This is a genomic window from Thermococcus sp. GR5 (assembly GCF_012027535.1).
Lineage (GTDB): Archaea > Methanobacteriota_B > Thermococci > Thermococcales > Thermococcaceae > Thermococcus > Thermococcus onnurineus.
The window spans coordinates 110,175-165,531 of record NZ_SNUN01000002.1; the positions used below are offsets into that span (position 1 = coordinate 110,175).

The window sequence follows — 55,357 nt, forward strand, 5'->3', positions numbered from 1 at the left end:
GACTCCCCAGCCTCTTCCGCCTTTGCCCCATCCGCGTCCAAAGCCGCGGCCTCTGCTCCATCCGCCGCCGCGGCCCCAGCCGTAACCGTAAGCCGGGTAGGCTGGATACGCCGGAGCATATGGGCCGTAAGCTGGCGATGGAGCTGCTGGCGCAACTGGGGTTGCTGGGGCCGGAGTGCTAAGCTGCTGAACGCTTCCGGTAGTGACGGCTTTAATTGCCTCTTCAACCGGAGTTCCCGGGGCGATCTGGTAAAGCCTTATGCCTGCAGCCTGAAGCGCTCCAAGGGCGTTGGGACCAACCTGTGGTGCAATGACGGCCTCGACGCCCTCATTGATGAGGGTCTGGATAGCAAATGGTCCTGCTCCTCCACCTGCCATGGCGGCGCCGTTCTGAATAACCTTGCTATTGGTAACGTTACCCTTTTCATCTACCTCGACTATGACGAAAGCTGGAGCTCTTGCAAAGACTGGGGCGACAGTATCCTCGAGGCCTCCTCCATTGGTGGGTATTGCGATCCTCATCTTCACCACCTCTCACTCCTTCTGTTATTTTGTGCATATGCACATGATTATAAACTTTTCGGTTATCCTAATTGGGATCCATATTCTGGTTCGTGCTCTTAGCTTGGGGGATTGGTGAGTCAATAGGTTCAACGCTGCTCTTTGCTCTCCACTGGAAGAGAATTACCAAACAGGGCAATTATAGATGGGAGGGTCGTTGGAACACTGGCCACTAATCTTGAGGCCTTTTCAACAGCCTGACATTGGACTCTAGGACATTAATCTGTCCATTTCAGCATATGGCCAAGCTCTATGCGCTCTTGGGAAAACTTTGCTCTCATTAGAGTCCAAGAAACTTACAGAACAGCTTAAAGAACCTCGTCTTCCTCCCAGTGGACGTGATAAAACGGTGGAGAATAAGTTCTTCCTTTAGTCCTGCACAGTTCTTAGCCTTTGCCTTTTTACATGCGTCTTCAAAGTCTCTGCTCCTGATGAGGACCCCAATGAACTTCCATCCATCTGGAAAGATGGCGTTGAAGTAGCATTTCAACCATTTCTCATCAATCGAGCGGACAAAGAGCTCTCCCTCCCTCGAAAGGCGGTAGTAGGTATGATGCTTGTGAACCTCGAAGGCCTTCTTAAAGCGAGCTTTGCTCCTCTTTACTGCGCTTCCAGAGTCGCGTTCAACGAGGCCCGCTTCCATTAGATCCATTATGGCGCTATTGATCATCTCAAGTGGAAGTTCTGTCATCCTTGCTATCATCTTGGCATACTCAACATTGGCCTTCTTGAGGTGAACTAGGACGTACAGATGGATGGGAAGAAGCTCAAGGCTTCGATACGGGGCGGGCCGTTCTTTTCGTGTATTCGCATCTCCCATCGCCGAACCTCCATGTGGGGGTATTCTTTCATAACATTATGAACCTTGTCATGACTACCAGTAGACAAGTGGATTGCTAGTGTGAACGGTTCACATGGGATCAGTGAAAGGCCTGGAACTATTAGAGTGTCTCGATAGGATATACTGGATGTCTGGCCATTGGATAGTACCTTGAAGTCAAGAGATGGTCGCTCTCATGCTTTCGGCACTTGGAGGTGGGAGACTAACCAGAGAGGATGCCAGACAGAAAGGGGGGCAAGCCATGGGAATAGTACCTGAACGTTAGGAGGTTGAGGCTGTAATCGATGAAAATAGTGGGGGGCGCAAGGGATTATGAACTTCACCCGCGCGAGAGACTCCCAAAAGCTCATACTCTTGCCTTGGCCCTCTTTTTCTGCACTTGCTCCCATAGGTCATCGAAGTTCTCGGCAACCCTCTGGAGGGCGAGCTTTAGGTCCCTCGTTCTCGTGAAGAAGGCCACCTTGTCGCTCTGGTCTCTTATCCTTAGAAAGTTCGGCCCCATTCTAAAGGCAGCCAGAACGTCGACGTCTATAAGCTGACTCACTATCGCCCTGAACTTCCTCGGATCGCCGTGTCCTTCGTCGTGCTCCTCCACATTCCTGGCTTTGTTGTCCCTTTCCTCAAGGAGCTTAACGCTCCCGTCTTCACAAACCTCGTATATTGCAAAGAACTCAGAATCGCCGTAGTGAGCATCTATGAGTGTCTCATCGTTCTCCATCCCAAAGGCAACTTTCAGGCACCTCATGACCATCACCGTGTGAGCATATGCACAAAGCTTAAAAACTTTTAGGTTAGCCTAATTCTGGGGGTGAGGCAATGCAGATCGCAGTGAGCGGAGGAAAAGGTGGAACCGGAAAATCCACCATTGCGATAAATCTCGCGATAGCCCTTAAAGAGCACTTTGATCTTGTTCTGGCCGATTTGGATGTTGAGGCACCAAACGACCATCTGCTTCTTGGAGTTGAGCTCCAGAACGAGGAGCCCGTTGAGCTCTTCATGCCGCGCTTTGACTACTCCAAGTGTACTCACTGCAGAAAGTGCGCAGAAGTTTGTGAGGAGCACGCGATAATAACCATGCGTGACGGAACTCCCTTCCTGATGCCCAACCTCTGTTCTGGTTGCGCAGCCTGTGAGATAGTCTGCCCGGTTCCCGGAGCGATACTGCCCGGCAAGAAGCTTATGGGCCACACATATCTAACGGAGACGCCCTACGGCTTCCCGCTCGTTACGGGCAGGCTTTTGGAGGGCGAGGAGAGGGCCATGCCCATCGTTTCAAGAGCGAAGAAGAGGGCCCAGAGCTTAAATAAGGAGCTTCTGCTCGTTGACACTGCTGCCGGAACGAGCAATACCGTTTCGAAGGCACTTGAAGATTCTAAGCTCATCATAGCCGTCACCGAGCCGACACCGCTCGGGCTTCATGACAGCGAACTTATCCTCCGGTTGGCTCGGCTCATGGACATTCCGGCTATGATAATCGTTAACCGCTCTGATCTGGGTGACGTTGGAAAGGTCAGGGAAATTGCCGAGCGCTATAGCGCCGAGATAATAGCCGAGATCCCCTACAGCGAGAACGTCATACGAAGCTACGTGGAAGGAAGGCCGATAGTTCTGAGCGACTATCCTGAGGCCCAAATCTTCAGGAAGATTGCCGAGAGGGTTGTCGAATTCATCGGGGGTGGTGAGTGATGCAACTCGTCATAGCGAGCGGTAAGGGCGGCGTAGGAAAGAGCACCGTAACTGCTTCGCTCCTCTACCTTCTAAAGGATGAGTACAACTTTGTGGCGGTGGATGCGGACGCAGATGCGCCGAACCTCGACCTCCTTCTTGGCGTCGAGCGCTGGGAAGAGGAGATGGAGCTGGTTGGCGCCAAGGTCGCTCACATAAACACGGAGAGCTGCATACGCTGTGGCATCTGTCAGGAGCGCTGCCCCTACGATTGTATCAAGGTCATCGACGGCGACTACGTTGTGAGTGAACTCACCTGTGAAGGCTGCAACGTCTGCAGTCTGGTCTGCCCGGTTCCAGGAACCATAACCCTCGAGGAAGTCCGCTCTGGGATAATAAGGAAGACCACCACGAAGTACGGCTTCCCGCTAATCTCAGCCCAGCTCGACGTCGGCAGGCCCAACAGCGGCAAGCTCGTAACTGAGGAGAAGGAGTGGGCGAAGAACCTGATGAAGGAGCTTGGCCTTAAGCACATGATAGTGGACAGCGCAGCTGGAATAGGCTGTCAGGTTATAGCGAGCATCGGCGGTGCAGATTTGACAATACTCATTGCCGAGCCGACGCCAGCCTCCCTCAGCGATGTTCAGAGGGCTTATAGGGTCATCCAGCACTTCAGGCAGCCGGCTTACCTTATAATCAACAAGGCCGACTTCAACCCTGGATTTAGAGCCCTCCACGAGTGGGCAGAGAGCGAGGGAATCCCGATACTTGGCGAGGTTCCCTACGACAAGGCGGTACCAAAGAGCATGGCAATGCTTAAGCCTGTTGTGGAGGCCTTTCCAGACTCAAAGGCATCCCAGGCGATAAAAGAGATTGCTGAGAGAATTAAGGCTGAGATACTGAAATGAAGCCACAGTTCGTGGAATTTCCACTCTTCCCATCTTATCCTTAGTTAGAGCTCGTGCGTGGCTGGTTCTATAACCTTTCGTGGTTTGTGGCGAGGCAACCCAAACCTTAAAAGCCTCCCATCCAAATCCAATCGGTGGTGCAAAATGGCGGAGAGAAACGAGCAGCTTGAAAGGCTCGCTTACGAGTATCAGCTCCTGCAGGCTCAGGCTCAGCTTTTAGCCCAGAACCTTGAGCTCCTAACCCTCGGAAGGAACGAGTTCCAGGCCGTTAAGCAGACCCTCGAGGAGCTCAAAAAGGTCGAGGATGAGAAGCCAGAAATTCTGGTGCCCATCGGTGCAGGCTCCTTCCTGAAAGGTATGATAGTAGACAAGAACAGCGCGATAGTCAGCGTCGGTTCTGGCTATGCTACCGAGAAGAGCCTCGACGACGCTATAGGCTACCTTGATGCTAGAATAAAAGAGTACGACGAGGCAATAAGGAAAACGCAGGAGGCTCTGGCAAAGCTTGAGGGTCAGCTCCAGGAGCTCGCTCAGAAAGCACAGAAGCTCCAGCAGGAGGCTGCGATGCGTTTTAGTGTAAAGAAGTAATGTTTTTGAGCTTCTTCTCCCCCATTTTATGAGTTTGAAAAGCAAAATTGGGAGATAATATTTTAAACTTTCTCCGCTACAATGCATTTTAAGATGGGAAAGTTGAGATTGACATCAGCCATGCTTGCACTCGTGCTTCTTCTGGCGACGCTTGGGTTAGCTGTCCCCAGCATTAACGTTTCCGTACAGGAGATTGGAGTGGGGAGCTGTGATGTGGTGAGTCCTGCGAACTGGGCGGATGTTCAGATTACTTGGAACATCACTGATTACAGTTGGGGTATATGGGACCTGTATGAATATACCCTGAATGAGGTGATCATAAATTTCTCAGATTCTCTGCCAGCGGGAACTACAATGTACATCAATGTCACGATTTACGGATACAATTCCAATACTGGGCAGTACCAGAGTGACAGTTTTACGAACTTCACGGTGTTCACTAGTGGATGGAGTGCTGGACTGCCATATATTATAACAAACAAGGATACACAGTACTCGTATTATGTTAGTTCCTTTTTTGGAATTTCGCCTCCGGAAATCGTCGACATAAAAATAGTTCTTGTGGGGGGTAGCAATAACTGCACAATACTTCCTATCTATATAGAGGTTCAGAAGATTGGTGTAGCTACACTGTCGTTTGCTCCCTCTGGAAGTGGAAACGTTCCCATCGACGTTACGGAACGGAGTGGACAGGATCTGAGGGACTATGTTATCAACTTTACTTTGGGTGGAGACTGGAGTTCTTTATACCCTTATGTTACCGATGAAAATGGCAACCGTCTGTACTACTGGTACTTTTACGACGCTGCCTCTCAGAAGACGTGGTTCTGGGTCAAAATGAATCTAAGTGCTAATCAGGTTAACACGATATACCTATTTTACGGAAACCAGTCTGCTTACGATGCGACATACTTTAATCCAGACAAAGTGTTTTGGTTTTTTGATGATTTCAACGGCGTCACATTAAACCTTTCAAAATGGAACATCCCTGCCCTTCAGAATCCCTCCAACTACACTGTTTCTAATGGCCTGCTTGAGCTTAAAGGTGGTCAGTGGCTCTGGACTAAGCAGAATTTCAGCGGCTCATTCATCATCGATTTGTACGCGAATTCCCTGGACTCCACGGCATTTCCAATTTTTTATGTGGACAGCACGAACTATGGCTGGGCCATACTACTAAATACTTCCCTCGCAACATGGGGAGCTACAACTTATCAACTCAACAATGTAACAATAAGAGGATTTAACTTGGCAGATGGCTCGTGGGGAGCATTTTATTATCCAGATGGTGGTAGTAGGAGTCCGATATTTGGAAAAGACATCTTAATAACCACGCTCATTAATGTCACTAGCACTCAGGCAGAGTTCTACCTCTATGAAAACGGCTCACTCATAGCAACCTTCACTCAAGGTTACTCCCCCGAACAGAGTGAACCCTTGGGCCTTGGTCAGTGGTATGAGTACAACTACACTATAACTGGTCCACGGAGGAACCCCCAGCTTACCCTCTCCTCGATAATAAACACGACCTCAATCTATGACTGGATACTTGTACGGCCCTACATTTACCCTGAACCCGAAGTGCGGGTAGTAGGCCAGACCTCTGGTAGCTACACCTTTAGGATTTACTTTAAACCCTGAGCCTGATACAACTCCACAGTCTTCTTCAGCCCATCCTCCAGTGTCCATTCCGGCTCAAAACCGAGTTTCCTAATCTCGCTTATGTCTGCCTGACTGTGTCTTATGTCTCCTGGCCTTGGCTTGTCGAAGAGTATCGAGCTGGTGGCGTTGGTTATTTCAATTATCTTCATCGCTAGCTCAAGAATAGTTGTCTGCCTCCCAGTTGCGACGTTGAAGACCCTTCCATTGGCTTTTCTGCTCTCTGCAACCAGGATGTTGGCTCTGACAACGTCCTTGACATAGATGAAGTCCCTCGTCTGCTTTCCGTCGCCAAAAATTACGAGCGGCTCGTTCTTCAGCGCACGGTTGATGAAAATGCTTATAACTCCTGCGTACTGGTTGGCACTCTGCCTCGGACCGAAGACGTTGAAGTAGCGCAGGGAAACTGCTGGTATCCCGTAGAGCTCGTTGAAAACTCTAAGGTACTGCTCTGCCGTTAGCTTCGTGACGCCATAAGGAGAGAGGGGTCTCGGCGTTTCCGTCTCTTTGAGCGGCAGATTTGGATTGTTGCCATAAACCGCCGCAGAGGATGCAAAAATCAGCTTTCCATGACCTTCCATCAGGGCTCTCAAAATGTTGAGCGTGCCTATAACGTTGACTTCCTCCGTGAAAATCGGGTCCCTAACGCTCTCGACGACGCTGACCTGAGCAGCCTCGTGAAAAACGTAATCGGCGTGGCTTATCAGCTCGGCTATCGATTCGTAGTCCCTGATGTCGGCCCGAACGAACTTCGCCGCCGGCGGAACGTTTTCCCTCTTTCCAGTGTGGAGGTTGTCAATGACGATTACCTCGTTATCTTTGCTCAGTTCCCAGGCAATATGAGAGCCGATGAAGCCTGCCCCTCCAGTAACCACGACCAACTTGTTTCTCATTTCTCTACCCCCGTAAGTAGTGTTTGCCGTGGGTTTTAACCTTTTGCTGTCTCTTTCCGTGGGATTTTGACAAACTTTTGTCTGATTAGAAACTGTTATAAGGCCCCTATTGACTTAAACTTGGGTAAGGAGCCATGCCGAGCTACATAGTTGTTGGTGGTCAATGGGGAGACGAGGGTAAGGGGTCTCTTATAGCCTACCTTGCCTTGAAGGATGAGCCTCAAATCATAGCACGCGGCGGCGTTGGGACAAACGCGGGCCACAGCGTCTTCATCAACGGTAGGAAATACGCAGTCAGACAGCTCCCAACGGGCTTTATGCAGACTAAAGCTAGGCTTCTTGTTGGGGCTGGAGTTCTTGTTGATCCAGGGGTCTTTTTCCATGAGCTTGAACACCTGAAGGAGTTCAATGTTGCCGAAAGGGTTGGCATTGATTACCGTTGCGCCATTATAGAGCCAAGACACAAGGAGCGCGATAGAACGAGCAGCTATCTGCACGGCAAAATCGGAACCACGGGTTCCGGCTGTGGGCCGGCAAACGCTGATAGGGTCATGCGTATGGCAAAACAGGCGAAGGACATCAAGGAGCTGGAGCCATATCTCACGGACGTTGCTCAAGAAATTAACGACGCGCTCGATGAAGGCAAGCTGGTTCTCATCGAGGGCACACAGGGCTTTGGACTGAGCCTCTACTACGGTACTTACCCCTACGTGACCTCGAAGGATACAACCGCTTCAGCCATAGCCAGCGACGTCGGAATCGGGCCCACGAGGGTCGACGATGTTATAGTCGTCTTCAAAAGCTTTCCGACGCGCGTTGGGGAGGGTCCGTTCCCGACGGAGATGAGTGCTGAGGAAGCTGAGAGGCTCGGTCTCGTCGAGTACGGCACTGTCACAGGAAGGCGCAGGCGCGTCGGCTGGTTCGACTTCGAGTTCGCGCGCTATTCGGCGAGGCTCAACGGGGCGACGATGCTGGCTATAACAATGCTCGACAAGTACGACAAAGGGGCCTTCGGCGTTACCGACTACGACAAGCTGCCAAGGAAGGCCAAGGAGTTTATAGAAGAAATAGAGGAAAGGGTTGGTATTCCAGTCGGCATAATCAAGACTGGTCCTGAGCTTGAGCACGTGATTGATAGGAGGGATACTCTCTAATTCTCTTTTCTTCCCCCGCGTGGGCCACTAACCACTCAACTATCGTTCTGTGAAACTCATTCCCCCACTCAGGATCCTCGAATATCTCGTGGTAGGCCCCTTCAAACTCCTTCAAGGCCTTGTCTTTGACCTTAAGCTTCCTGAAAAGCCTTCTCGCTCCTTCTGGCGGGGTTATGATGTCTCCCGTACCAACAATGAGCAGAATCGGCACCGTTATTTTTTCAGCCTCTTTGTGTGCCAGCTCCATGTTCTCGAATATGCTCCTCCCGAGCTTTGCCGAAATCCTGTCATGGACGAGTTCATCTTTGATGTATCTCTCGACTGCATCGGGGTTTCTGGAGAGGAGCTTTGGATCGAGGCCGTTGCTTAGCGTTACCCCCGGCGCGATTTTTCCGAGGAACTTCGCGAGGACAACCATGAAGTCCGGCGTCTTTGGGCTCTTAGCGAGTGCTGGCGAGGAAGCGACGATCCCCCTTATCTTATCCGGCCTCGTCTCGGCATAGCGGATCACGGTTAGACCACCCATGCTATGGCCGAAGAGGAACGGCTTTTCTCCAATCTCCTCAATGATGCTGTCAATAATCTCCATAGCTTCCTCAACGCTCGTATGTCCTCTTTTGCCACCACTTCTTCCGTGTCCCGGCCAGTCGAAGGTGTAGACGGCAAAGCCTGCCTCATTAAGCATCTTTACCAGCCACTTGTATCTTCCACTGTGTTCCCCCAATCCATGAACCAGAACAACCCATCCAATCCTTGGCTCACCGAACTTGGCTTTGTAAACCCTCACCATAGCCACCGCCAGTTAGAAAATTGGGAAAAGGAGAATTTAACATTTTCCAGTGCCGAGATTCTGAAAACAAATGGTTAAGAAGAAAACGGACCTTCTTTCAGTTTTTCCTTGGCGAATTCTACGATCTTTTTGATGTCGTCCTCTATCGTATCCGGTTCGGGCTTCATCAGCACATAGAACACGTTGGTCTTCGGCGTGAGCGAGATGTGCTTGACGTTTGTTGGCTTGGAGAGGTTCTCGACGAGGTATTTGAGCAGTTCAACGTCACGTCTCTTTTCGTAAAGTGCCTCGTACTTCGTGCCAGCTATCTCCACTATTTCCTTCTGAAGGAGTTCCTCGTCTTCAATCTTGGGCTTTATGCGGTAGTAGCCCTTCTGTATGAGGTGGGCCTCACGCTTTATCTTGGATTCTGGCTTTATTACAATGTAGAGCTTGTCGTGCCTGCTTGTGAGGAGTGCTATGGGGAAGTAGAGGATGCTCTGTCTCGGCAAAAGCGTCAGCGTGTACTCAAACTTCCTGATGTTGTCGCGGTTCACCTTGTAGTAAGCCCTGAAACCGATGTAGCCGCCGAGCCAGACGTAGTCCTTGTCCTCGGGCTTAACAACGTCCTCAATGCTTCTCAGGTAGTGCTGCATTATCTGGAGGTTCAGCTTTCTGCCTTTGAAAAATTGTATAGATGAAACGGCCGCAAGGGCCATAATCGCCAGTATAAATCCGGACGTTATCTCCATAATTAGACCTCCTCGATCGGGTAATAGCGCTGCAAAGTCATATCATCAACTATCTCAAAGTATCCCAACTTATCCTCTAAAACCTTTACCATGTCCTTAACAATTCTCGCCTGAAGCGGCCAGGTGATGGCCATGGCAAAAGGTTTGGGGGGAGTGTTCCTTGCAAAGGCCACGTAGATAGTGGTTTTGTCTTCTTCCGCAACTATTTTAGTGACAAGGCCTTCACTGACTATGTTCTGCCCTGTAAAGGGATTTTTAACTGCCCCCAGGAGTTCCAGTATCTCCTCAGGTCTCAAGTATCATACCTCCAAGCCTTTCGAGCCACTCCATTCCCCGGGGCTCTTCCGCAAACATAGGTATCCTCACGACGTCAATTCCTTTGAATTTCCTCTCGATCTCCTTTAAAACCCTCCCCTGGGCTTCAAGTTTGACCTTCAGCTCTGGTATGTCCTTCCCCAGCGTTATGACTTTGTTTACGACTATCAGGTTAAAGGGCACCCTGAACTTCTTCAGGCTTTCGTAGGCTCTCTCCGTTTCATAGAGTGGAAGCGTTTCAGGATTCATGACTGCGACAACGCTCGTTTTGTTGGGGTCAGTTATGACTTTTTCGACAAAGGCAACTTCCTCGCGATATGCCTTTAGCTCTTGCATGACAGCGTCTTCTTTCTCCTCTTTGGGTAGGGTGAACTCCTCACCTTCAATTGTGAACTTCTGCTCTCCCTGTATTTTGGCTATCGCGCGCCTTCTTTCGAGTATCTTTTTCCTTATCCCTATCAGTTTGTCCGCCCAGATGAGGGATATCTTCGGTAAAGCGAGAACTCTCAAGGTTAAGCCAGTGGGAGGTGTATCAAACACTATTACATCCCACTTATCTCCCTCGATTAGTATCTCCCTTATGGCCTCCAGCGTTGCATATTCCTCTATGCCGGGAGAGTAACTTAGAACCTCAAAATACTTTTCTAGATTTATGACAGTCAAATAGCGGTACATGTGCTTAAGGTTTTTCTCTAGGTGCTTGAGGTAAGCTTTAATTAACTTATCCATATCAAGTTCGCTAGCGTAAAGGTTTTCCATCAGCTTTTTGGGCTTGTCGTTCAGTCTTACCATAAACACGTCGCCAAGGTTGTGGGCGGGATCGAGTGATATAATGAGTGTTTTATATCCTTTCTTCGCCAGGGCAACAGCTAAAGAGGCGCTCGTCGTTGTCTTGCCGACGCCACCTTTTCCAATGACGAATATTGTCCTGAAATCCTCTTTTGGAAGCAGGTACTCTCTCATGTTCCCACCTCAGTCTATATCGAACATTCCAGCAATTTCCGCAAAGATGTCATCTAAATTGACGGCCCTCTGCTGCATGACGTGAATCTCCCGTACCATATGGGGCATCAGTCTTATAACGAGCGTCGTTGGTGGAGATGGTATGCCAACGAAGGCCCCCATTAGCACCAGCGCAAATACGTTCTCAAGCTCTCTCAGCTCGAATTCGATGTATTCAGTTGACTGCTGTTTGAAAGACTCCACGAATCCTTTAAGAAACTGCCTTAGTGGTTCCAATGGTTTCACCTCCAAAAACGAAATAAAAATGAAAGAACTCAAGCGGTCGCGTACTCCTCGGCCGGCTTCTTCCAGGCGGCGTACCAGTCGACGACGAGGAGCAGGTTGAGGAGCAGGCCGACGATGGTGATGAGGGACACCCAGAATCCAGGCTTGATGACGACAAGGAACCAGACAAGTGCTGCCGTCACTGTAATCCACAGGAAGAGCGCGGGGATGACTACTGCCCACTTCCATGCTCCCTCTGGCCTCTGAACCTTTGCAACCCACAGGGAGGCTGTCATCATCGCAATGCTTGCCAGCATCTGGTTCATACCGCTGAAAGCCGGCCAGATGATAAGCCAGCTTCCGCCCCAGGCCATGTAGATACCGAAAATGGCAAGGATTATTGATGCGATCCACTTGTTCTTGAGGATTTCGGGTCCGTGGACCATCTCCATGATCTCTTGCCAGGCGAACCTGCCAAGCCTGGTAGCAGTGTCGAGGGTCGTGAGAGCGAAAGCCGAGACCCAGAGGCTGGCGAAGACTGCGCCGGTCTTGAACGGGATTCCAAATGCATCTTCAAGACCGTAGGCGTAGCTCTTGGAGAATATTCCGACCTTTATTCCGTTCTTGACGACCTGGATGGCGTACTGCTGTCCCCAGTTGTTGACGTCAACAGGGATGTTCATGGTCTGGAAAACCTGGAGTCCGTATATGGCGATGGAAGCTATGACGATGGTTGAGAGGAAGCCCTCGGTGAACATACCGCCGTAGCCGACCATAAGGCCGTGAAGCTCATTGTCAAGCTGCTTGGATGTGGTACCAGAACCGACAATGGAGTGGAATCCACTAAGCGCACCGCACGCGATGACGAGCGGTATTGTTGGCCAGAACGGCGATGGCTTGCCACCGACGACGTTGGCAGACCAGGTGGTGAAGGCTGGGGCTGTAAAGGTTCCAACACCCTTAAGGCCGACAACTATGAACGCCAGACCACCAAGGATAAGGCCAAACCACAGGATATAGGCGTTCAGGTAGTCTCTCGGCTGGAGCAGAATCCAGACCGGCAGTGAGGAGGCCACGATGATGTAGAGTCCAAGAACGATGTACCAGGTCTGCTTGCTAGCGACTATCGGGAACTGGAAGCCAATCCATATCGCTATGATGAGAAGTACTATTCCAATGATTGTACCGACTTTAAAGTCTATCTGCACTTTGTAGAGGAGGTATCCGAGGATCACAGCAACTACCAGGAAGAGCAGCGAGGCTGTCGCAGCTTCTGGAGTTCCAACGAAAATTCCGGATATAACTGCTGCGAATGCTGCTATTACAAGTACCAGAGCGAACCAAACGTAAAGCTCAAAGGCCATGCTGGTTCTCTTGCTCATGAGCTTTCCGGCAATCCACTGGATGGACTTACCATCGTAGCGTACCGATGACATTAATGCCAGATAGTCATGGACAGCACCGATGAAGACGTTTCCGAACCAGACCCACAGGAGTCCTGGCAACCATCCCCAGGCCATTGCCACGGCTGGACCGACGATAGGTCCTGCACCTGCTATTGAAGCGAAGTGGTGGCCGTAGAGAACCATTGGGTGTGCTGGGACATAATCAACCCCATCGTAGAGCTTGTGTGCCGGGGTGGGTCTGTTGGGATCGGCCTTGACGACCTTACTCTGTAGCTTTCTTCCGTAGGCCATGTACATCCCAACGTATATGGCAGCCGCTATCAATATTATTACAGCGGAGTTCATGGTTGCACCTCCGAGGAAGTTTTCGCAGTAGTGTAAAATTGTGTTCATATAAATGCTTTTCGGCAATGGACTGAAAATTTTTCGCTTTTCAACTAAAAGTTAGAAACACTACCCCTGTTTCTGAGAAAAAACCTTTAGGCGGAATGACTATGAAAAATGGGGAAAGGAGAAGTCTTTTTCACTCACTGAAGTTCGATTAGTGGTTGTCCGGTGTCGACGGTTTGGCCTTCTTTGATGAGGATTTTCTTTATTATTCCGTCTTTTGGTGCTGGGATTTCGTTTTCCATTTTCATTGCCTCGAGGATGAGTAGTCCTTGGCCGGTTTTGACTTGATCGCCTTCTTTAACGAGTATTCTAAGGATTTTACCCGGCATTGGCGCAGTCACAACCCCCTCACCTGCTGGCGCTGGAGTTGGTGCTGCTGATGCTGGGACAAGAGCGGGAGCCGGAGTCGGGACGCTAGCAGGGATGCTTGGAGCACTCGGAACTGCTGGGGCGGGAGTACCAGCACTTGCTATCTGAGGCAGATACTTGAGGGCGCTCAGGTCAACCCCTTCAATGCCAACCTCGAATTCAACACCGTCGATGTACAGCTTAAACTTCTGGGCCGTCTTCGGAATTTCCGGTTTTTTGACTCCCTCCTTTCTTGCTTTGAAGAACTCCAGTGCAACCTGCGGGAAGAGGCAGTATGTGAGGACGTCCTCTTCCTTCTCCAGATAACCGAGTTTTTCAAGCTCCTTTCTGCATTTCTCTAATGCAGGCTCCAGAAGCTCCCCCGGTCTCGCTGATACTGGTTCTTCATCTCCAAGAACCTTCGTCCTCAGCTCGGGGTTTATCTCTGCCGGAGGCCTTCCGTACAGGCCTTTGATGTAGTTCTTGACCTCGTTGGTTATCCTCTCGTATCTTCCGAAGAGTACGTTGAGAACAGCTTGAGTGCCGACTATCTGGCTTGTTGGTGTCACCAGTGGCGGCCATCCCAGATCTTCTCTCACGTGCGGAATCTCCTCGAGAACTTCGTCGAGCTTGTCTAGAGCTTTCATTTCCTTGAGCTGGGCTATGAGGTTGGAGAACATTCCCCCCGGAACTTGGTACTTTAAGACGTATGGGTTCACCATGAGGGCCTCCTTGTGGAGCAGGCCGTAGTACCTCTCTTCAAGCAGCTTTTTGAGGTAGCGCGAGACCTGATGAATGAGTTCCCTGTCGAGGTGGAAGCCAACTGCTTTGGGCAGCGCGTGCCATATCGTCTGTATCCCAGGCTGGGCCGTTCCAAAGGCGAGGGGGCTTATAGCTGTGTCAATGAAGTCTGCCCCGGCCTCGACAGCCTTCAGGTAAGTCGCGACGGCCATTCCAGTGGTCGAGTGGGTGTGAACATTAACTGGGATGCCGTAGGTTTCCTTTATCTCACTCACCAGTTCGTAGGCCTTCTCGGGTGTCAGTAGGGCTGCCATGTCCTTGATGGTAATTACATCGACGTCCAGCTTTAGGAGCTCCTCCACCTTCTTCATGTAATATTCAAGGGTAAAGATTGGTCCGGTTGTGTAAGCTATGGCACCCTGAACCTCAGCACCCACTTCTTTGGCCTTCCTTATCGCAACTTCCATGTTCCTAACATCGTTCAGAGCGTCAAAGACCCTGAAAATGTCGATGCCATTCTTGTGGGCCAGCTCAACGAACTTCTCGACGACATCGTCCGGGTAATGGCGGTAGCCAACGACATTCTGCCCCCTGAGCAGCATCTGGAGCTTCGTCTTCCTTATGTGCTCCCTCAAAAGTTTAAGTCTCTCCCAGGGGTCTTCCTTGAGGTAGCGAATGCAGACGTCGAAAGTTGCTCCTCCCCAGACTTCCATGGAGTAGAAGCCTATCTTGTCCATCTTCTCGGCTACGGCAAGCATGTCCTCTGTCCTGAGGCGCGTTGCTATGAGCGATTGGTGTGCGTCCCTAAATGTGGTATCTACTATTTCCACCATTGTGATCACCTGCCTTCTTGTTGGTCACTTAGTATATGCCCACCTAAACGTTAGTTACCTTAAAAAAGTTCCGACGTTAGAGGAGATATATTACGACAGACGTCGAAAAGAATGAGTAGAAGGGGTTCAGAGAAGCCCCTCAGCCTTGGCAGCCTCTTCCGGCTCTTCATTGCGGTGAATGACCCTGATAAGGGCCTTGATGAGAGGCTCTGGGTTCTCGCGCTGGAAGATGTTTCTGCCAACTACGGCACCGGCCCCTCCAGCTTCGATGACGTCGTAAACCACCCTGAGGAAGTCAACTGGATTCTCCGTCTTAGCGCCGCCGCTCAGAAGGACTGGGACTCCCGCTGCGGCATCGACTACCTTGGCAAAGGTCTCCTTCGAGCCAGTCCAGTAGGTCTTTATCATATCCGCACCGCTCTCAACGGCCGCCCTCGCGCCGTACATAACAACACGGTAGTCCTCCTTTTTGCCGTACTTCTTGTTGATGTACGGGCCGCGCGGATAGGCGAACTGCACAACCGGGAAGCCCATGTCGTGGGCGTAGCTCGCTATCTCGGCGAACTGGCGCATCATAACGTCCTCCTGAGGGCTGCCCCAGTAAACAGTCGCCGCTATGGCGTCGGCGCCGAGTTTGACGGCATCCTCAACGTAGCCGAGCTGGCTCTGGAGGAGCTGCTCATCTTTTGGTCTGAGGTTGGTCTTGCTGGTGAGCTTTATCATCAATCCTCTGTCAGGCTTCACTTCGTCGCCGGCGAACCTGGCGAGGCCGGGGAGCATCATGACGCCGTCAACACCGGCGCGCATAACCTTTCTAATGATTATCTTCGGGTTCACGTGCTCCCAGTGCTCCTCAAAATCTGTCGGTCCGTGCTCGAAGCCGTGGTCCATCGCAAATATGAGCGTCCTTCCGTTTCTGCGGAAGAACCTCTTTATTCTTCTTCTAATTCCAATACTCTGGTATGCATCCATACTAATCACCTTGGGTGATATATGGTTTGGGGGATTTAAGGTTTTCTTTGATGGAAAGTTGTTTAAGTCCAGAATGAGAAGTTCGGCCGGTGGTTTAATGTCGGGACTGGGGAGTGAAATTATCGGCCGTAAAATAATCCACCTCCGCGAAGTGGATTCAACCAACGAGTACGCCAAGCTTATCGCTCTGGACGAGCGTGAGGGGACGGTGGTGGTGGCGGACAGACAGACCGCCGGAAAGGGGCGAAAAGGTCGCACCTGGGCCTCCCCGGAGGGAGGCCTCTGGATGAGTGTCATCCTGAAGCCTAAGGCTGAGTCCAAGCACCTTTCCAAGCTCGTCTTCATCGGGGCCTTGGCCGTTGTCGATACTCTCTGGAAATTTGGAATTGAAGCGGGTATAAAATGGCCCAACGACGTCTGGGTAAACGGGAGAAAAATCTGCGGAGTTCTTACTGAGGGGAGGATCGGGGAGTTCGTTATTCTCGGGATAGGCCTCAACGTGAACAACGACGCCCCTGAGGAGCTCAGGAAAATGGCGACCTCGATGAGAGAGTTCCTCGGCCGTGAGGTTTCTCTGTCAGAAGTCTTCCGCGCTCTTATTAGGAATCTCGACCACTGGTACAGACTCTTTCTCAATGGACGATATGCTGAGATAATATCCGCGCTGAAGGAGAGGAGCATTGTCCTCGGGAAGGAAGTCAAGATAATCGACGATGAAACAGAACTCGTCGGCAGGGCTGTGGACATAGATGTGGACGGCGCGCTGATCCTCGAAACACCAAAGGGCAGAGTGCGGGTGCTCCATGGCGACGTTTCTCTCAGATTTCTCTAAATTTTCCACGATTTTCTGTCATATTGTCAACTTTTTTTGGTAAAAGTTAATATAATGTCGCTATTAATGCTATTTCGACGTCATTCTTAAAGAGGTGAAGCCAATGGGAAGGGGGATATTGAGAATATATCTTGAAATTCCTGTGCTTTACAAGATCCTCGCTGGGCTCGTGCTGGGTGTTATCTTCGGTATGCTGCTTCCAGAGTATTCAGCAGCCCTAAAGCCGCTCGGAGACCTATTTGTGAGACTCCTGAAGATGCTAGTGATGCCCATAATACTGTTCTCACTGATAGTTGGCGCCGCCAGTATCAATCCATCGCGGCTCGGAAGGGTTGGCGTCAAGATAATCCTCTATTACCTGGCCACATCGGCATTCGCAGTGTTCTTTGGCCTGCTGATGGGCAACCTCTTCAAGCCAGGAACTGGAATCGAGCTCGGAACAGGCTCTGGAAAGGCTATAGAGGCAGAGGCTCCGTCACTCGTCCAGACGCTCCTCAACATCGTTCCGACCAACCCCTTCGCAGCCCTTTCAAGTGGCCAGGTTCTGCCCACGATATTCTTCGCCATAGTCTTTGGAATAGCCATCAGCTACCTCATGAACAGTGAAGATGAAAGGATCAGAAGCTCAGCTGAGACGCTCTTCAGAGTCATGGATGCCGCCGCCGAGGCGATGTACAAGATAGTCGCCGGTGTCATGCAGTACGCTCCAATAGGTGTCTTTGCCCTGATTTACTACGTCATCGGCCAGTTCGGCCCGAACGTCGCCGGACCACTCGTCAAGGTTGTCGTAGCGGTTTATCTTGGCCTCATCCTCCAGATACTCTTGGTCTACGGTGTCCTGCTCAAGGTCTTCGGCATCGACCCGTTTAAGTTCCTTAAGAAGGCCAAGGACGCTATGATTACTGCCTTTGTTACTAGGAGCTCCAGCGGAACTTTGCCCGTCACAATGCGCGTTGCCGAGGAGGAGATGGGTGTTGACAAGGGCATATTCTCCTTCACCCTGCCCCTTGGCGCGACGATAAACATGGACGGAACTGCGCTCTACCAGGGTGTCACGGTGCTCTTCGTTGCGAACGCAATAGGCCAGCCGCTGACACTTGAGCAGCAGCTCGTGGTCATCCTCACGGCTGTGCTTGCCTCGATTGGAACCGCTGGCGTTCCGGGTGCGGGGGCTATAATGCTGGCCATGGTGCTCCAGAGCGTTGGCCTCGAACTCGTGGAGGGAAGTCCTGTAGCTTTGGCTTATGCCATGATACTCGGAATCGACGCAATACTTGACATGGGCAGAACTATGGTAAACGTCACCGGCGATCTGGCTGGAACCACCATAGTCGCCAAGACCGAAGGCGAAATGGACTCTTCCAAGTGGACGAGCTGAACTCTTTGCTCCTTTCACTTTTTCTAGTTTTAGATGGCCTTTTATTCTGGCTTTTCTGAGATAAAGTTAAATACCCAGGGGTCTAATGCTATCTACACATGTGCGGGAGGTAGATGGATAATGAGAAGGAACGTTTTAGGGGGTCTCCTTATCTTTATGCTCCTAGCTCCTATGTTTGGAAGTGTAGGGGCAACCACGACTGTTGAAATATATGAGGAGAGCTTTACCTTCAAAATCAGACTGTTCGAGAATGGGGACGCAAACATCACGCTGATAAGTGTATGGCTCCGCCCCAAAGATAAAATTCAAGAGCAGATTGAATATTACCTCAACCAAACAAACGGTAGCGTTGAAGATGCCATAAAACTAGCTGAAGAGCAACAGCTTGCTTACTATGTCCAAATCATAGAACAGATCGGGATTGATGTAAATAACGCGACAGTAAAGGTGTATGGGATTCCCAACGGAGACAACATCACGGTGGTTTTCAATGCAATAGCCGTCGGAATGGCCAAGTACTACTCTTATGGGGACTTCTGGGAGATCATCATAGACCCAACCAGAGGGCTTATAGGGGCGTCTTATCCGGATACCGGATATCCCTACTGGGTTATTATGCACAATGAGTTTGTAATCCATCTTCCGCCTGACGCTACACTGCTTTCCTATCCGTTGCCTTACAAGAAGACATTTAATCAGAGCCTCTTCGAGGTCGTTCCAACGATAACGGACGACACAGTAACAGTTGCCTCCACGATAAAGCTGGAGCCGTATCTGTCCCTCGAAGGATTCGGAAGCCTTTTTGATGAGTATAATGACTTTTCAATAACTTATCAAACACCTTACAAAGGTGAAGAGACTTTCCAGAAGAGAGCTACACATGAGTATGTCACGCTTACAGTCTTTCCTGATGGTAAGACAGAACTAAAAATGAGAGAAGTCTATCTAAATCCACAAGACGAGATAGACGACATGAAAAGCCTAGTTGCTTCGTATGGGGTTGATAACTTCAAGAGCTTGATGATCTCGGAGTACGCACAGAGATTTGTAGGAATGGGGGCTGTGATATACAACGCGAGTGCTTACGTTGAGGGACTCAATGAAACCGGCCCTCTTGTTATAGGTCTCAGTTATCTTCTCGAAAACTACACTAAACTTGAAAACGGAACCTACGTTTACATATTCAATCCTACTATGGGATTATCATCCCTCGAGACTATCAGGGCATTAGCCGAGTACAACTATACGTTTACCACGGAGGTTGTTCTTCCAGATAATGGAGAGTTTGTTTCCGTTCCTGAGCCGGTCTCAAGAGAGCTGCACGGCAACTACTTCACCCTGAACGTCACCCAGTCAGGAAATAAGATAACCATAACAGCCAATACGTTCATCCGCTATGGTGCATCCCGGCAGGATATTATGAACCTTCTGGAGGGATATGACCAGCTTGAGGTTCGTTATACACTCGATGTTCAGAAAGGCACTGAGTCAAATCTGAGTACAACTCAGATAGCGGGCATCGTCGGTGCGTTTGTGCTTATAGGTCTGGCCATCTTCATCTGGAAGAAGCACTGAGCATTTCTTTCTTTTCGATATTCATTTAAACCTGCTTTCCAACTTTTCTAAGGTGGTCTTAATGACGAGGAAGCTCTACTATGAGGACGCCTACCTTAAGGAGGCAAAAGCGAAGGTTCTTGAGATTAGGGAGAGTGCACTCCTCCTTGACCAGACGATTTTCTACCCTACCGGCGGCGGTCAGCCCCACGACAGAGGAACGATAAACGGCGTCGAAGTTCTGGACGTCTATAAGGACGATGCTGGAAACGTCTGGCACGCCGTTGCTGAGCCGGAGAAGTTCAAGCCAGGTGACGAGGTCGAGCTCAAAATAGACTGGGACTACAGGTACAAGCTCATGCGCATCCACTCGGCCATGCACCTCCTCGAGCACGTCCTCAATGATGTTCTCGGAGAGGGTAAATGGGAGCTCTACGGCAGCGGGATGAGCGCTGAGAAAGGTAGGTACGACATCCTCTATCCGGAAAACGTTAACCAGTACAAGGAGAAGATCATAGAGCTGTTCAACAAATACGTCGACGAAGGCGGCGAGATGAAGATATGGTGGGAAGGGGAGACACGATACACTCAGATAAGGGACTTCGAGGTAATTCCCTGCGGCGGAACGCACGTGAGGGACATAAAGGAAATCGGACACCTGAAAAAGTTCAAGCGCTCCAGCCTCGGAAAGGGCAAGCAGAGGCTTGAGATCTGGCTTGAGGACTGAGGTCTCTTTGAGTTTTAGATTATGCTCTAGGGCCGTTCTTTTCCATTCCCTGTTACAGGGACTTTTCTCGGGGAGTATCTTTATGGCGCTGCTTGTAAGGCTGACCGGCTTAAAGCAACGGAAACGGGCGTTCTACTGTGGCGATGAGGCAAGCCTGCCGAGCTGGCTGTTTCCATACAATTATGTTCTACGGAAATATCAAGGCCACTACTGGTATCGCGCCGACAAGATTCAGTTGTTTTCACACAACTCTGTTCTACGGAAACAGTAATGAAAAGACTCACAGGAGGGGCCGAAAAATGCGTTTCCACACAATTCTGTCCTACTGAAACCACGGCATTGCCATAACCCAGCGCCCGACCGACATCGATAAGTTTCCACACAATTCTGTTCCACTGAAACGAGGACCTGAAGAGATGGATCGCCAAGGAGCTCTATGGATTTCCACACGACTACGTCCTACTGAAACCTACGGTCTCACCGGTGACAACCTGTTCTGGCACTTCGGCTTTCCACACAATTCTGTCCTACTGAAATGGCAAGCGCGGCGACTTCTCCAACCCCGAAAGGCTGCAGTTTCCACACAATTCTGTCCCTACTGAAACTGACCTGCTGGGTTCAGCTCGTCGTTCCCTCTAACTTGTTTCCACACAGTTCTGTCCTACGGAAACTCGTCAGGGACATTTTATCTGTTTACTGACACCCAGTGAGCCCATAGTTGGTAACACACCTTAGCTCTCCTTCAGCGCCCTGCTTACGATGTCCTCCACCTTTTTGAGTCCCACCGGTGTGTACCTCAGGTGGGTGTGCCTTCCTGCCTCTTCCTCGGGCCGTTTGGGCTCCCAGGCCTCCATCGATACTTCGACAACGTTCGCTTCGAGGCCGGCGTGGGCGAGCACGTTTCTTGGACTCACCTCCCGATTGGCGGCGTCAAATCCAAGGAAATCTCTCAGGGGAATGTCCCGCGGAAATGCCCTTTTCCTTGCGTATTTTATTGCTTTATCCTCAATCTTACCGAGCTCCACCCTTATCCTCTGCAGGGTGCTTCCCCTGAAGAGCCTATCCGAGACGCTGTAAAGCTTCTCGATGGAGTAGGGTTCCTCGACGAGCAGGCCCTCGGTTACCTTCGTCTGGAAGAGGAGCTTGACGAGCGTTCCAAAGCCACTGCCAAAGGCCAGTCTTCGTATTACTGCCTTTTCTTCGGCGTTAACGGCTATCGCTCCCTCCCACGTTTCGTCGAGCTCCTCGATATATGATTCCAGCCTTCCAATGTCGGGGAACTCTTCCAGAAAAAGAAGGGGGAGTCCGAAGAGCAGAGAGCCAATCCATGCCTCAAGCTTTTTCTTCTCCTTTCTCAGGTTCTTTAAAGTGTTCAGAGAGCCCTTGAGCCTTACGAACTCGGCCCTTTCCATTGAGTACTGGCACAGGTACTCATCAAAGCCGGGCAAAGGCTCAGATAGAGGAGTTGGTTTGATCATCGTCGTTTCTATCGTGTTTATGCTCAGCTCCCTCGTTATTTTGGGAACGAACGGGTCGGAGTTGTAGGCGTAGAAGGTGACGGTGTTCATTACCGCCGCGATGCCCAAGAGGTCTTTGAGCGCCCTATACGTCAGCAGGGTTATGTAGTTGAGCCCGTGCGTCGAGTCAAAGTGGACTTCGAGGTTGCCTTTGGTTGGAATTATCTCAGAGAGGGCGTGGAGAACGTAGTAGTAGGCATCCATAGCACTTCCCCTGAAGCTCCCGTGAGTGAATTCGCCTATCCCGGGGGCGATAATGACGTCTACCTCTCTACCTGCACCGATCCTCTCAAGGAAGTCCATGACCCTACCCCTAATGTCTTCCCTCAGGCCTTCCAGCGACGAGAAGTCCTTCCCAATAGTGTCCGATAGGACTATAACTGTCCAGTCCGGTTTGATGACCTTTTGAAGTATCGGGAGCGTTGAGGGCCCGGCTGAGGTCTCTCCCCCAAAGCGATACTTGGTCTCTTTCCATCTCTCAAAGTCGCCCCAAGAAACAACGAGGAGCTTCATTCAATCACCACCCACCCCATGGGCATTCCATTGGCCAGCCTCCTGGTCTTGGGGAACTCCCTTGAGAAACTACTCCCACCGGGCTTCTTCCCAAGTCCGAGTTTTTTCCTCACATTCTCCCACTTGTAGCCCTTCTCAACAAGTAGCAGTCCTATCGTCATCGCCAGCCAGCCGCTTCCCCATCCAAGCCTCAAAATGTGCCCTGAGTAGTCCCCCAGGGAGGCGTAGAACGATCTGACCTGAGAGGCGTACCTCCCAAACTTTTGAACCTCCATGATCTCGGATTTCATTACTGCACTGTAGAACTCGTCGACGGCCTCCCATAGGAAGTCTTCGAAGACCTCCCCAGGTTCTCCTCTTTCTTTGAGGCACTCCGAGAGGAGACCGTTGAAGTAGTCGGCGTTAAGCCTGAGGGCCTTGGTGTTCACATGTATCTCGACGTCCGTAACCGCTCCAGGTTCAATGGCTTCGACCCATATCGGTATGGGTTGAGGATTGCCGATGACCTCAATGTGGTAAACTGCCAGGTGCTTTCGGCCTACTGGTTTGCTGTCCCGAACGATGAGCGCTTTCATCGGGTCGCGCTTCGGCTCGTAGCGGATCTTAGACCGTCTGTCGTGCTCCATACCAAAGACTATGGCTTCGAGCAGATCGTCAGCGCGTTTTCTGTCTATTCTGGCCCTTGAAAGGAAGCCCGTGTAGTAGTCGAGCACGTCCTCACTCCGTCCAATGTCTCTCGCAACATCACCGTTTACCTTTGAGACGACCTTCATGACCGTCCCGGCATCACCGCACTCCTTTAGGGTTTTGTAAAGCACCGCGGTTCTTATCGCCCCTTTGAGAGATGAGCCCGGAATGTAGGGCCTTCCATTGAGCTTGATGAATTCCTTTATCTGCATGCTCTTCCTGCCAGTCTTTCCGTGAACCTTTAGAGCATAGATAGAATAGTCCGATGGGTCGAGGTGGAACTCCTCAATATAACCCTTCCAGATGTATGCGTCTCCAGGGGGATTCTTGAGCAGGGCGAGTATCTCGTTCAGCTCCACCCCAAGGTTCATGAGGTCGTTCACGAGCCTCTCGGTGTCAAGGACATGGAAGATGTTTTCCCGAGGGTAGATATCCACCGGCGTCAGCTCGTTCCCGGTTCCGATATGAAGTGGCGAGAGAACTTTGAGCGTTCGCTCGGTCATTCCAGACCCTCCGGGAGTTCAACGCCCAGCGGGAAGGTGAGGCCGTAGACGTAAACTTCATGGCTTAAACCCAGCTCAAGCCTTTCCATCCTTCCCGGATCATTTCTCACGATTGAGCCCTCTGCGATGAACGTCATCCGCGGCTTCCTCCTGCCGAAGCTCCAGCCGCCTTTCCTGAGGAGCCTCCAGAGCACGGGGGTTTTTGTCGGGAGGGCATTCGAGAGGGTAACGCTGTACTCGCTTCCAGGTGCGTCTATTTTCACTTCGTGGAACTCGACCTCAAACAGCCCTGCCCCCCAGGTCGATTTCCCACCTATGCCCGTGTCGCCGAGGAACTTCATGGCCGGTGCTATATATTCGTCGAACACTTTCCGCGGGCCTGAATAGAGGAAGTAGACCCCGCTCTTCTCTCTAAACCTGATCTCCTCCCAGAAGTATATCGAAGAATCCTGTGTGACCCTGTCAAGGACAACTCTGGGCACGTCCACTCTGGCGTAGGGGATTTCTTCGGGGATGGTGAAGGGCCGCAGCCGGAGTGCAAGCTCGAAGTTTTTGAGGTCGAGGTACTTCGCCTTTCTGAGCCTCTTCGCCGTTATGTAGCGCTCCTCCTCATCGAGTCCTGTGAGAATTTCCTCCAGAGCGGGCTCAACGCTCAGGGGCTTTGGTAGGTAGTAAGTGTCTTCGGAATATGGGAACGCGGAGCTTATCCTTGCACCGTCCATGAAGGCATCCACAAGTTCCTCGACAGCCGATTGTCCATGGATGGCTGAGATTGCGTTTCCAATTGCTCCGAACAGTGTGTCCGCCCTTGGAATGTCTCGAAACGGCCCCTTTGGAATGAGCTTTACTGCAATGAACTTCGGCATCACCCTGCCTCCAGCTTGTCCTCCACCTCCGAGAAGAGGGAATCAAATCCACTGAGTATATCCCTAACTGACTTCTCCCTGGCGTCAATTGAAACGATGTCCTCTTCTTTGCCCGTCCTGTAGTAGTCCAGAGGCCTGAACTCAAAGCTATCAAAGATGAACTTCACTTTTCCGTAGCCTCTCGAACCGGAACCGCCGAGGTAGCTGTCTTCAAGGAGTGCCATGGCAGTTAGGATGTTCTTGATGTCGTCCCTCCAGTGTGTGGTGTTCTCAACGTTGTAGATTATCTCGAACTCGAATTCCGCGCCGGCGACGACTCGCTCGAAGTGACGGAGGTTCGTCTTCGAAGTGATTCTGTCGATTGAGACCTCAGGCTTCGCCTCGGTTATAAGCTCAAGAGGTTTGCTTTTCCAATCTTTTGTCAGGTGAGCATCCCTAACGATGATCCTTGAGGGGAAGTTACTTTTATCACCGCTGGCTCCAAAGAGCCTGCACACAGGGCATTTGTAGGCATCTTCATAGGTTTCGCAGACGTGAATGTGAATTGGATTTGGTTGGGTGCCGATGTTCCTGTTGAACTCCAGGGATTTCAGTCCAAACTTTTCTGGGTGAGAATGAACGTATATTTCGAAGAGGCTCCTTAACCTGCCCTTGAGGGATGAACCGGGAATGTATGGATAGCCTGATATGGGGTCTCTGATCACGGGTGAGTCGACACCTCCAATCTCGGCAACGTTTCTTCCGGCTCCAATCTTGAGGCCCGTCTCGACCTTGATCGTTCCCTTCAGGACAAACTTTCCATAAAATCTTCTGTCCCTTTCCATCATTCCTTCCCTCCGAAATACCTGTGATAGGAGATTATAGCCTCAAAAAACTCGTAAACGCGGTTGAAGTTCTCCTTACTTGGGTTTTCAAGAAGCCAAGCGAGAACGGGTTGCAGGCTGTTTGCAAAGTTTGAAACATTCTTGTTCTTCCCTGCAGTATAGGCCAGCAACATCATCATTCTCCTAGCTGTTGACTGTATCTCTTTCTTCACGTTCTCCTCCTTTTCTTCCTGTTTTATGCTGAATCTTATGTGAACGTCCTTGGCCATCTCAATAATCTTCCTGACCTGGGTTGTATGAACATCATCAACTACGGCCTTTGCGGCCACTATCGCGGCGTTTCTAAGCATCTCCTTCTCGTCCCATTCAGAAAAACTGGCAAACCTGCTCCGTATTCTTTTGTAAACCTCATTAATAGCCTCCTTGTTGCCTCTGATCGAGGATTGTAGCTCCCAGAACTTCAGGTTGTTGAATTTCTCGAAAACTTCCTCGATATTTCTGTTGTTTAAAGTTGTGTCCTGTCGGTAGCGTCTCTCTTCAAAATTCCTATTTCTCCTTTGGTTGTATCCCATCAAATCACCTCCTAACCGCCATGAGCACGATTTTCAAAACCCCATCAACCCAGTAAACCGGCTGGGGTTCTTTCCTCTCGACGGCCTTTGTGTCTATGCCAACCAGCTCCGGGAACAGATCAGAGAGACCGTGCCTTCCGAGCAGGTATGCGGTCAAGTAAGCCCAGCGGACGTCGTTCGGGTCTCTGACGTAAAGCTCCCTTATTTCAAGGAGCTTCCAGAGAAGACCCTTCTTGGACTCCAGCTTTCCTTTTAGCCTTCCGTTTCCGGCGTATATCCTTGGGGCATAGGTTCTCCAGAGCTCCTCGTAATGGCCCCACTCGTAAGATAGCTTGTGCTTCCCATCAAGCGGCCTGCTCCTCCCGACAACGAAGACCCTGTTCCTGCCTTCATCTTTGGCCGTGTCAAGCCTTTCACTTACAACATTCGCCATCCTGTATATCGGCGTGCGCTCGTCGAAGTAGCCGAGGCCAACCGAGAGCGTCAGCTTTCCGCCGGTGTAGGCATTGAACGCCCTACGCACCCTGAATGCGAGCTCGAATATCTGGTCCCACGCCCCAACGATGAAGAAGTCGTCGCCGCCGGCATAGACGACGACAATATCAGGTTCCTCCGGCCAGTCCCTCAGAGAGGGGACGTCTCCTATGATGTAGCCGAACTTTCCTTCAATTATCGCCCCGATGTAGCCCTTGAAGAAGTAGTCCATGAATCTCGACGCCGTTGCGAGCTTCGACGGGCTGTCCATCGAGCTGAAGAACTCCCCAAGCCTGTCCACATCGCCCTTCATAACGCCAAGCCTTCTCGTACCGGTTGACGCCATTGAAAGCTCTTCAAACGTCGCGACTCCGCCCTTGGGGTCTTTCTTGAAGTAGTCCGCCACGAAATACGGGACGAACTGGGCACTTTCGGGGATTTCGCCGGGGTTGAGCGTGTTCTTAACCAGGATTTGTTCTCCGACGGGCCTGCCTCCCTGAAGGTAGGGGACGAAGCCCGAGAACGGCCCCTCAACGAGGACTCCAGCGTCGTTTTTGGCGGTCCGCCCAAATCCGAGCAGCTTTGGAAGGTTACCCCCGAGGCTGACGAGCCTGTTGCACGTGGGACATACTTTGGTCTCGGGGTCAGAGGCAGAAGGTTCGAGTTTTCCCTCAGGAAGCTCCCGGCCGCATACGGGACACTCCGCTAGCCTTTCGGTGTGCCCGTGCTCGAAGAGGCCCTTTATCTCGCCGAAGCGCTTGAGCTTCCTCACAGTGAGCTTGCGCTTGAGCCTTTTTCTGGCCTCCGCAAAGAGGTTTTTCCCACCTTCTCTTCCAAACTCCCTGCCGGAGACAGGCTCCCATTCTATGGCAAGGTAGAGGTCACCCTCGAATTCACGATAAAGCCACTCGGCGGCCTTCGCCCTTATCTCTTCCAGCTCCTTTACGGCATCTGGTGTGTTCTGGGCGATTATCATGAAGTGGCCGCCGGCGTTGAAGATGACGTTGGCCCTCGTGAGGCCCAGCCTTGAGAGTATCTCAAGCACGACGTCCCAGCCGATGAGTTCGAGGTATGCACTCCTCGCGCGGAGGTACTTGAGGGTTCCCTTTCCGCTCACGCGGTAGATGAAGTCCTGTATTCCGGAAAAGTCCCCCTCAATGAGGAGGAAGCGTTTCTCTTTCCTGCATCCCCCAGACCTAACGTCCTCGGCGGTGCACCCGGCGCGGAGCATCGCGAGGGCTATTGCCGAGGTCATTCTCATGTGGTCATACAGCGAGATGACGTTCCCCTCGCTTGTCACGGAGCTGACGAAGGTCAGGTACTTTTCGAGAACCGGCAGGAGTCTGTCGCTCCTAAGCTTGACCTTGGAAAGTTCTTCCCAGAGCCTCTTGACCAGCTCCCTGTAGTCCTGGGACCTGATGGAAAAGACGTCCCCCGGGACTGGAAGTTCTTTTTCGAAGTCCAACTCAGCCCAGGGATAGGCTTTCCTTGGGTTGAACACGGAGTACAGCGGCCTTGACGCCTGCGGCTGCCCCTCTTCCCTCTCGCCCGATGCCAGGTTGTCGGCCTCATATACTATCCAGAGGGCGTTGAGGACGTCGTCCACCGTGAGGCCAAAACGCTCGGGGGAAAGCTCTTTTATCCTCTTTATCATCCGTTCATCGTTTTTCATGTGCCCCCTGTGATGGAACTCGGAGAAAAGGGAGAGGAGCTCGTATTCCGCCCTTCCGGTGTTCTTAGCTAAGTCCCTGAGGAACCTCGCACCCTGTGTGGAATGATCCCCGGAGTAAAGACCCGCCCTCTGCACGGGCTTCCCTATGTCGTGGAGAAGCCCGCCCAAGGCGGTCAGTTCATCGATTTCCACCAACTCACCCCCTTATTGGGTTCAAGAAGCCGAATCCAAGGCTGTTCTTCTCGCCCAGCCCGGTCTCCATTATGAACCTGTAGAACCTCCGCTCCCCGGGCTTTATGCACTCCTTTTCGAGAAGCTCCCAGTTGGAGCCGATGACGGGAAACGGAACCCCCTGCTTGACGACCTTGACGTAAACGTCGAGCTTGCCGTTTCTCCTCAGCTTGGGTATCATCCTGTCGAATATCGGCCCTTCCAGTGTAAACTCGTCCCCGTAGAAGGCGTTGTATTTCTTCTCCGCGTTCTCCTTTAGCCGTCTCAGGAAGAAGTTCAGGTCTCTATGGGCGTGGAGCTTGAAGTACTCGTTTTTCCGCGAGTCCCGGTATAAGACCACCGGGGAGCCCGTTTGAAAGCGTTTTTTCAGGGGGAGCCTGAACTTCTTCAGCTCGTCTATAATGAGCTCCTGCGTCCCTATGTATACCCTGACCCTGTCCTTCAGGCTGGAGTGGAGTGCCCTGACGAAGCCCTCGTCCGGGGAGGAGACCAAGAAGGTCGGCCTTCCCAGGGAGTCTATGAAAAAGTCCGAGAATGTAAAGAACTTGAACCTCGGTGCGTCGTGGTTTTCCCCGTACTCCGTGCCCTTCAGCATGTTGTAGATGAACCCCTGAACGGCGTGCTTGTTGGGATAAATAAACCCACCATCAGGGGGATAAAAACTGACCTTAATGCGCATAATCTATCCTCCCCGGAAGGTTACCGTCTTTAACGTGCATGCTCTATCTTTATAACTCTTATTGTTGAATGCCTTTTTCTTCTAACCCCGTGGAAATCAGGTTTTATTTCTTTTTGAATATCCGCTGACTCTAAAGAAACGTTCCGGTCAGGCTTTCAGCTCGTTCGTTAGCTCCCGCTCTTGCCATACGAGCCGTTCTACGGAAACCAAGCGGGACAGTAATGGGGCTTTCACACAATTCTGTCCTACTGAAACTCACAAGGGTTCACATCTTCGGTGGATACACCTACTATGAGTTTCCACACAATTCTGTCCCACTGAAACACGACTAATCACAGCCCGAAAGAGACAGCCGCGATTATGTTTCCACACAATTCTGTCCCACTGAAACACGACTAATCACAGCCCGAAAGAGACAGCCGCGATTATGTTTCCACACAATTCTGTCCCACTGAAACAGAAAGAGCTGGAAAAATCTCTTTCGGCCAAAGCCGATGTTTCCACACAATTCTGTCCCACTGAAACACTCTCGATCCAACAAACATAGACCAATACACTGTCAGTTTCCACACAATTCTGTCCCACTGAAACGCCGACAAGACCAAGCACTGGCAGGTTGTTCCAGATGTGTTTCCACACAATTCTGTCCCACTGAAACTGGATTTTTGCGTATTGGCCCGACACTTCAGAAACGGTTTCCACACAATTCTGTCCCACTGAAACGAGGTCAAAGCCAGGCTCTTCCTCAGCAAACTCCCAGGTTTCCACACAATTCTGTCCCACTGAAACTCCAGAAGAGCTTAAGGAGATGGCTAAAGATGTTTCAGGTTTCCACACAATTCTGTCCCACTGAAACTCATCGCACAGGCCTATACTCAGACCATGTACAACCAGTTTCCACACAATTCTGTCCCACTGAAACGGCATTGAAGTCCCAAAGCCGAATGAGCCTGGAGTCAGTTTCCACACAATTCTGTCCCACTGAAACGCAAGCTTTTCCCTCATCGCTTCATCAACGTTGCCCATGAGTTTCCACACAATTCTGTCCCACTGAAACTCAGAAGGAGACGACCGGCATCACAACAGCTGGGGAAAGTTTCCACACAATTCTGTCCCACTGAAACGAGCGTTGCAGAGGCCGCTATGACTTCGAGACCGGAGTTTCCACACAATTCTGTCCCACTGAAACCGTCGAGCGGGCAGAAGAGCGTCGCGTTGAGGTAAGGTTTCCACACAATTCTGTCCCACTGAAACGACTCAAATCTCACAGCACTGATAAGCCTCTTTGCTTGTTTCCACACAATTCTGTCCCACTGAAACGAGTACCTCACTGCAACCAGACTCATAGGAGCCATTGAGTTTCCACACAATTCTGTCCCACTGAAACCCAACCTCGCTGACTCTTCGTCGAGCTGCCGGATGAAGTTTCCACACAATTCTGTCCCACTGAAACAGAGCTTGTTGGAGTGATAACTGCACTGGCATTCCTGGTTTCCACACAATTCTGTCCCACTGAAACATGCGTTTAGGTTTGGAGCCCTTACCAGCCCTACATCTGGTTTCCACACAATTCTGTCCCACTGAAACTCTTAGAAGTGTTGGTGATTTTGATGCAGATGCAAAGGTTTCCACACAATTCTGTCCCACTGAAACTCAGGCACGAAGTAATCTTAGTGAAGGGAAAAATCATGGTTTCCACACAATTCTGTCCCACTGAAACATTTTAGTAACCCTCTCCATGCTCCTCGAGGTAAAAGGTTTCCACACAATTCTGTCCCACTGAAACTAGACGAATGGTACGGGTGTTGGTCTGGTCGGCGTGTTTCCACACAATTCTGTCCCACTGAAACTAGACGAATGGTACGGGTGTTGGTCTGGTCGGCGTGTTTCCACACAATTCTGTCCCACTGAAACACTTACATACTAAAAAACACGGTGCAAAGAAGCCGGTGTTTCCACACAATTCTGTCCCACTGAAACAGGACACTTTTTCACCCTGTTTTTCCAACAGAATCCTCTGTAACCCCGGATATTTAAGTGTTTCTGGAAAGCCCTACTGGGGGACCCCTGAAAGCCCTGGAATCTGCCGCTTTTCCGGCCTTTTCTGGGGTGGGTGCCTTTTCTCTGGGGCCGAAATTCTCAATGTACTTTGCAGTGCATGAGAGTTCCAGAGCCCGAAGCGGCCCGTATTTTGGAGTGTCTGCCCGAATGCGGCAAGATTGTCAAAAACGTTCAATTATATCGGGGATCGATACTTTTCGGCCGCCGAGCGGGCTTGATTGACATTCCGCCCGGAAATTGGTTACACTATATGGTATCTAATGTAACTTCTTGTTATGTTTTGTAAGTAGTGCTTTCTGAATTCCACGGGGTTGTCTGCCTTTTTCCGGGGATGTAGTCCCTGTAAAACCCTCAAAGCGCCAAAAACGGAACATAGAACATGATAGAGCATAATTTCGGGGCGACAATCTTTCACTTCTCAAACACGTAGAAATACCTCTCCAGGCTCTTGTGCACGCGCTGGTAGTACTTGCCGACCAGCTTAAAGCCGACCTTCTCAGCCTCGGCTTCCCCATCGAAGCTCGTGGGGAACGCTATCGCCAGCCTGCCGCCGTCTTCAAGGACGTTGTAGATGCTCCTTAGGGCTTTCCTGTAAAGCTCGTCCCTCGCCCTTCCGGCAAGAGTTGCCGAAGTCCCGTAGGGCGGGTCCGTTGCTACGGCTTCAAACTTCTTGTCCGGGAAAAGCTCCTCCAGCTTTGTCGCGTCGCCGAGCTTGAGGGTGTAGTCCTTTATTCCGTAGTGCCTCAGGTTCATTTCTGCGCCTTCCACCATTTCTGGCTTTATGTCAACGCCGTAGACCTTCAGGCCGATTAAGCCCGCCTCCATCAGAATCCCGCCGGCACCCATGAAGGGGTCGAGGATTTCCTCCCTTGCCTTCGTCAGGTTTACCAGCGCCCTTGAAATCCGTGGATGGAGTGAAATCGGTCGGAAGAACGGCCTGTGGTGGGCCTTTCTCCTTTCGAAGTCTTTGGGGTCGAAAAAGCGGTATCTTATCCCGGCATAGAGCTTTTCGCCGCAGTAGACCCTCACAAGGGTGTCCGGTTTTGAAAGGTTCACGCGGAAACCTTTGCCGTGTATCACCGCCCCCAGCTTCCTCGGGAGGTCTATAACATTGTATTTGCAGTTAGCCATGGTCTCTGTGTCCACCTTGAAGGTTCCGCTTATCGGCCACTCAATTTCTTTGGCCTTTTCCAGGAGTTCCTCTAGGGAGTTGGCCTCGATTAAGAGTTCCCCATACTCATGGGACAGGCCAAGGCGGTTCAGGTAAGGGAAAGCCCTCTTATCGGCGTCGAGCTTGAGGAACAGATAATCCTGACCCGCTATTTCACCGCCCGAGAGCTCGAGCATAGCTTTAACTTCATCTCTGGCCATCTCTGGAAGGTTTCCGAGTATCTCCAGGTAGAGCATATTGGTCGCTTTATCCTTTCTTTTAAAAATTTGCCGCCGGACTTTACCGGGATATGGGCTTCATAATAGCAAGCAGAAGCAAGATTACATCCCCAACGTGGAGGAAACTGTCGGTTATGTAGAGTGACAGTTCAGCCATACTAGGTACCGCGGGCACGTTATCTTCTATGTGTGTCTAAGAGCAAACCGAAAACTCAATGGAGATAAAAACTGCTGCCCTTGGCTGTAGAGCTACCAGTCCTTTCCATTTATTTGAAATCTGGACATGGAAAAGGGCAGACAGTATAGACCACCAACACCAACGTTGCTGTTCTGAGAGTGAAGTGTATCGAAGTGGGTTTATGTAATCGGATTACCTATAATAACCTCTCCATTTATGATATCAAACTCGTAGAAATCTGTTCCTCCTCCAGGAGACTTCTTTATCCTGAGACCGCGGGTTATTTTGAATTCATTGACTTCCTCAATAATATCTATAACATGGGTGGCATAGTCCTCGAACACGGCCAGACTTTTACTGTTGATGAGCCTTTTGTCAAGCAGAACTACCATGACCGCCTTCTTTTCTTGAACTATCATAACGAGTTCTGAAAACAGTCTGAACACAATGCTCGAAGACTGGAAAACGAGGAGTGGGTGAAGAAGGAAGAACCCCACACTTGAGCCTTCTGGGACGTTTCTAAGAATGTGGGATATCTTATAAAGTTCCTCCTGATATATGTCCCCTCCAAGAACTACCATCCCTATTTTCCGTAGATTAAAGCGTTTCTCGAACTCTTCCTTGAGCTGGGGTGTAACGAACGCAACGGCCTTTTCCTTGTTGGTCTGTAGCATACTTGCCGCTATCTCCTCGCCTAAAGTGCCTACTGTCTCTATTAGGATCACACTGCCTTCAGGGACTTCGCCCAGCAATTTATCGAGCTTTTTTATTCCTGTTTTCATTTCCAGTCACTCAACAAAGATGTTCTCATTATTGTAGACCTTAATTCCGCCGGTGGTTATCCTGTAGGGCCTAATTTGTTCATCAAAAGAGCTTCCTCGGAATTTTCGTATCATAATCCCCCTTAACAGCCGTCCGTTTACTTCAAGGGTCTTAAGTTCTATGACCCCACTTACCAGGTACTCCTCCACATCACTGGTCTTTAAATCAGAAGTTAAAATGACAGTGGCACCAAGCTCGGATAGTGACTTCAAGAAACCTATGAACGTTGTCCTGTAATCCAGTTCATCTTTCACTGTGAGCTTTAGCATTGTTAAAGGATCAATAGCCACCCTTGAATAATGTTTAGATTTGACTTTGTCTTGAATTGCACTCGTTAATTTTTCGAAACTCTTTCCAAACGTCTCGTAGAATGTACCAGCAAAGATGTTATGTGCCTTATCTGTAACGGGAGTTGCATCTATTGCATCGAATTTAGGGTCGTCCAAGTTAAACCCCAGCTTTGACATATCCTCTTTTAGGGTTTTAAGGGATTCCTCAAGTGTCACGTAGAGGACGTCTTCACCGTTTTTCACGCCTTCAGTGAGGAATTGAATGGTGAGAGTGGTTTTTCCCGTTCCCGGGCCACCTTTAACCAAGTACGTTCTCCCGGGGATTAGGCCACCTTCAAGCATCTTGTCAAGTCCTTTTATTCCTGTAGATATTCTCTCCATTATGTTCACCTAAAACTACTCACCTAATAAGGAACTTGGTAGTAATAGTATATATATGTTATTGATGGCCATGGCTTTACATAAAATATGTCCTTTATGATCTAATATCCCGTACATATTGTGAGCATATGGCAATTTTTTGGCATGTATTGGAGGTAATCGCTGACTCCCACTATTGGTTTATGAATCTTCGAAAAGACCAAAAATGAGTTATATGCTTGAGAAATAAAAGTAAGACTACTTTTTGATTTCTACTGAGAGTATTTTAGATTTCTTTGTCGCAGCGTCAACGGCCTTCATTATTGCCGTTCTTATCTTTCCCTCCTCCAGCTCAAAGATACCATCTATTGTGGTTCCTCCTGGCGTTATAACCATGTCTCTGATTTCCGCAGGATGGTTTTCGCTCTCTAAGAGAAGCTTCGCTGTCCCGAGCAAGGTCTGCGCTGCGGCGAGCTTTGCAACATCCCTCGGAAGACCCACCCTGAGTCCACCATAAATCATTGCTTCCAAGAACACGGAAACATAGGCCGGTCCTGAACCACTTAAACCAGTTATGGCATCCATGTGCTCCTCATCAACTCTAAGGCACTTTCCAAATGAGCTGAAGAGATTCTCAACGATTGTTATATCTTCTTCGCTCAGCCCGTCCGATGTGTATGCCGTAAATGACTCCTTGACTAAGATGGCTATATTGGGCATTGCCCTCACGAACTTGGCTTTAGGTGCTAGCCGTTTGAGGTTCTTAAGGGGAATTCCTGCAGCCAGTGAAATTACAAGCTTACCGCCTATTGCTTTATTGATCTCTCTGAGGACTCCAGGCACTTTGTTTGGCTTGACCGCGATAAAAACTACCTCCGCCCATTCCGCGGCCTCGACGTTATTCCTGATGACCCTGACGCCGTGTTCCTCTAACCACATGGCCTTTTCGACGCTCCTCCGTGTTGCGATTACCGAGTGGCCAGCTTCGGCCAGAGCCTTTGCTACCGCCCCACCAATTGTTCCGGCACCTATAACCGCCACCTTCAAGCTGATCACCCCAATAAGTTCTCCAATAATTCATTAACGTTTTCAATATCTCTTCCAACCAAGACAAAGTCAAAATCCCTTCCGTATTCCTTTCTGTAGTTTTCCACGAGCAGTTCGTCGTTCACGGTGTCCCCTATGTAAACCCCGTCTTCACCCCTGGTGAGGTGCCATATTGCCCTCGGATCGGGCTTCACGTAGAGCTCCCTCGTCACAGCCTTCTCGAAGTGGAAGTCTATGAGCTTCTCCGCCAGCTCAAGCTCCAATGCGCTTCTCCCCGTTATAACGCCGAGCTTGAACCGCTTTTTGGCCATCTCGAGCAGTTCCGTCCTTACTATTGGCCTCTCCTTCTTCCAGAGGCCGTCGAAATCGAAGAGCCTTCCCGGGTAGTGCTCGCCCAGGTAAAATGTGTTAAAAACCTGCTCAATGCTTCCGTTGAAGAGTCCAATCCCGAATCTTTCGCGAACCCAGTTTATTCCTTCGCCCTCCGGAAACTCCTCTATGAGCCCTTCAACGTCTCCGGCTATCGCAAAGAGTATCAGCGCCTCGCTGACCTTGAAGTCATCACCAAAAGCTCCCTTCCGTCTAAGCTTCCTTATCCACTCTAGCTTGATTCTCTTCTTAACCTCGAAGAGTCTGAGGAAGTACTCCACCGTGAGCTTTGTGGCTAGGTCGTAGCTCTCGCGGACGTCAATCAGAACGCCGTCAACGTCGAAGATGACCCACTTCATCCTCTCCCCTCCATGAACTCCTTCAACGCCCCAATCAGCTCGTCGTTCTCCTCCCTTTTGCCGACGGTAACCCTTATGTGCCCCGTCAATCTTCCGCCGAGCTTTCTTACCACGATGCCCTTTTCGAGTAAAAATTCGTAAGCATTAAGCTTCATCAGGATGAAGTTGGCCTCGCTAGGATACGCGTAGTCCTTGAACTTCCGATAAATTCGCTCACGCTCCTTGATTATGTAATCGATGTTCCGCCTGACTAGATCGTAGTGGTCGAGCATGAGCTCTGCTATCTTCATTGAGATGGAGTCTAGAGTAAAGGGCGGTTTGATTCGATGGAGGTGGTCTATTATCTCTTCACTCCCGACTGCATAGCCAACTCTGACTCCTGCAAGCCCGAAGGCCTTTGAGAACGTTCTCAGGACTATTAAATTGTCGTACTCACTGATTAGATCCACGTTGCTGCCCTTTGCAAACTCTACGTACGCTTCATCCAAGACGACAGGAGCACCGGTTTCAAGGACGCTTATTATCTTTTCTCTATCTTGAGTGTTGCCCGTGGGATTGTTTGGGGAGCAGATAAAGAGTGCCCTGGCGTTTTCCGCATACTCCTCGACGTTCTGAAGTCTGAAGTTCTCATCCAGTGGGACATCAATTAAATTGATTCCCTCGAACTTTGCAAAGAAGCCGTACATCCCAAAGGTGGGAGAGCTTATGACTATGTGATCCCCCTCAAAGAGCTTCAAAATTAGGCTTATCAGTTCATCACTCCCGTTTCCGACGATTATGTTTTCTTTGTCAATCCCTAAAAACTCTGCTATCCTTTCCCTCAGCGGGTCAGCGGTGATGTGAGGGTATCTGTTGAAGGGAACCCGCTTTAGCTCTTCAAAAATCTCCTCCTTTATCTCCGGTGATAAATCGAAGGGATTCTCGTTCTTGTCAAGCCATATTCTGTAATCTCCCTCCAAGACTTTATATGGCTGGAAGGATTTAACAAGAGGCCTAATCCTCATTTCCTGCGCCTCCTCAGCTCGGTCATAACCTCGCCCAAACTTATGTCGTTGTATGCTAAGAGAACCAGGAGGTGGTAGAGCATATCAGCGGTCTCGTAGATTATCCTTTCCCTGTCCTCTGCGACGAGGACCTCGATGGCTTCCTCCCCGAATTTCTTGTAAATCTTCTCTTTCCCTTCAGCAAAGAGTTTTGAGGTGTAAGATCCATCGAGAAGCTTTTCCTTTCTCTGCTTTATCAGTTCTTCAAGCTCTCTTAGGATTGTGAGCGAGTAGTCTATCTCCTCTGCTATCCTCTCAGGCTCGCCAAGCTTCCGGTAAAAGCAGGAATAGTTCCCCGTGTGGCAGGCAGGTCCTTTGGGCTCGACGATTAAAAGCAACGCATCGTTGTCGCAGTCTACCCTCACCTCCTTCACGAGCTGGACGTTGCCACTGACTTCCCCCTTCATCCTAATTCTGTCCTGTGAGCGCGAGTAGTAGTGAGCATAACCCGTTTCAAGCGTTTTCCTCAATGCTTCTCTGCTCATATAGGCCAGCGTTAAAACTTCTCCCCTCGTGTCCTGAACGATTACGGGAACGATTCCACCATTCTTTTCCCAGTTGACCCTATTAATCAGCTCATCCATGCTACCACCTCAGTAGTTCAGCCTCACGGGTATGCCCTTTTCAGCCAAATACTCCTTCAGCTCCCTGACCGTGTATTTCCCGTAGTGGAAGATTGAAGCTGCCAAAGCAGCCTCTGCTCCAATCTTGAAAGCCTCGTAGAAGTGCTCTGGACTTCCAGCGCCGCCGGAGGCTATGACTGGAATATCTACTGCTTCAACGATAGCTTTGGTTAAGGGAATGTCAAAGCCCTCCTGGGTCCCATCAGTGTCCATGCTTGTAAGCAGTATCTCGCCGGCACCGAGCCTCTCGACTTCCTTGGCCCACTCTACTGCGTTAATCCCCCTCGCCTTCCTTCCCCCGTGGGTGTAGACCTCCCAGTACTCCCCGTTCCACTTTGCATCAATCGCTATCACTAAATTCGCAGAGCCGACAACCTTTGCTGCTTCCCTCACGAGCTCGGGGTTGTTCACTGCGGCAGTGTTGAGAAAAACTTTATCCGCGCCGCTTTTGATTATCTCTCTTATCTCCTCAACGCTCTTTATCCCGCCTCCGACAGTGAAGGGGACGTATATTTCCTCCGCTATCCGTTTAACGAGGTCGAGCAGGATTTTCCTCTTCTCAAACGATGCTGTGATGTCGAGGAAGACGATCTCATCTATCCCTTCTTCCTCGTATCTCCTGGCGAGCTCTATTGGGTCGCCAGCATCTCTAATGTTCTGGAACTTTATTCCCTTGACGACTCTCCCCTCTTTTATGTCAAGAGCGGCTATAATCCTCTTGGCTAACATTCCAGAACCTCCAGAAGCTCTTTCAGGCTGACTTCACTCTCGTAAAGGGCTTTCCCGACTATGGCTCCAGAGAAGCCGACCCTCCTCAGCTTGAGCACATCATCCACGCTCGAAACTCCCCCAGCGTAGATGAACTCCTCATCCTTCCAAAACCGCTCTATACTTTCTATCCCCGTCAGCGTGCCGTCCCTCTCGATTGAGGTGTAGATGAACCTGTCCACGTACTCCCTGAGCATCTCGTAGGCTTCCCCGACCTTAAGCGAGCTCTCCTCGAGCCATCCCTTAACCGCGATCTTCCCGCCCCTTGCATCTAGGCTGACAGTTATCCCGTCGAAGTTGTCCGTTATCTTCTCCAGGAACTCGAGGTCGAAGGCCTTCGTGCCGATTATGACGTTCTCGGCGCCGATTTCGTATGCTTTTGCTATGCTCTCATAGGAGCGGAAGCCCCCTCCGACCTGGACTTTAAGCCCTGTTTCCTCTATTATCTCCTTCACAACGTCAAGGTTCTGTGGCTTCCCTGTGAAAGCTCCGTCTAAGTCCACGACGTGGATTTTATCAACGAGCTCTGCAAATCTGCTTGCTATTTCCACGGGATCGCCGTAGACCTTCACTTTCTCCTTCTGCCCCCTGTAGAGGCGCACGGCTTTTCCACCCATGAGGTCAATGGCTGGATAAATTCTCATCTCACAACCTCCTGAAGTTTGCTAAAAGTCTCAACCCGTTTCTGCTCGACTTTTCAGGGTGGAACTGCACCGCGAAGACGTTGTCCCTGCAGACTGCTGAGGTAAAGACGACCTCGTTCCCCTTGGACTTGTAATCGGTAACTCCGGCGATTATGCCCTCGTCCGCTGGCTGGGCGTAGTAGGAGTGGACAAAGTAGAAGTAAGCTCCGTCCTTTATGCCCTCAAAGAGCTTGCATTCTTTTTTCTGCCACACCTGGTTCCAGCCTATGTGCGGCGTTCTGACTCCTCTAAACCTCACAACGTTACCCTCGAAGGCACCTAAGCCCTTACCCCTGCTTTCTTCACTCCACTCAAACAGCAATTGAAGTCCAAGGCATATCCCAAGGAACGGCTTTCCGTCGTTTATAGCATCCAAGATAACTCCCCTCAAAGGCTCAAGCTTCTCCATCACAGCTCCAAAGTTTCCAACCCCGGGCAGGACTATTTTCTCGGCTTTTTCTATTTCATAGGGGTCGCTCGTAATTACTCCTCCGAGGGCTTTCCTCACGTTGGCCAAGTTGCCTATGTCAAGATCAACTATTGCAATCACTACAGCACCCCCTTTGTGCTCTCCAAACGCTCACTCTCTCTCAAAGCCTGTTTTAAAGCAATGCCGAGTCCCTTAAAGGTCGCTTCGATTATGTGGTGGGCGTTTATTCCAGCCAGCTGCTTCACGTGGATTGTTGCATTCAGCGTCCTCGCCAGCGCCCAGAGGAACTCCCTGACGAGCGTAACCTCGAAGCCCTCTTCGCTCTCCTTCACGTCAAGCTCAAGGTTGAGGTAGGGCCTTGATATGTCCACAGCGACCAGAACTAGTGCATCGTCCATGGGCATTACGGCATTTCCGAAGCGCGCTATCTTTTTGCCCCTAATTTTCTCCCTAAGCTCCTCTCCGAGGACTATACCCAGGTCTTCCCATAGGTGGTGCCTCAAATCGTAGCTCGCCCTGATGCTGACATTCTGCTCCATGTAAAAGAATAAAGCAGTGAGGAGGTGGTCGAACACTCTGTCTCCCGTCTCTATGCCTCCCTCAACGCCAATCTCCACAGCTATGTCGGTCTCTTTCGTTTTGCGCCTCATCTTCTAACCTCCATGCTCCTTTTGTGCATCTCAAGTCCTTCAATTTCGGCCAGGCGAATTCCTAGATATCTCTCCGCCAAGAACTCCTCTCTGCTGACGTAGGCTAAGCTAATCCTCTTCATGAAGTCCATAACTGTTAAAACTCCGCTGAACTTCGCTGCTCCTCCCGTCGGAAGGACGTGGTTGACGCCGAGGAAGTAGTCAGCCGCTGGCACTGGCGTGTACTCCCCGAGGTATATCGCTCCCGCGTTGTCTATGAGGTCAACCAGTCCCATTGGGTTCTCGGTGATTATTTCCAAGTGCTCCGGAGCTATCTCGTTAGCCTTTTCGGCGCATTCCGCAAGGCTCTTACAGAGAACGACCTCGATCCCGTCCCTGTTGCAGTACTCTGCCAGCTCTCTTGAAGTCGTCAGGAGCCAGGCCTTGCTGTCCTTTCCGTGCTCAAGCTGGGAGAGTAAGTCGTAGAGGACGTATTCTTTGTTCGCGCTCTCATCGGCTATAACTGCTATCTCCGACGGTCCAGCCAAGCTGTCAATTCCCACAACACCGAAAACCTGCCTCTTTGCCTCGTTCACGAACTTGTTGCCCGGACCAAAGATTTTGTCCACTTTCTTCATGCCAATGCCATAAGCCATTGCTCCAATCGCCTGAATCCCGCCGAGCTTGTAGACCTCTTTAATGCCGAGGAGCTTTGCCACGTAGAGGACGTAGGGGTTAACTTTGCCATTTTTGGGTGGTATTGTAACCGCTATCTCCTTAACGCCCGCTATTTTTGCCGGAACCCCGACCATCATGAGCGTCGAGGGCAGAGGCTTTCCTCCCGGGACGTAGATTCCTATCCTCCTAATTGGCTTGTAGATTATGCCGTAAAGCGAGGCGTTCTTTATGTAGAGCTTATCGTTCTCAAGCTGCTTCTCGTGGTAAAAGCGGATTCTCTCTATTGTACGCTTGATGATCTCCTTGTCTTTTTCTGGAATCAGCCTCTCAGCTTCTTCGAACTCCTCCTCACTTACCAGGAATTCGCCCTCGTAGCCGTCGAACTTCTTTGAGTATTCCTTCACCGCTTCGATGCCCCTCTCCCTTATATCCCTCAAAATTCCAGCCACGTAGCTTTCCAGCTCAAAATCCATCTCTAACAACCTCCTTAATTTTTAAAACGAGTTCGTTAATTTCGTCAAACTTCGTCTTCTGGGAGATTCTGTTCACCAAGAGCAAAGCCGAAACATCCATAATCTTCTCTACCTCAACTAAGCCGTTAGCCCTCAACGTGTTTCCAGTCTCGACTATGTCAACGATGGCATCTGCAACCCCAATCTTTGGAGCGAGCTCAATGCTCCCGTGGAGCTTTATCACTTCAACTTCAACTCCATTCCTCTCGAAAAACTTCCTCGCAAGGTTTGGATATTTGGTGGCTATCCTGAACCCGTTCATCTCTTCAACGCTGACTGCACTCTCTTTGGGCATCGCCAGGCTCAGGCGGCACTTCCCAAAAGGCAGCTCAAGAGGAACGAGGACGTCGCTTCCCCTTTCCTCCACGACGTCGCTTCCGGCTATGCCGACATCTATGCCGTGCTCTACATACACGGGCACATCAAAAGCCCTCGCAAGGAGAAGCTCATACCTGCCGTTTCTCACTATCAGTTCCCGGGTCTCTGGTGGTTTGAGCTCAATGCCTGCTTTTTTGAGGATTTCAAGAGAGCCTTTGAACAATCTTCCTTTGGGCAGAACAAACCTCATTATTCCACCTCCACTGGAATGCCGAGCTTAACAAGCTCCTTTGCAAGCTTGTACGTTTCCTTTAGCTCCCCCTGAATTCTCTTCCTGTTCTTCTCTATTTTGCCGTTAAAGAGCTTTGAGAGTGCATTTAAGTCAAAGGCGAATCCAAAGGCTTTTTTACCCTTAAATATATACTCGCCTCCGCCACCCAAGGGCTTGCCAATCTCTGGAGAATAGACCTCAAAGATCACGTCACTGTAGTAGGGCAGGGGCCTTATCGTGCCGAAATCTATGAAGACCCTCCTGTCGTCAAGGGCATCGATGATTTTGTTGAGCTTTTTATATCCGCAGCTCTTTCCTCTGAAGTTGAACAGCTGCCAGAGCTCCTCCTTTTTTTCTTCACTTATGGGTAGCCTCTCAATAATTTCGAAGTTCCTCCTCGTCAGGGCTCTGAAGATCTCTGCCCTAAATTCTTCAATTCCTTCAATGGCACTCTCCCAGATTTTCAGGCTGCCGACGTCGATGTAAAAGTCCTCAATGCCGAGCGCCTCGAGGGAAGTTATAACAGTTAAAAGAACCTCAACCTGCATTTTGATGTCTTCTCCGCCAATGAACTCAACTCCAGCCTGCCACTTCCCTCTAATCCCTCCGTCCAACACTTCGCTGATGTAGTATAGCTTGAGCCTCCTTGGCTCCTTGAGGTTTGCAAGTATCTGGGAGGTTAAATCGGGTTTTATTACGTAGAACTCATTGTCGTAGACGAACTTTGTCCCTTTCCTCAGCTCCTCGCTGAATTCCTCTATCGTTGGCAGGAACACTTCCCTGTAGCCCCACAGCTCAAATGTTCGCCTTAGATATTTTGTAATATCCGCTAACCTCTCTGATTCGGAAAGCAAATCCTTCTTCACAATAACCCCTCCGAGAACTTTTGAATGAGAACATCCCCTGCTAAATAGATCATAACTTGGTTAAATGTCCCAGAACAGTCAATGATGATGGCAGTAGCTCACCAGAAAAGCGGATATGTTACAGTAGTTCAACTTGGTGGATATAATTTTCGAGTTTTTGGGCACTTTCCTGTCTTTCATGTTGATCACCCCAGTCTGAGATTGAGGAGTGTTTGTTACAGTATTTAAGCCTATCCAATGATTTTCTGTCAAGATGTCTGCAATGCGTGAAAATCTTGTCATAATATCTAAAAACTGCGCGAGGAACTTAGTAGATATATCCAAAATGACCGCCTATGGGTCTTCCGAAAAATGTAATCGAAAATGTTAATAGACTTGAAAGCGAGATAGATATGGTGATTTGCGTGGAGATAACAGACAAGGAAGTTTTTGAGATTGCCATAAACTCTGAGATTAGGGCCAAGGAGGCCTATGAGAAGCTTGCTTCTCTCGTCAAGAGCGACATAATAGGGGACGAACTCCTTTTCTTGGCCAAGGAGGAGGACAAACACAGGGAAATCATAGAGAGAATGGCCGAAAAGTTCACGGGCGAAAACGTTGAGCCCAAGAAGATAGAGATAGACATAATGGGGGAGTTCAAGGTCGTAGCCGAGAAGATGGCTGAAGCTATAAGCAAGCCCGATATAAACATTGACGAGATTTATGAGATTTCCATGCAGGCTGAACTCATCAGCGAGAAGCTCTACAAGGAACTGGCTGGCTATGCAGCCACCGAAAAGACCAAACTTCTCCTTGAGATGCTCGCTGACATGGAGAGGAACCACTACAATATGCTGAGGAAGCAGTACGACTACATAATGCGCTATCCTGACGTCTACAAGGAGGAGTTTTACGACCAGCTCATGAAAGATATAAACTTCAACTTCTGAGCTCCCCGTTCACGTCACTCATACAACATAAGCCCGGAATGCTGGGGATGCTATACTTTACCTAAATTTTTTGATCCTATTAAAAAATGCTCCATCCCAGCATGAGACTGAAAAGCAAAAGTAGACAAGGTTGGATTTTATACCGGGAAAAAAGTTTATATATGTAGAAAAACTGATTATTTTAGGTGAACCTAATGAAAAGAGCTTTGTTGGGTTTGGTTTTTGTTTTTGTGGTTTTTCTGAGCGGATGCATAGGCGGTGAAAGTATCTCAACAACATCTTCCTCAGTTTCTACGGCGACGACTCTAAGTGAGTGGAAAGCAGACGGTGTTATCGGAGAAAACGAATACTCCCATAAGCTCTCACTTGCCAATGACAAGTTTGTTGTATACTGGAGGAACGATGAGGAGTATCTCTATGTGGCCCTCAAGGGGCAGACAACGGGTTGGGTGGCAATAGGATTTGAGCCGAGCGTTGCAATGAAGGATGCCGACATGATCTTCGGCTGGGTGCAGGATGGTCAGATCGTGGTCATAGACGCGTACTCGACGGGGACCTATGGGCCTCATCCTCCTGATGGAGAGCTGGGCGGAACGAACGATATTCTGGCCTTCGCTGGAAAAGAGGAGAACGGCTACACCGTCATAGAGTTCAAGAGGAAGCTTGACACCGGAGACAAGTACGATAAGGTCTTCAAGCCAGGGCAGAAAATTAAATTCATCTTCGCGATGGCCGACGTCGACGACTTTACAACAAAACACAATATAGCTCGAGGCAGCGGCGAGCTGACCCTTGACGGCTGATTTTCCTTTTTTGGGGTGAGAAGATGGAGCACTTCCGAGTACATGCCATCATCCAGACTCTTGCCCTTCTAAGCTTTCTGATAGGAATTTACTACGCAAAGAGCCACAATCTGAAGATGCACCACTCGTTCGTTTACACTGCAGTGGGACTCCTGACGGTCGGGATCTCATATATGTTCTACACAATCGGTTGGGTTCCATCAACACACAGCAGGTTAGGACTTTTTGTCTACGTCTATGTTCTCCTCACAGTTCTAAGCGGAAGGGCTTTCCTGGGGAGAAAAATAACGAGGGAACAGCACAAGTTCTTGGCGATGATAGCGGTACTCCTGCTTATGCTCCAGATACTCTTCGGGCTCTACAACTATGTTCTCTGACCTTTATATTTCAGCACCACGAACTCCTTGTAGTCCATCACCTTCTCGAAGCCCTTCCTGAGATAGTAGCCGTAGGCCTCAAGGTTCGGGAAGGTTATCACGTAGGCATCTTTTCTGAGCTCGGCCAGGCGAGTTATGGCGAACTCTAGGAGCTCTGAACCGTAGCCTTTACCTTTGTAGGCAGGATCAACCATGAAGAACTCTATGAGGCCTGTTCTCTCGCTCTTAATCTCCTTTGGCACCCACCAGACGTCCTTTCCATCCAGGTTGTAGACGAGGGCGAGGGTGCCTATTATCTTTCTACCTTCCTTCAGAACGTATAGCTCGTCGAACTCTTTCCCAAGACGGAACTCAAGGAAAGGCTCGTAAACCTTCCTGAAGCCCTCAAAATCGTCAATATTCGGCTTGTTTTCTACCCATTCGAGCGCTGGATACGTCCCATTCGTGCCCCTGTAAACCCTGAAGACGAACTTTACCAGCTCATCTTTTAGCTTGATGGGAATTTCGATCATTTCAATCCCCACTTTCGATCACCAAAGGTTATTAGTCAGAAGCTCAATAAAACTCTTTGGTGGTATCATGAAGGAGATTGAGACTTTAGCTTTGGCTTTGGAAGTCGAGAAGACCGAGCTGAAGTTCTACCTAGAGCTGGCCAAAAAGGCCAAGGATGATAGGGCAAGAAGGATGTTCTTATTTTTGGCCCACGAGGAGGCTGGACACTGGAGCCTGTTTGAGGAGAAGTTCGTCGAGGCCTTGATAGAGAAGTGCGAGCTGCCCTCGGTGGATAGGAAAACTCTCGAAAAGCTTTTGGTTAAAGTGGACGAAAAAAACCTCAGTGAAGTCGATGCGGTAAGGATTGGAATGGAGCAGGAAAAGCTGACATGGGAGTTCTACGAGCGGGCGGCAAAGGAGGCCGAGCATGAGGGTGTCAGGCGTATTTTTGAAGAGCTCGCAAAGGTCGAGAAGTCCCACTATGAGCTGCTTAAAGCACAGTACGACTCCGTCATGAAGACGGGCATATGGATGGACTACATGGATTTCAGCCTCGAGGTTGACTGAGGAAGCGTTATAACTTTCAGGGACGATATATGGACGGTGATTCCATGCTGGGTTTGAATCCCATTTCCATAGACAAAGAAAAGCTGTCAAAGAAGGAAATCGTCCAGGCTCTCCGCTGGGCGGTCATAGCTGAGCTCGACGCTATAAACTTCTACGAGCAGTTTGCCGAGCTGATTGATGACGAGGCGGTAAAACACACCTTCCTCGATGTTGCAAACGAGGAGAAGGAGCATGTAGGCGAGTTCTTGGCTCTGCTCCTCAAGCTCGACCCTGAGCTGAAGGAGTGGATGAAAAGGGGATTTGAGGAGGTTGAAGGAGAGACCGGGATAAAAGTAGAGCTTTGAACTTTTTCTCTCTTTGAGGAACCAACATCCTGGAAAGAAAATGGTAGAGGGACTTACGGTCCGAGGTTCATCATCTGGCTGTACATTGCCCAGTCAAGGAGGAGCTCGTACTCGGCCTTGAGCGTGTAGTAGTGCCCCCTCTCCATGTCGCTGAGGTAGCGCATGAGTCTCCTCTTGTCTTCCGTTCCCATTATGTTCTCGAGCTCAGCGTAGAAGTTGGCTGCTATCTCTTCGGCTTTCATGGCCCAACGGATAAGGTCTATTATGTCCTCAACGCTGTGAAGCTTTCTCGTGACTGGCTGGAGCTCTGGCCCTATGTGCTCCTCCGGGAAGATGACATCTTCTCCAGGGAACATATTAGCGTAAATCCTCCTCAGGAGTTCCTCATGCTTCTTTTCCTCTTCTGCGAGCCATTCAATTTTCTCCTTCAAAGCCTGTATCTCCATCCTTTCGGCAAGACTTGTGTAGAACTCCCTTGCACCTATCTCGGCCTTTATGGCCATTCCAAGGAGCTCTTCAAGGGAGAAATCCCTAATCTTTTCGAGGGGAAGCCCCTCGTCAAGTTCAGATGGAATCATAAATCATCCCTCCGCAAGCAACAGTCCAAGTTCATTATAGACTCTTATTTTATTAAAGCCTTCCTCTTTCAAAACTGTAACGATGTCTCTGAGAATCCTGTTCTGGACGTTTATCGCCAGCATCTGGCAGGCGTGACATTCTGGGGTGGAGCGGGCCATGAGGAGGAAAACATCAATCCTATCTCCTTCAACCGTCAGGCCATAAACCAGCCCTTCGTCCACGATGTTAACTCCGGTTTCTGGGTCCTGAACTTTCTTCAGAATCTCGACCACCCTCTGAACCTCTGGGGGCAGATCCTTACGCGGCCCTGATTTTGGTCTTTTCCCTGACCTTAGGAGATCAAAGAGCCCCATAGCTCAGACCTTCTTCGAGCTCAAATCTTCGATCGTATAGCCTTTCTTGTTCTCAAAAACACCGACGGGGTTGTTCTTGAGGTCGTAGACGTAGACGTTGTCAAACTTGACGAGGGCAAAGCGTTCGATGATGTCACCGATTATCTTGGAGTAGGCTATCGCACTTGCCCCGGTTATATTGTACTCGGCGTGGCTCTCGAAGTTGAGCCAGATTTTCAGAGTATCATCCTTGACCTCTAGGCCAGCTATTACTCCCGAGTCAAGGATGTCCCCTCCAGTAACTGGGTCAGTTATCTTTCTGAGCTCATTGAGGACACTCTTATAGTGTTCTGGCCATTCGCGGTTGGGCATGTAGACCTTCATTTTTCTCACCGATAGGCATTCCTCATGTCGTGTTAAAAGCCTTCCTGGCCAGTTCTGCCCATAGTAGAATACTCTGCCGATATTGATGTGTAGATGGGGAAGGCTATCTTCACCCAAAGAACTATCGGTACGACATAGAGAGCAACTATCACTGCTTTCTGGAGTGCTACCATATCATCCAGCAGATACTTTGTCCACAAAAAGAGCACTATCAACAAGACACCAAGATGAGGGTTTTCTCTGAAGCCATTCCTACGATTAAAAAGAAGAGGGGGTTGGGGCCTGAGCTTTCACTCAAGCTCGACCTCGTTCTCCCAGAGGCCATGGATGTTGCAGTAGCTCAGGGCGTAGAGTTTGCCCTTCTTCTGGGTCCTGAAGAAGAAGATAGCCTTCGGCTCGGTAAGCGGGTCGCTGTGGTTGGTGAAGGCAACCCTGCCGACAAGAATCGGGAAGTTGCCGTCCTCAGGGTGGAAGTAAAGCTCGATCCAGGCGATGTGGTGCTCTGGGGTGTTCGGGTGTGGTATCTCCTTTCCGACGCTGACCTCAACTTTGATGAGGTCACCCTCCTTCTCGTACTCTATAACGGGCACGTGCTTCTCTCCCTTCCAGTCACCACTCTTTATGGTTCCGCTAAGCACTTTCACCACCTCACTCTATCTTTTCAAACATATCCTTGGGGGCGCCGCAGAGCGGGCAGACCCAGTCTTCGGGAAGGTCTTCAAACTTGGTTCCCGGCTCGATTCCGGTGTCCGGGTCGCCTTCATCCTCATCATAGATGTATCCACAAACTATACATTTCCACTTTGCCATTTCCATTACCTCACTCTAATGTTGTTAGTCAGGCCTTATAAGGTTTGTGTTTCAAACTTGTCCATTAAGAAAAACAAAGAAATCACTCGAAGACCACAAACTTATCTCCTGGAACACCGCACACTGGGCACTTCTCGGGGATTTCATCGACGGCGGTGTAGCCGCAAACGGGACAGATGTAGACCTTTTTTATCTCGAAGTCCTCTCCTTTCTCGACCCTCTCTTTTGCCTTTGCGTAGAAATCAGCATGTATCTTTTCTGCCTCGAGGGCGTAGTGAGTTGTTCTGACGGCATCCCTTTCGCCTTGGAACTCGGCCGCGTTCTTAAAGACAGGGTACATCTCCTCAACCTCGTGGGTCTCCCCATTTATAGCCTCTTGCAGGTTCTCGGGGGTCTTGCCCAGCTTTCCGAGGGCTATGAAGTGGTTCTTGGCATGGACAAACTCGGCATAGGCTATTGCCCTGAAGAGCTTGGCTATGTTAGGATAGCCCTCCTTCTCCGCCTGCTCGGCGAAGATAAGGTACTTCATGTGGGCCATGCTTTCGCCAGCGAAGGCCTCCTCCAGAAACTTCCGAGTCATTTTCCTTTCCGCAACCATACTATCACCAACAGAGGTTCTGCATTAATAGTTGGGTGGTGGGGTATATAACGATTTTCTAAACCTTGAGTTTGTACGCTTTATCACTTCAGTCAATAAGCAGTCCTTCTCTGATTGCTTTCTCGACCTCCATGGCTCTCCTTACGTCTCCGAGCACAACTGCCCCAATGGGCTTTTCATCTTTGTAGAAAACTTTCGTTTTTTCATCAAGCCACCTGCCTTCTCCCCTTGTTCTTCCAATCAATGCAACGTTTAAGTCGGCGAACTTAAAGAGCGCCGAGCAGAAGGAGAAGTCGTAGTGGTTATCCTGCTCCCTGAGCAGGTTTGCGAGGATCTTTGCGTGCTCTACAGCGGTTTTGGCAGTCCCGCATATCGTCCCGCTGTACTCGGCGCAGTCACCTATTGCGTAGATGTCCTTCGCAGAGGTTCTTAACCCTGCATCTATAAATATTCCACGCCCAGCGTGGATTCCGCTCCTCAAAGCTAGCTCCTTGTTGGGAACTACCCCGAAGGCGCAGACCTTAAGCCTCCCGGGGATGTACCCCTTATCGGTCTCCACACCGTTCTTATCGGCCTTCAAGAGGTTGGCCTCGAGGTGGAACTCAACTCCGACCTCCTCCAGCTTTTCCTAGAGCTTTTCGCTCAGCTCCTCGTCCAGTCTGAGGAGATTCTTGCTCCTGTGGATAAGCTTGACAGAATAGCCTGCCTTGGCCACATTCCCGGCCAGCTCAAGCCCTATGAAGCCGCCGCCAAGGACCGTGATCTCTCCCTCTCCTTCAAGCCTTTCCTTTATCATCTTGGCGTCGTCAAAGGTTCTTAGGGTCAGGATGTGCTCCCTCCCGGGTATGGAAGGCTCTCTTGCCCTTGCGCCAGTCGCAAGAACGAGGACATCATAAGGAATATTCCCCTTGCTCGTCACGAGAACATTCCTCGCTCTGTCTATGATCTTGGCTTCAACGCCTAATCTGAGGTCTATCCCCTTCCGCTCGTACCATTCGGCTGAATACGGAAAAAGAGCCTTTTCATCCACAAATCCTGCTATGTAGTGGCTCAGCATCGGCTTTGAGTAGTAAGGGAGACCTTCTTTGTCCACTATTGTTACTTCAAAGTCCCCAGAGAGTCTCTTAGCAAGTTCAACTCCTCCAGGCCCATCGCCGACTATTACAACCCTCACGCTGTCACCTCACAGCCGCGTATGGGGCGCTAGATAAAGTTCGAGCTGGGTGTTAAGGTGCTCGATGGGAACGTTGATGTATTCTGGCTTGCCCTCCGTGACGTCCTCGAGATATTCGACGTGGGACTTTATGGACGCGTAGTGGGATCTCTCCTGCGCCGCCAAGAATCCGAATATGATCCCGTGCTCCGGAAGGCGTTTTTCCAGGTGGGTGTATAGCCTCTCTGCGGTTTTTTCATTGATTAGGGCAATTCTCATAGCCTCCACGAGGTTGACAACAGTGTCGACTCTGATCGAGGTTTCGGCAAAGGGTATCCCTTCGGGAACGGTGTAATCAGTATCCCCAAAGAGCGTTTCGTGCAGTCTTAGGAGGGTCTTCTTGTGGGAGTCCTCTAATTTAGCGAGGGTCTGAAAGAAGTCTCTGAGCAGCCCCCCTGTTTTGAAGGCCAGGCCCTCATAAAAAGCCTTGGTATCGTCTTCTGAGGCTATAGCGTAGCCAATTATCTCCCTCAGCGGGAGCTTAACAAGTTTGTCAAGAATCTCATCCATTAACATCACCTGTGTGTAACATTTGTGTTTGAAGTATTTAAACCTACGCAATGAGACTAAATAATAAAAAGGTCAGGAAATCCACCTGACAAGCTTTCTGACGCCTTCTCTAAGCCTCTCCTCATCCTCTGGAGTTGGCCATCCGCGCGATTCAACCGTGTCCACGTGATCGAACTTGCTGCGGGTTATCATGGTCTCTATCTTCTTTCCAGCAACGCCCGCCCAGCCGAAGGCGCCGACTATTAAAACGGGCTTCTCATAGTTGGCCTTGTCGAGTATCTCGTAGAGAGCGTAGCGTATGCGTGGGTGTATCTCGGCCTCATAGGTGGATGCTCCTATTATGAGCGCCTCGCTGTCTGGGACATCGCCGAGTATATCGCTAACTGCAGGTGCTTCTTTGTCCGTGAACTTGTAGACAACCGGGTTGAGGCCGTGCTTCCTGAGCTCGTCCAAAACAATCTCCATCCTTCTCTCGACGAAGCCGTACATCGAGTCGTAGATGACGAGAACCTTGCCCTTCTTTACTTTTCCAGCACCGACAGCCTCGTAGTGCTCAAATATCCTCATGGGATTCTTGCGCCATATCAGTCCGTGTCCTGGGAGTATCATCCTTGCCTCCTGCACTATGCCGAGCTCCTTGAGCTTCTTTATGTTCTGGACTATGTACTTGTGGTAGTGGCCTATGACGGTGACTATGTACTTGGTGACATGGGGGAGATATTCCTCGATAACCTTTTCGTCGCTGTCGTCAATGACTGGGGGAATGGAGTAGCCTCCGCCGGCGTCGCAGCTGAAGATGAGCTTATCCTCAACGACATAGGTTATCATCGTGTCCGGCCAGTGAAGCCACGGGACGGTTATGAAGCGAAAGGTTTTTCCGCTGATGTTCATCTCCTCGCCGTCCTTGATTGTGTAGAAGTTCTCGACGACCTTTTCTCCGTAAAACCCCTCAAGGAAGCGCTTCGCAAAGCTCGTACCTATGAGCTGGGCCCTATACCCGTTGGCCTCAAGAACTGCCGGAAGGGCTCCGCTGTGATCCGGCTCGGTGTGATGGATGATGATGTGTGTTATCTCTTTGGGGTTAACGATGCTCTTGAGGGCCTCCATGAATTCCTCCGTATACTCTTTTTTGGTCATGTCAAAGAGAACAACGGCATCTTCGAGCTTCATGAGGTAAGCGTTGTAGGTTATGCCCTCCGGGATGTCCCAGGTAGCCTCGAAGTACTTGATCCCGTCGTCATCAATCCTTATAAGGTAAAGCTCGGGGTCATCCAGTATTTTTTCAGTCCAGACCTTGGGCATTGCGATCACCACATTGAGTTCTCTTCCGGGGGTTATTAACTCATCCCTTCAGGACTGCCAGTATCTCGTTTAAGTTCGGAAGCTCTCCGAGGGGATAGATCTTCACAAAAGCCACCCTGCCGTTTTCGTCTATTATCACGTTCGCCCTTCCAGAGATGCCATCCTTCTCTCTGAAGAAGCCATACTTACGTGCAACTTCCCCATGGGGCCAGAAGTCCGCCAGCATTCTAAGCTTTTTAAGGCCCATGTGATCCGCCCATGCCTTTTTTGTTGGGACTGGATCAACGCTTATTCCCACAGGAACGACGTTGAGCTCCTCAAGCTCATCGTAATGTTCCTCTAGAGCCTTCATTTGCCTTTCGCAGATGCTAGTCCATGCTAGAGGATGGAAAGACAGAAGAACCTTCCTCCCCCTGAAGTCACTCAGCCTGAACTCCTCCCCATTCTGGTCTTTCAAAACAAAATCCGGTGCAACATCACCAACTTTTACCATTTCAGAGCCTCCTTTTGATATCCAGAATCTTTTTTATCTCCTCAACCTTCGGCTCCCTCTTCCACAGCGGCGTTTTGTCCCTCTTGTAAGCAGGGACGAGCTCTTCAAATGTGGGCTTTTCGTTGATATAGAACACGCCGAGCGGGAGCGGATCGGTTTCAATCGCGCGCTTAAAGGCCGCTTCCCTGTCGTAGGGGTCATGGTCGTCCATCCAGTAGGTGTGCTCTCTGTACCAAGTGTAGGTGTTCACCTTGTTGAAACTGACGCAGGGGTGGAAGATATCGACTATGGCCAAACCTTTGTGCTCTATCGCCTTCTTTATTATCTCGACGCTCTCCCTGAAATACCCCATGAAGGTTCTCGCAACGAAGGACGCATCGAGGGCTATGGCAAGGGCAATGACGTTGAACGGCTCTTCAAAGACGCCCCACGGCTGAGTGGGCGTCTTCATCCCCTTCATTGTGGTGGGGGAAGCCTGACCCTTCGTGAGACCGTATATCTGGTTGTCGTGAATGAGAACGGTTATGCCGGGGTTCCTTCTTATCGCATGAAGGAGATGGTTGCCGCCTTCGGCGTACATGTCGCCGTCTCCACCCTCTGCTATGACAGTCAGCTCTGGATTCGCCACTTTAACACCTGTCGCTATCGGTATCGCCCTTCCGTGGAGCGTGTGGTAGCCGTTGGCGTTTATGTAGTGGGGCATCTTTGCCGCTTGTCCTATTCCGCTGATTATCGCGACCTGGCTCGGCCTCAGACCAAGCTCTGTCAGAGCGGAGATGAGGATATTCCTTATACCGAAGTTTCCACAGCCAGGGCACCAGGCGACGTCCTTGCTACCGGGTCTCTTGGGCTCAAAGGCTTCTCTGCCCTTTGGGAGATTCATTCTATCACCCCCTTTAGGGCCCCAAGAATCTCTTCCACGGAAAACGGCCTCCCATCGTACTTGAGAACTCTGTGATGAGCCTCAATTCCAAACTCCCTCCTTAGAAGCTCCGCGAACTGGCCCGTAATGTTGAGCTCAACGGCTATGATGGTCCTGCCTTCGAAGAACTTTTTTGCCTCCGGGTTGAGCGGGTAGAGCCAGCTGAAGTGGAGCAGCGCTACATCGTCCCTGCCGAGCTTCTCTATGGCCTCCTCAACGATGTGGAGCGTCGAGCCCCAGGCGACGATGATGTACTTGGCATCCTCCCCTCCGATGAGTCTTGGTAGCGGTGCGTTCTTCTTGATGGTCTTGAGTTTTCTGATTGCCCTCTTCTCCTGCATTCTGACTGTGAGTTCTGCATCCTCTGTTATGTCCCCCCACTCATCGTGCTCGTTTCCATTGGCTACAACCACATCCTCACCGTAACCCGGGATCGCCCTCGGCGATATTCCATCCCCGGTGAGCTCATACCTCCTATAGCCGGGCTTTGCTTCGACTATGTGTTTTTCGACCTTGACCTTATCCAGCTCGAGCTCAGGGAGGTTGTAGTAGGTATCCACAAGGTACTGGTCGGTGAGTATTATTACGGGTACCTGGTACCTGTCCGCCAGGTTGAATGCCTTGGCGCTCAGGTAGAATGCCTCCTCTATGTTACCCGGGGCGAGGATAATCCTCGGGAAGTCCCCGTGGCCGGCGTGGAGAGCGAGATTTAGGTCGCCCTGCATGGTTCTCGTGGGCAAGCCGGTTGCAGGTCCAGGCCTCTGGGCGAGGTGTATGACTATCGGGTTCTCGGCCATCCCGGCCAAGCTAAGCGCCTCGGTCATGAGGGCAAAGCCGCCGCCGGAGGTGGTCACCATAGCCCTCACTCCGGCGTACCAGGCTCCTAAGGCCATGTTGATTGCGGAAATCTCGTCCTCGGCCTGCTCCACCACTATCCCGAAGTCCTCCGCATGCTGTGCTGCGAAAACTGCCACCCCTGTTGAGGGGCTCATCGGATAGAAGCTGAGGAAGTTCATACCCCCGGCGAGGGCACCCAGAGCCACAGCCTCGGCCCCGCTGAGGAGTATCTCGTTCCTGGCCTTTTCTTTCCGTTGAACTTCCACCTTTACGGCACCTTCCTTGAGGAGCTTGAGGCCGAGTTCGTAGCCCTTTTTTGCCGCCTCGATGTTCTTCTGAACAACGTTCTTGCCCTTGCTCCCGAAGCGCTCCTTCAGATATTCCTCAACCGCTGAGAGTTCGCCGCGGAAGATGCCAACAACAATTCCCGCCGCTATGGTGTTGAGGTAGAGCTGACTGCCAACATCGAGCGCCATCTTGGTGAGGGGAACCTCGATGAAGTGAATCTTCTCGAGAAACTCCTCCTCGACGTTTTCCTTCTCGCCGATGACGACTGTACTCTCCGATATCCTGTCCTTGACCCACGGGAGAACACCGCGCTTGAAAGGAATTAGAATGTCTATCTTCTTCACGAAAGCCCTTACTCTCTTGGACGAAACCCTTATCTCCGTGGTATTTATGCCTCCACGAACGCGCGACATATACTCCTTGTTTGCATAGACGTTGTAACCTGAGAACTTCAGCGTTCTGGTCAGAATCTCCTCAACGGTCTGGATGCCCTGCCCTGCAGCTCCACCTAGAACCACAGAAAGATCTTCTTGAAACTCCACCATAACACATCACTTCGGATTAAGTTCGACTTTCAACATCATAAGGTTTGCGGATTAGATTTACATAATTTTCTTTTGCAAGCCTAAAAATCCTGCTCGCTGACGTTGATTTTCTGTAATAATGGAAAAGAAAAGGTGAGACAACTTCGTTAAAGATCCTCAATAACGCTTTTAACGACCTCAAGGGGCTCTTTAATTATGTCGAGCACGTCGTTGACGGTGTTGATGGCCACGTAGGTTTCGTCGTCCTTCTCGTAGAAGAGCACCGGACACTTCCACCTCCTCAGA

General features: G+C 50.4%; 61 protein-coding genes, 1 pseudogene and 1 CRISPR repeat array (2 of these 63 only partly in view). Of the genes and pseudogenes, 14 read left to right on the top strand and 48 right to left on the bottom strand.

Annotated elements, in window-relative coordinates:
* The 3 genes from E3E33_RS02455 to E3E33_RS02465 all read right to left on the bottom strand — a co-directional run.
* Positions 1-522: the 5' portion of a NifB/NifX family molybdenum-iron cluster-binding protein gene (locus E3E33_RS02455; protein ID WP_167712041.1), read on the bottom strand. The gene continues 72 nt to the left of window position 1, outside the view; the window shows 522 of its 594 coding nt (coding positions 1-522); it begins with the start codon at positions 520-522; the stop codon falls past the left edge of the window.
* Between the two features lie 319 nt (positions 523-841).
* Positions 842-1,381, bottom strand: a complete 540-nt coding sequence (locus tag E3E33_RS02460) for a DUF2250 domain-containing protein (protein WP_167712035.1) — start codon at positions 1,379-1,381, stop codon at positions 842-844.
* A 367-nt stretch (positions 1,382-1,748) separates the two neighbouring features.
* Positions 1,749-2,147, bottom strand: a complete 399-nt coding sequence (locus E3E33_RS02465) for a NifB/NifX family molybdenum-iron cluster-binding protein (RefSeq protein WP_012571877.1) — start codon at positions 2,145-2,147, stop codon at positions 1,749-1,751.
* A 71-nt stretch (positions 2,148-2,218) separates the two neighbouring features.
* Here E3E33_RS02465 and E3E33_RS02470 point away from each other — a divergent pair, with 71 nt between their 5' ends.
* The 4 genes from E3E33_RS02470 to E3E33_RS02485 all read left to right on the top strand — a co-directional run bounded on the left by E3E33_RS02470 (position 2,219) and on the right by E3E33_RS02485 (position 6,204).
* Positions 2,219-3,088: a P-loop NTPase gene (locus E3E33_RS02470; protein ID WP_167712036.1), complete on the top strand. Its 870-nt coding sequence runs from the start codon at positions 2,219-2,221 to the stop codon at positions 3,086-3,088.
* Positions 3,088-3,975: a P-loop NTPase gene (locus tag E3E33_RS02475; RefSeq protein ID WP_012571875.1), complete on the top strand. Its 888-nt coding sequence runs from the start codon at positions 3,088-3,090 to the stop codon at positions 3,973-3,975. Before E3E33_RS02470 ends, E3E33_RS02475 begins: the two co-directional genes overlap by 1 nt.
* Before the next feature lie 144 nt (positions 3,976-4,119).
* Positions 4,120-4,563, top strand: a complete 444-nt coding sequence (gene pfdA / locus E3E33_RS02480; RefSeq protein WP_167712037.1) for a prefoldin subunit alpha — start codon at positions 4,120-4,122, stop codon at positions 4,561-4,563.
* 93 nt (positions 4,564-4,656) lie between these two features.
* Positions 4,657-6,204: a DUF2341 domain-containing protein gene (locus E3E33_RS02485; RefSeq protein WP_167712234.1), complete on the top strand. Its 1,548-nt coding sequence runs from the start codon at positions 4,657-4,659 to the stop codon at positions 6,202-6,204.
* Here the strand turns inward: E3E33_RS02485 and E3E33_RS02490 are convergent.
* Complete coding sequence (locus tag E3E33_RS02490; protein WP_167731669.1) at positions 6,189-7,115, bottom strand: SDR family oxidoreductase; 927 nt, start codon at positions 7,113-7,115, stop codon at positions 6,189-6,191. The genes E3E33_RS02485 and E3E33_RS02490 overlap by 16 nt on opposite strands.
* Before the next feature lie 134 nt (positions 7,116-7,249).
* Here E3E33_RS02490 and E3E33_RS02495 point away from each other — a divergent pair, with 134 nt between their 5' ends.
* Complete coding sequence (locus E3E33_RS02495; protein WP_167712187.1) at positions 7,250-8,269, top strand: adenylosuccinate synthetase; 1,020 nt, start codon at positions 7,250-7,252, stop codon at positions 8,267-8,269.
* Here E3E33_RS02495 and E3E33_RS02500 read toward each other — a convergent pair.
* From E3E33_RS02500 to fba, 8 genes are all read right to left on the bottom strand, one after another.
* Positions 8,217-9,059 (bottom strand): alpha/beta hydrolase, encoded by an 843-nt coding sequence (locus E3E33_RS02500; protein ID WP_240912012.1) that lies wholly within the window; start codon positions 9,057-9,059, stop codon positions 8,217-8,219. The two genes, E3E33_RS02495 and E3E33_RS02500, sit on opposite strands and share 53 nt — an antisense overlap.
* Positions 9,060-9,133: 74 nt before the next feature.
* Positions 9,134-9,790, bottom strand: coding sequence for a hypothetical protein (locus tag E3E33_RS02505; protein WP_012571869.1), 657 nt, complete (start codon positions 9,788-9,790; stop codon positions 9,134-9,136).
* 2 nt (positions 9,791-9,792) lie between these two features.
* Positions 9,793-10,086, bottom strand: coding sequence for an iron-sulfur cluster assembly protein (locus tag E3E33_RS02510; protein WP_167712186.1), 294 nt, complete (start codon positions 10,084-10,086; stop codon positions 9,793-9,795).
* Positions 10,076-11,068: an ArsA family ATPase gene (locus tag E3E33_RS02515; protein ID WP_167712185.1), complete on the bottom strand. Its 993-nt coding sequence runs from the start codon at positions 11,066-11,068 to the stop codon at positions 10,076-10,078. The genes E3E33_RS02510 and E3E33_RS02515 overlap by 11 nt, the downstream gene beginning before the upstream one ends.
* A 9-nt stretch (positions 11,069-11,077) precedes the next feature.
* Entirely contained in the window at positions 11,078-11,359 is a 282-nt protein-coding gene (locus tag E3E33_RS02520; protein WP_012571866.1) for a hypothetical protein, read from the bottom strand.
* A gap of 23 nt (positions 11,360-11,382) precedes the next feature.
* Positions 11,383-13,083, bottom strand: coding sequence for a carbon starvation protein A (locus E3E33_RS02525; RefSeq protein ID WP_012571865.1), 1,701 nt, complete (start codon positions 13,081-13,083; stop codon positions 11,383-11,385).
* Between the two features lie 182 nt (positions 13,084-13,265).
* Entirely contained in the window at positions 13,266-15,050 is a 1,785-nt protein-coding gene (locus E3E33_RS02530) for a pyruvate/oxaloacetate carboxyltransferase (protein WP_206203388.1), read from the bottom strand.
* Positions 15,051-15,176: 126 nt separating this feature from the next.
* Positions 15,177-16,022 carry a class I fructose-bisphosphate aldolase gene (fba, locus tag E3E33_RS02535; RefSeq protein ID WP_167712177.1) on the bottom strand — a complete coding sequence of 282 codons (846 nt, stop codon included), beginning with the start codon at positions 16,020-16,022 and terminating at the stop codon, positions 15,177-15,179.
* A 97-nt stretch (positions 16,023-16,119) separates the two neighbouring features.
* On the opposite strand from fba, the gene E3E33_RS02540 reads away from it, so the two are divergent.
* From E3E33_RS02540 to E3E33_RS02555, 4 genes are all read left to right on the top strand, one after another.
* On the top strand, positions 16,120-16,854 hold the full coding sequence (locus E3E33_RS02540; RefSeq protein WP_167712172.1) for a biotin--[acetyl-CoA-carboxylase] ligase: 735 nt from the start codon (positions 16,120-16,122) through the stop codon (positions 16,852-16,854).
* Positions 16,855-16,957: 103 nt separating this feature from the next.
* Entirely contained in the window at positions 16,958-18,232 is a 1,275-nt protein-coding gene (locus E3E33_RS02545; RefSeq protein WP_167712173.1) for a dicarboxylate/amino acid:cation symporter, read from the top strand.
* A gap of 120 nt (positions 18,233-18,352) precedes the next feature.
* Positions 18,353-19,807, top strand: a complete 1,455-nt coding sequence (locus E3E33_RS02550) for a hypothetical protein (RefSeq protein WP_167712174.1) — start codon at positions 18,353-18,355, stop codon at positions 19,805-19,807.
* A 61-nt stretch (positions 19,808-19,868) separates the two neighbouring features.
* Positions 19,869-20,513, top strand: coding sequence for an alanyl-tRNA editing protein (locus E3E33_RS02555; protein ID WP_167712175.1), 645 nt, complete (start codon positions 19,869-19,871; stop codon positions 20,511-20,513).
* A gap of 731 nt (positions 20,514-21,244) precedes the next feature.
* Here the strand turns inward: E3E33_RS02555 and csx1 are convergent.
* The 21 genes from csx1 to E3E33_RS02660 all read right to left on the bottom strand — a co-directional run bounded on the left by csx1 (position 21,245) and on the right by E3E33_RS02660 (position 42,747).
* Positions 21,245-22,543, bottom strand: coding sequence for a CRISPR-associated CARF protein Csx1 (gene csx1, locus E3E33_RS02560; RefSeq protein WP_167712178.1), 1,299 nt, complete (start codon positions 22,541-22,543; stop codon positions 21,245-21,247).
* Positions 22,540-23,733, bottom strand: a complete 1,194-nt coding sequence (gene csm5 / locus E3E33_RS02565; RefSeq protein ID WP_167712179.1) for a type III-A CRISPR-associated RAMP protein Csm5 — start codon at positions 23,731-23,733, stop codon at positions 22,540-22,542. The genes csx1 and csm5 overlap by 4 nt, the downstream gene beginning before the upstream one ends.
* Positions 23,730-24,599: a type III-A CRISPR-associated RAMP protein Csm4 gene (gene csm4, locus E3E33_RS02570; RefSeq protein ID WP_167712180.1), complete on the bottom strand. Its 870-nt coding sequence runs from the start codon at positions 24,597-24,599 to the stop codon at positions 23,730-23,732. Before csm4 ends, csm5 begins: the two co-directional genes overlap by 4 nt.
* Positions 24,599-25,426: a type III-A CRISPR-associated RAMP protein Csm3 gene (gene csm3 / locus E3E33_RS02575; protein WP_167712181.1), complete on the bottom strand. Its 828-nt coding sequence runs from the start codon at positions 25,424-25,426 to the stop codon at positions 24,599-24,601. The genes csm4 and csm3 overlap by 1 nt, the downstream gene beginning before the upstream one ends.
* Positions 25,423-25,995: a type III-A CRISPR-associated protein Csm2 gene (gene csm2, locus E3E33_RS02580; protein ID WP_167712182.1), complete on the bottom strand. Its 573-nt coding sequence runs from the start codon at positions 25,993-25,995 to the stop codon at positions 25,423-25,425. The genes csm3 and csm2 overlap by 4 nt, the downstream gene beginning before the upstream one ends.
* Positions 25,996-25,999: 4 nt before the next feature.
* Positions 26,000-28,333, bottom strand: a complete 2,334-nt coding sequence (gene cas10, locus E3E33_RS02585; RefSeq protein WP_167712183.1) for a type III-A CRISPR-associated protein Cas10/Csm1 — start codon at positions 28,331-28,333, stop codon at positions 26,000-26,002.
* 4 nt (positions 28,334-28,337) lie between these two features.
* The gene (gene cas6, locus E3E33_RS02590; protein WP_167712184.1) at positions 28,338-29,051 is read right to left on the bottom strand and encodes a CRISPR-associated endoribonuclease Cas6; all 714 of its coding nucleotides are present in this window, start codon (positions 29,049-29,051) and stop codon (positions 28,338-28,340) included.
* Positions 29,052-29,277: 226 nt separating this feature from the next.
* Positions 29,278-31,031: a CRISPR direct-repeat array (repeat unit 29 nt; unit sequence GTTTCCACACAATTCTGTCCCACTGAAAC).
* A 492-nt stretch (positions 31,032-31,523) separates the two neighbouring features.
* Positions 31,524-32,519, bottom strand: a complete 996-nt coding sequence (locus E3E33_RS02595) for a TIGR01177 family methyltransferase (RefSeq protein WP_167711875.1) — start codon at positions 32,517-32,519, stop codon at positions 31,524-31,526.
* A gap of 339 nt (positions 32,520-32,858) precedes the next feature.
* On the bottom strand, positions 32,859-33,461 hold the full coding sequence (locus tag E3E33_RS02600; RefSeq protein ID WP_048055057.1) for a hypothetical protein: 603 nt from the start codon (positions 33,459-33,461) through the stop codon (positions 32,859-32,861).
* A 6-nt stretch (positions 33,462-33,467) separates the two neighbouring features.
* Complete coding sequence (locus E3E33_RS02605; RefSeq protein WP_012571849.1) at positions 33,468-34,172, bottom strand: ATPase domain-containing protein; 705 nt, start codon at positions 34,170-34,172, stop codon at positions 33,468-33,470.
* Positions 34,173-34,409: 237 nt separating this feature from the next.
* Positions 34,410-35,198, bottom strand: a complete 789-nt coding sequence (proC, locus tag E3E33_RS02610; RefSeq protein WP_012571848.1) for a pyrroline-5-carboxylate reductase — start codon at positions 35,196-35,198, stop codon at positions 34,410-34,412.
* Between the two features lie 5 nt (positions 35,199-35,203).
* Positions 35,204-35,926 carry an HAD family hydrolase gene (locus tag E3E33_RS02615; RefSeq protein ID WP_167711876.1) on the bottom strand — a complete coding sequence of 241 codons (723 nt, stop codon included), beginning with the start codon at positions 35,924-35,926 and terminating at the stop codon, positions 35,204-35,206.
* Positions 35,923-36,930 carry a histidinol-phosphate transaminase gene (gene hisC, locus E3E33_RS02620; protein WP_167711877.1) on the bottom strand — a complete coding sequence of 336 codons (1,008 nt, stop codon included), beginning with the start codon at positions 36,928-36,930 and terminating at the stop codon, positions 35,923-35,925. Before hisC ends, E3E33_RS02615 begins: the two co-directional genes overlap by 4 nt.
* A complete protein-coding gene (gene hisIE / locus E3E33_RS02625; RefSeq protein ID WP_012571845.1) occupies positions 36,927-37,553 on the bottom strand; it encodes a bifunctional phosphoribosyl-AMP cyclohydrolase/phosphoribosyl-ATP diphosphatase HisIE in 627 nt (208 codons plus the stop codon). The genes hisC and hisIE overlap by 4 nt, the downstream gene beginning before the upstream one ends.
* 9 nt (positions 37,554-37,562) lie before the next feature.
* On the bottom strand, positions 37,563-38,321 hold the full coding sequence (hisF, locus tag E3E33_RS02630; RefSeq protein WP_012571844.1) for an imidazole glycerol phosphate synthase subunit HisF: 759 nt from the start codon (positions 38,319-38,321) through the stop codon (positions 37,563-37,565).
* On the bottom strand, positions 38,315-39,004 hold the full coding sequence (gene hisA / locus E3E33_RS02635) for a 1-(5-phosphoribosyl)-5-((5-phosphoribosylamino)methylideneamino)imidazole-4-carboxamide isomerase (protein WP_167711878.1): 690 nt from the start codon (positions 39,002-39,004) through the stop codon (positions 38,315-38,317). Before hisA ends, hisF begins: the two co-directional genes overlap by 7 nt.
* Before the next feature lies 1 nt (position 39,005).
* On the bottom strand, positions 39,006-39,593 hold the full coding sequence (gene hisH, locus E3E33_RS02640; RefSeq protein ID WP_012571842.1) for an imidazole glycerol phosphate synthase subunit HisH: 588 nt from the start codon (positions 39,591-39,593) through the stop codon (positions 39,006-39,008).
* Positions 39,593-40,123, bottom strand: a complete 531-nt coding sequence (hisB, locus tag E3E33_RS02645) for an imidazoleglycerol-phosphate dehydratase HisB (RefSeq protein ID WP_012571841.1) — start codon at positions 40,121-40,123, stop codon at positions 39,593-39,595. The genes hisH and hisB overlap by 1 nt, the downstream gene beginning before the upstream one ends.
* Positions 40,120-41,253 (bottom strand): histidinol dehydrogenase, encoded by a 1,134-nt coding sequence (gene hisD / locus E3E33_RS02650; RefSeq protein ID WP_167711879.1) that lies wholly within the window; start codon positions 41,251-41,253, stop codon positions 40,120-40,122. The genes hisB and hisD overlap by 4 nt, the downstream gene beginning before the upstream one ends.
* Complete coding sequence (gene hisG / locus E3E33_RS02655; protein WP_167711880.1) at positions 41,243-41,860, bottom strand: ATP phosphoribosyltransferase; 618 nt, start codon at positions 41,858-41,860, stop codon at positions 41,243-41,245. The genes hisD and hisG overlap by 11 nt, the downstream gene beginning before the upstream one ends.
* Positions 41,860-42,747, bottom strand: a complete 888-nt coding sequence (locus E3E33_RS02660; RefSeq protein WP_167711881.1) for an ATP phosphoribosyltransferase regulatory subunit — start codon at positions 42,745-42,747, stop codon at positions 41,860-41,862. Before E3E33_RS02660 ends, hisG begins: the two co-directional genes overlap by 1 nt.
* A gap of 404 nt (positions 42,748-43,151) precedes the next feature.
* On the opposite strand from E3E33_RS02660, the gene E3E33_RS02665 reads away from it, so the two are divergent.
* The 3 genes from E3E33_RS02665 to E3E33_RS02675 all read left to right on the top strand — a co-directional run bounded on the left by E3E33_RS02665 (position 43,152) and on the right by E3E33_RS02675 (position 44,856).
* On the top strand, positions 43,152-43,676 hold the full coding sequence (locus E3E33_RS02665) for a ferritin family protein (protein ID WP_048055056.1): 525 nt from the start codon (positions 43,152-43,154) through the stop codon (positions 43,674-43,676).
* Between the two features lie 194 nt (positions 43,677-43,870).
* The gene (locus E3E33_RS02670) at positions 43,871-44,479 is read left to right on the top strand and encodes a DOMON domain-containing protein (protein ID WP_012571836.1); all 609 of its coding nucleotides are present in this window, start codon (positions 43,871-43,873) and stop codon (positions 44,477-44,479) included.
* 23 nt (positions 44,480-44,502) lie between these two features.
* The gene (locus E3E33_RS02675; protein WP_012571835.1) at positions 44,503-44,856 is read left to right on the top strand and encodes a hypothetical protein; all 354 of its coding nucleotides are present in this window, start codon (positions 44,503-44,505) and stop codon (positions 44,854-44,856) included.
* Here E3E33_RS02675 and E3E33_RS02680 read toward each other — a convergent pair.
* Entirely contained in the window at positions 44,844-45,368 is a 525-nt protein-coding gene (locus E3E33_RS02680; RefSeq protein ID WP_206203395.1) for a GNAT family N-acetyltransferase, read from the bottom strand. The two genes, E3E33_RS02675 and E3E33_RS02680, sit on opposite strands and share 13 nt — an antisense overlap.
* A 67-nt stretch (positions 45,369-45,435) precedes the next feature.
* On the opposite strand from E3E33_RS02680, the gene E3E33_RS02685 reads away from it, so the two are divergent.
* Positions 45,436-45,915 carry a ferritin family protein gene (locus E3E33_RS02685; protein WP_012571833.1) on the top strand — a complete coding sequence of 160 codons (480 nt, stop codon included), beginning with the start codon at positions 45,436-45,438 and terminating at the stop codon, positions 45,913-45,915.
* Positions 45,916-45,944: 29 nt separating this feature from the next.
* Positions 45,945-46,259 (top strand): ferritin family protein, encoded by a 315-nt coding sequence (locus tag E3E33_RS02690; RefSeq protein ID WP_012571832.1) that lies wholly within the window; start codon positions 45,945-45,947, stop codon positions 46,257-46,259.
* A gap of 53 nt (positions 46,260-46,312) precedes the next feature.
* Here E3E33_RS02690 and E3E33_RS02695 read toward each other — a convergent pair whose 3' ends face one another.
* The 14 genes and pseudogenes from E3E33_RS02695 to E3E33_RS02765 all read right to left on the bottom strand — a co-directional run.
* A complete protein-coding gene (locus E3E33_RS02695; protein ID WP_167711883.1) occupies positions 46,313-46,837 on the bottom strand; it encodes a ferritin family protein in 525 nt (174 codons plus the stop codon).
* 3 nt (positions 46,838-46,840) lie between these two features.
* Positions 46,841-47,191, bottom strand: a complete 351-nt coding sequence (locus tag E3E33_RS02700; RefSeq protein WP_012571830.1) for an iron-sulfur cluster assembly protein — start codon at positions 47,189-47,191, stop codon at positions 46,841-46,843.
* Positions 47,192-47,194: 3 nt separating this feature from the next.
* Complete coding sequence (locus tag E3E33_RS02705; RefSeq protein ID WP_167711896.1) at positions 47,195-47,554, bottom strand: iron-sulfur cluster assembly protein; 360 nt, start codon at positions 47,552-47,554, stop codon at positions 47,195-47,197.
* A 32-nt stretch (positions 47,555-47,586) separates the two neighbouring features.
* Positions 47,587-47,769, bottom strand: a complete 183-nt coding sequence (locus E3E33_RS02710) for a hypothetical protein (protein WP_167711884.1) — start codon at positions 47,767-47,769, stop codon at positions 47,587-47,589.
* A gap of 75 nt (positions 47,770-47,844) precedes the next feature.
* A complete protein-coding gene (locus E3E33_RS02715) occupies positions 47,845-48,192 on the bottom strand; it encodes a class II SORL domain-containing protein (RefSeq protein WP_012571828.1) in 348 nt (115 codons plus the stop codon).
* Positions 48,193-48,202: 10 nt separating this feature from the next.
* Complete coding sequence (rd, locus tag E3E33_RS02720; RefSeq protein ID WP_012571827.1) at positions 48,203-48,364, bottom strand: rubredoxin; 162 nt, start codon at positions 48,362-48,364, stop codon at positions 48,203-48,205.
* An 82-nt stretch (positions 48,365-48,446) separates the two neighbouring features.
* The gene (locus E3E33_RS02725) at positions 48,447-48,962 is read right to left on the bottom strand and encodes a rubrerythrin family protein (RefSeq protein WP_012571826.1); all 516 of its coding nucleotides are present in this window, start codon (positions 48,960-48,962) and stop codon (positions 48,447-48,449) included.
* 88 nt (positions 48,963-49,050) lie between these two features.
* Positions 49,051-50,136, bottom strand: a pseudogene (locus E3E33_RS02730) (NAD(P)/FAD-dependent oxidoreductase).
* Between the two features lie 9 nt (positions 50,137-50,145).
* Positions 50,146-50,685, bottom strand: coding sequence for a ferritin family protein (locus tag E3E33_RS02735; protein ID WP_012571824.1), 540 nt, complete (start codon positions 50,683-50,685; stop codon positions 50,146-50,148).
* A 72-nt stretch (positions 50,686-50,757) separates the two neighbouring features.
* Complete coding sequence (locus E3E33_RS02740; RefSeq protein WP_012571823.1) at positions 50,758-51,987, bottom strand: FprA family A-type flavoprotein; 1,230 nt, start codon at positions 51,985-51,987, stop codon at positions 50,758-50,760.
* Positions 51,988-52,027: 40 nt separating this feature from the next.
* The gene (locus E3E33_RS02745; RefSeq protein WP_167711885.1) at positions 52,028-52,480 is read right to left on the bottom strand and encodes a peroxiredoxin; all 453 of its coding nucleotides are present in this window, start codon (positions 52,478-52,480) and stop codon (positions 52,028-52,030) included.
* Position 52,481: 1 nt separating this feature from the next.
* Complete coding sequence (locus E3E33_RS02750; protein WP_167711886.1) at positions 52,482-53,363, bottom strand: thiamine pyrophosphate-dependent enzyme; 882 nt, start codon at positions 53,361-53,363, stop codon at positions 52,482-52,484.
* Complete coding sequence (locus E3E33_RS02755; RefSeq protein ID WP_167711887.1) at positions 53,360-55,072, bottom strand: 2-oxoacid:acceptor oxidoreductase subunit alpha; 1,713 nt, start codon at positions 55,070-55,072, stop codon at positions 53,360-53,362. Before E3E33_RS02755 ends, E3E33_RS02750 begins: the two co-directional genes overlap by 4 nt.
* Positions 55,073-55,352: 280 nt before the next feature.
* Positions 55,353-55,357, bottom strand: the 3' end of a protein-coding gene (locus E3E33_RS02765; protein ID WP_167711888.1) for a cytochrome c biogenesis protein CcdA. Its footprint extends 1,291 nt past the window's final position; only the last 5 of its 1,296 coding nucleotides appear in the window; its start codon lies beyond the right edge, outside the window; its stop codon occupies positions 55,353-55,355.

Coding starts and splice junctions, on each gene's coding strand:
- E3E33_RS02460 (WP_167712035.1), bottom strand. CDS start 1,381: ATGGGAGATGCGAATACACGAAAAGAACGGCCCGCCCCGTATCGAAGC.
- E3E33_RS02465 (WP_012571877.1), bottom strand. CDS start 2,147: ATGAGGTGCCTGAAAGTTGCCTTTGGGATGGAGAACGATGAGACACTC.
- E3E33_RS02470 (WP_167712036.1), top strand. CDS start 2,219: ATGCAGATCGCAGTGAGCGGAGGAAAAGGTGGAACCGGAAAATCCACC.
- E3E33_RS02475 (WP_012571875.1), top strand. CDS start 3,088: ATGCAACTCGTCATAGCGAGCGGTAAGGGCGGCGTAGGAAAGAGCACC.
- pfdA (WP_167712037.1), top strand. CDS start 4,120: ATGGCGGAGAGAAACGAGCAGCTTGAAAGGCTCGCTTACGAGTATCAG.
- E3E33_RS02485 (WP_167712234.1), top strand. CDS start 4,657: ATGGGAAAGTTGAGATTGACATCAGCCATGCTTGCACTCGTGCTTCTT.
- E3E33_RS02490 (WP_167731669.1), bottom strand. CDS start 7,115: ATGAGAAACAAGTTGGTCGTGGTTACTGGAGGGGCAGGCTTCATCGGC.
- E3E33_RS02495 (WP_167712187.1), top strand. CDS start 7,250: ATGCCGAGCTACATAGTTGTTGGTGGTCAATGGGGAGACGAGGGTAAG.
- E3E33_RS02500 (WP_240912012.1), bottom strand. CDS start 9,059: ATGGTGAGGGTTTACAAAGCCAAGTTCGGTGAGCCAAGGATTGGATGG.
- E3E33_RS02505 (WP_012571869.1), bottom strand. CDS start 9,790: ATGGAGATAACGTCCGGATTTATACTGGCGATTATGGCCCTTGCGGCC.
- E3E33_RS02515 (WP_167712185.1), bottom strand. CDS start 11,068: ATGAGAGAGTACCTGCTTCCAAAAGAGGATTTCAGGACAATATTCGTC.
- E3E33_RS02525 (WP_012571865.1), bottom strand. CDS start 13,083: ATGAACTCCGCTGTAATAATATTGATAGCGGCTGCCATATACGTTGGG.
- E3E33_RS02530 (WP_206203388.1), bottom strand. CDS start 15,050: ATGGTGGAAATAGTAGATACCACATTTAGGGACGCACACCAATCGCTC.
- fba (WP_167712177.1), bottom strand. CDS start 16,022: ATGGATGCATACCAGAGTATTGGAATTAGAAGAAGAATAAAGAGGTTC.
- E3E33_RS02540 (WP_167712172.1), top strand. CDS start 16,120: ATGTCGGGACTGGGGAGTGAAATTATCGGCCGTAAAATAATCCACCTC.
- E3E33_RS02545 (WP_167712173.1), top strand. CDS start 16,958: ATGGGAAGGGGGATATTGAGAATATATCTTGAAATTCCTGTGCTTTAC.
- E3E33_RS02550 (WP_167712174.1), top strand. CDS start 18,353: ATGAGAAGGAACGTTTTAGGGGGTCTCCTTATCTTTATGCTCCTAGCT.
- E3E33_RS02555 (WP_167712175.1), top strand. CDS start 19,869: ATGACGAGGAAGCTCTACTATGAGGACGCCTACCTTAAGGAGGCAAAA.
- csx1 (WP_167712178.1), bottom strand. CDS start 22,543: ATGAAGCTCCTCGTTGTTTCTTGGGGCGACTTTGAGAGATGGAAAGAG.
- csm5 (WP_167712179.1), bottom strand. CDS start 23,733: ATGACCGAGCGAACGCTCAAAGTTCTCTCGCCACTTCATATCGGAACC.
- csm4 (WP_167712180.1), bottom strand. CDS start 24,599: ATGCCGAAGTTCATTGCAGTAAAGCTCATTCCAAAGGGGCCGTTTCGA.
- csm3 (WP_167712181.1), bottom strand. CDS start 25,426: ATGATGGAAAGGGACAGAAGATTTTATGGAAAGTTTGTCCTGAAGGGA.
- csm2 (WP_167712182.1), bottom strand. CDS start 25,995: ATGGGATACAACCAAAGGAGAAATAGGAATTTTGAAGAGAGACGCTAC.
- cas6 (WP_167712184.1), bottom strand. CDS start 29,051: ATGCGCATTAAGGTCAGTTTTTATCCCCCTGATGGTGGGTTTATTTAT.
- E3E33_RS02595 (WP_167711875.1), bottom strand. CDS start 32,519: ATGCTCTACCTGGAGATACTCGGAAACCTTCCAGAGATGGCCAGAGAT.
- E3E33_RS02600 (WP_048055057.1), bottom strand. CDS start 33,461: ATGAAAACAGGAATAAAAAAGCTCGATAAATTGCTGGGCGAAGTCCCT.
- E3E33_RS02605 (WP_012571849.1), bottom strand. CDS start 34,172: ATGGAGAGAATATCTACAGGAATAAAAGGACTTGACAAGATGCTTGAA.
- E3E33_RS02615 (WP_167711876.1), bottom strand. CDS start 35,926: ATGAAGTGGGTCATCTTCGACGTTGACGGCGTTCTGATTGACGTCCGC.
- hisC (WP_167711877.1), bottom strand. CDS start 36,930: ATGAGGATTAGGCCTCTTGTTAAATCCTTCCAGCCATATAAAGTCTTG.
- hisIE (WP_012571845.1), bottom strand. CDS start 37,553: ATGGATGAGCTGATTAATAGGGTCAACTGGGAAAAGAATGGTGGAATC.
- hisF (WP_012571844.1), bottom strand. CDS start 38,321: ATGTTAGCCAAGAGGATTATAGCCGCTCTTGACATAAAAGAGGGGAGA.
- hisA (WP_167711878.1), bottom strand. CDS start 39,004: ATGAGAATTTATCCAGCCATTGACCTCATGGGTGGAAAAGCCGTGCGC.
- hisB (WP_012571841.1), bottom strand. CDS start 40,123: ATGAGGCGCAAAACGAAAGAGACCGACATAGCTGTGGAGATTGGCGTT.
- hisD (WP_167711879.1), bottom strand. CDS start 41,253: ATGGATTTTGAGCTGGAAAGCTACGTGGCTGGAATTTTGAGGGATATA.
- hisG (WP_167711880.1), bottom strand. CDS start 41,860: ATGAGGTTTGTTCTGCCCAAAGGAAGATTGTTCAAAGGCTCTCTTGAA.
- E3E33_RS02670 (WP_012571836.1), top strand. CDS start 43,871: ATGAAAAGAGCTTTGTTGGGTTTGGTTTTTGTTTTTGTGGTTTTTCTG.
- E3E33_RS02675 (WP_012571835.1), top strand. CDS start 44,503: ATGGAGCACTTCCGAGTACATGCCATCATCCAGACTCTTGCCCTTCTA.
- E3E33_RS02680 (WP_206203395.1), bottom strand. CDS start 45,368: ATGATCGAAATTCCCATCAAGCTAAAAGATGAGCTGGTAAAGTTCGTC.
- E3E33_RS02685 (WP_012571833.1), top strand. CDS start 45,436: ATGAAGGAGATTGAGACTTTAGCTTTGGCTTTGGAAGTCGAGAAGACC.
- E3E33_RS02690 (WP_012571832.1), top strand. CDS start 45,945: ATGGACGGTGATTCCATGCTGGGTTTGAATCCCATTTCCATAGACAAA.
- E3E33_RS02695 (WP_167711883.1), bottom strand. CDS start 46,837: ATGATTCCATCTGAACTTGACGAGGGGCTTCCCCTCGAAAAGATTAGG.
- E3E33_RS02700 (WP_012571830.1), bottom strand. CDS start 47,191: ATGGGGCTCTTTGATCTCCTAAGGTCAGGGAAAAGACCAAAATCAGGG.
- E3E33_RS02705 (WP_167711896.1), bottom strand. CDS start 47,554: ATGAAGGTCTACATGCCCAACCGCGAATGGCCAGAACACTATAAGAGT.
- rd (WP_012571827.1), bottom strand. CDS start 48,364: ATGGCAAAGTGGAAATGTATAGTTTGTGGATACATCTATGATGAGGAT.
- E3E33_RS02725 (WP_012571826.1), bottom strand. CDS start 48,962: ATGGTTGCGGAAAGGAAAATGACTCGGAAGTTTCTGGAGGAGGCCTTC.
- E3E33_RS02735 (WP_012571824.1), bottom strand. CDS start 50,685: ATGGATGAGATTCTTGACAAACTTGTTAAGCTCCCGCTGAGGGAGATA.
- E3E33_RS02740 (WP_012571823.1), bottom strand. CDS start 51,987: ATGCCCAAGGTCTGGACTGAAAAAATACTGGATGACCCCGAGCTTTAC.
- E3E33_RS02745 (WP_167711885.1), bottom strand. CDS start 52,480: ATGGTAAAAGTTGGTGATGTTGCACCGGATTTTGTTTTGAAAGACCAG.
- E3E33_RS02750 (WP_167711886.1), bottom strand. CDS start 53,363: ATGAATCTCCCAAAGGGCAGAGAAGCCTTTGAGCCCAAGAGACCCGGT.
- E3E33_RS02755 (WP_167711887.1), bottom strand. CDS start 55,072: ATGGTGGAGTTTCAAGAAGATCTTTCTGTGGTTCTAGGTGGAGCTGCA.